This window comes from Clostridium sp. AF19-22AC (assembly GCF_003479085.1).
In the GTDB taxonomy this organism is placed as follows: Bacteria; Bacillota; Clostridia; order Lachnospirales; family Lachnospiraceae; genus Faecalicatena_A; species Faecalicatena_A orotica.
Genome location: NZ_QUGN01000015.1, coordinates 1 through 57,671, shown reverse-complemented (window position 1 = coordinate 57,671; position 57,671 = coordinate 1). Strand labels below are relative to the sequence as shown.

General features: G+C 49.0%; 55 protein-coding genes and 2 pseudogenes (1 of these 57 running past the window's edge). 12 read left to right on the top strand and 45 right to left on the bottom strand.

What is annotated here, in order from left to right; all coding sequences use genetic code 11:
* On the bottom strand, positions 1–1,073 hold the 5' portion of the coding sequence (locus DWX43_RS16930; RefSeq protein ID WP_118621145.1) for a GntR family transcriptional regulator. 349 nt of this gene lie to the left of the window's left edge; the window shows 1,073 of its 1,422 coding nt (coding positions 1–1,073); its start codon is at positions 1,071–1,073; its stop codon lies off the left edge, out of view.
* A gap of 283 nt (positions 1,074–1,356) precedes the next feature.
* Between DWX43_RS16930 and DWX43_RS16925 the strand changes: the two genes are divergently transcribed.
* The 5 genes from DWX43_RS16925 to DWX43_RS16905 all read left to right on the top strand — a co-directional run bounded on the left by DWX43_RS16925 (position 1,357) and on the right by DWX43_RS16905 (position 6,491).
* Positions 1,357–2,055: a cytochrome c biogenesis protein CcdA gene (locus DWX43_RS16925; protein ID WP_118621144.1), complete on the top strand. Its 699-nt coding sequence runs from the start codon at positions 1,357–1,359 to the stop codon at positions 2,053–2,055.
* 24 nt (positions 2,056–2,079) lie between these two features.
* Positions 2,080–2,670: a redoxin family protein gene (locus tag DWX43_RS16920; RefSeq protein ID WP_118621143.1), complete on the top strand. Its 591-nt coding sequence runs from the start codon at positions 2,080–2,082 to the stop codon at positions 2,668–2,670.
* A 33-nt stretch (positions 2,671–2,703) separates the two neighbouring features.
* Positions 2,704–3,840, top strand: coding sequence for a peptide-methionine (S)-S-oxide reductase MsrA (gene msrA / locus DWX43_RS16915; RefSeq protein ID WP_118621142.1), 1,137 nt, complete (start codon positions 2,704–2,706; stop codon positions 3,838–3,840).
* A 145-nt stretch (positions 3,841–3,985) separates the two neighbouring features.
* The gene (locus tag DWX43_RS16910) at positions 3,986–4,765 is read left to right on the top strand and encodes a response regulator (RefSeq protein ID WP_118621141.1); all 780 of its coding nucleotides are present in this window, start codon (positions 3,986–3,988) and stop codon (positions 4,763–4,765) included.
* A complete protein-coding gene (locus tag DWX43_RS16905) occupies positions 4,749–6,491 on the top strand; it encodes a sensor histidine kinase (RefSeq protein WP_118621140.1) in 1,743 nt (580 codons plus the stop codon). The genes DWX43_RS16910 and DWX43_RS16905 overlap by 17 nt, the downstream gene beginning before the upstream one ends.
* A 243-nt stretch (positions 6,492–6,734) precedes the next feature.
* Here the strand turns inward: DWX43_RS16905 and DWX43_RS16900 are convergent, their stop codons facing one another.
* Together DWX43_RS16900 and DWX43_RS16895 are read right to left on the bottom strand one after the other, a co-directional pair.
* A complete protein-coding gene (locus tag DWX43_RS16900) occupies positions 6,735–8,147 on the bottom strand; it encodes an InlB B-repeat-containing protein (RefSeq protein ID WP_118621139.1) in 1,413 nt (470 codons plus the stop codon).
* A gap of 171 nt (positions 8,148–8,318) precedes the next feature.
* The gene (locus DWX43_RS16895; protein ID WP_243099365.1) at positions 8,319–9,800 is read right to left on the bottom strand and encodes a GntR family transcriptional regulator; all 1,482 of its coding nucleotides are present in this window, start codon (positions 9,798–9,800) and stop codon (positions 8,319–8,321) included.
* Positions 9,801–10,607: 807 nt separating this feature from the next.
* Between DWX43_RS16895 and DWX43_RS27030 the strand changes: the two genes are divergently transcribed.
* The 4 genes from DWX43_RS27030 (at position 10,608) to DWX43_RS16875 (ending at position 19,407) form a co-directional block, all read left to right on the top strand.
* Positions 10,608–11,270 carry a hypothetical protein gene (locus DWX43_RS27030; protein ID WP_182440750.1) on the top strand — a complete coding sequence of 221 codons (663 nt, stop codon included), beginning with the start codon at positions 10,608–10,610 and terminating at the stop codon, positions 11,268–11,270.
* Between the two features lie 1,080 nt (positions 11,271–12,350).
* Positions 12,351–15,380, top strand: coding sequence for a response regulator (locus tag DWX43_RS16885; protein ID WP_330582282.1), 3,030 nt, complete (start codon positions 12,351–12,353; stop codon positions 15,378–15,380).
* A gap of 5 nt (positions 15,381–15,385) precedes the next feature.
* A complete protein-coding gene (locus tag DWX43_RS16880) occupies positions 15,386–17,629 on the top strand; it encodes a sensor domain-containing phosphodiesterase (RefSeq protein ID WP_243099364.1) in 2,244 nt (747 codons plus the stop codon).
* Positions 17,630–17,748: 119 nt separating this feature from the next.
* Positions 17,749–19,407: an EAL domain-containing response regulator gene (locus DWX43_RS16875; RefSeq protein ID WP_118621137.1), complete on the top strand. Its 1,659-nt coding sequence runs from the start codon at positions 17,749–17,751 to the stop codon at positions 19,405–19,407.
* A gap of 629 nt (positions 19,408–20,036) precedes the next feature.
* Here the strand turns inward: DWX43_RS16875 and DWX43_RS16870 are convergent.
* The 13 genes and pseudogenes from DWX43_RS16870 to DWX43_RS16810 form a co-directional block, all read right to left on the bottom strand.
* Complete coding sequence (locus DWX43_RS16870; RefSeq protein ID WP_118621136.1) at positions 20,037–21,815, bottom strand: lysozyme family protein; 1,779 nt, start codon at positions 21,813–21,815, stop codon at positions 20,037–20,039.
* 37 nt (positions 21,816–21,852) lie between these two features.
* Positions 21,853–22,977 carry a DUF6674 family protein gene (locus tag DWX43_RS16865; RefSeq protein ID WP_118621135.1) on the bottom strand — a complete coding sequence of 375 codons (1,125 nt, stop codon included), beginning with the start codon at positions 22,975–22,977 and terminating at the stop codon, positions 21,853–21,855.
* A gap of 63 nt (positions 22,978–23,040) precedes the next feature.
* Positions 23,041–25,377: a VirB4-like conjugal transfer ATPase, CD1110 family gene (locus DWX43_RS16860; protein WP_118621134.1), complete on the bottom strand. Its 2,337-nt coding sequence runs from the start codon at positions 25,375–25,377 to the stop codon at positions 23,041–23,043.
* The gene (locus DWX43_RS16855) at positions 25,364–25,804 is read right to left on the bottom strand and encodes a PrgI family protein (RefSeq protein WP_118621133.1); all 441 of its coding nucleotides are present in this window, start codon (positions 25,802–25,804) and stop codon (positions 25,364–25,366) included. The genes DWX43_RS16860 and DWX43_RS16855 overlap by 14 nt, the downstream gene beginning before the upstream one ends.
* Positions 25,805–26,239 (bottom strand): DUF4313 domain-containing protein, encoded by a 435-nt coding sequence (locus DWX43_RS16850; RefSeq protein ID WP_118621132.1) that lies wholly within the window; start codon positions 26,237–26,239, stop codon positions 25,805–25,807.
* Between the two features lie 52 nt (positions 26,240–26,291).
* Complete coding sequence (locus DWX43_RS16845; protein WP_118621131.1) at positions 26,292–27,131, bottom strand: hypothetical protein; 840 nt, start codon at positions 27,129–27,131, stop codon at positions 26,292–26,294.
* Between the two features lie 74 nt (positions 27,132–27,205).
* Positions 27,206–27,496 carry a glutamyl-tRNA amidotransferase gene (locus tag DWX43_RS16840; protein ID WP_330582285.1) on the bottom strand — a complete coding sequence of 97 codons (291 nt, stop codon included), beginning with the start codon at positions 27,494–27,496 and terminating at the stop codon, positions 27,206–27,208.
* 97 nt (positions 27,497–27,593) lie between these two features.
* Positions 27,594–28,463, bottom strand: a pseudogene (locus DWX43_RS16835) (TraG/TraD/VirD4 family protein); the annotation flags it as partial.
* Positions 28,464–28,558: 95 nt separating this feature from the next.
* Positions 28,559–28,924, bottom strand: coding sequence for a hypothetical protein (locus DWX43_RS16830; RefSeq protein WP_002596498.1), 366 nt, complete (start codon positions 28,922–28,924; stop codon positions 28,559–28,561).
* Between the two features lie 78 nt (positions 28,925–29,002).
* Complete coding sequence (locus tag DWX43_RS16825) at positions 29,003–29,194, bottom strand: transposon-encoded TnpW family protein (RefSeq protein ID WP_118621129.1); 192 nt, start codon at positions 29,192–29,194, stop codon at positions 29,003–29,005.
* Between the two features lie 44 nt (positions 29,195–29,238).
* A complete protein-coding gene (locus tag DWX43_RS16820) occupies positions 29,239–30,102 on the bottom strand; it encodes an ATP-binding protein (protein ID WP_118621128.1) in 864 nt (287 codons plus the stop codon).
* Positions 30,099–30,848 carry a phage replisome organizer N-terminal domain-containing protein gene (locus DWX43_RS16815; RefSeq protein ID WP_118569218.1) on the bottom strand — a complete coding sequence of 250 codons (750 nt, stop codon included), beginning with the start codon at positions 30,846–30,848 and terminating at the stop codon, positions 30,099–30,101. The genes DWX43_RS16820 and DWX43_RS16815 overlap by 4 nt, the downstream gene beginning before the upstream one ends.
* 113 nt (positions 30,849–30,961) lie before the next feature.
* Complete coding sequence (locus DWX43_RS16810) at positions 30,962–31,360, bottom strand: cysteine-rich VLP domain-containing protein (RefSeq protein WP_118621127.1); 399 nt, start codon at positions 31,358–31,360, stop codon at positions 30,962–30,964.
* Between the two features lie 126 nt (positions 31,361–31,486).
* On the opposite strand from DWX43_RS16810, the gene DWX43_RS16805 reads away from it, so the two are divergent.
* Together DWX43_RS16805 and DWX43_RS16800 are read left to right on the top strand one after the other, a co-directional pair.
* Complete coding sequence (locus tag DWX43_RS16805; RefSeq protein ID WP_005924829.1) at positions 31,487–31,765, top strand: type II toxin-antitoxin system RelB/DinJ family antitoxin; 279 nt, start codon at positions 31,487–31,489, stop codon at positions 31,763–31,765.
* On the top strand, positions 31,762–32,052 hold the full coding sequence (locus DWX43_RS16800) for a type II toxin-antitoxin system YafQ family toxin (protein WP_066085058.1): 291 nt from the start codon (positions 31,762–31,764) through the stop codon (positions 32,050–32,052). Before DWX43_RS16805 ends, DWX43_RS16800 begins: the two co-directional genes overlap by 4 nt.
* A 77-nt stretch (positions 32,053–32,129) precedes the next feature.
* Here DWX43_RS16800 and mobQ read toward each other — a convergent pair whose 3' ends face one another.
* From mobQ to DWX43_RS16745, 11 genes are all read right to left on the bottom strand, one after another.
* Positions 32,130–33,575, bottom strand: a complete 1,446-nt coding sequence (gene mobQ, locus DWX43_RS16795; protein ID WP_118621126.1) for a MobQ family relaxase — start codon at positions 33,573–33,575, stop codon at positions 32,130–32,132.
* A 186-nt stretch (positions 33,576–33,761) separates the two neighbouring features.
* The gene (locus DWX43_RS16790; protein WP_118621125.1) at positions 33,762–34,052 is read right to left on the bottom strand and encodes a DUF3847 domain-containing protein; all 291 of its coding nucleotides are present in this window, start codon (positions 34,050–34,052) and stop codon (positions 33,762–33,764) included.
* 28 nt (positions 34,053–34,080) lie between these two features.
* Entirely contained in the window at positions 34,081–34,542 is a 462-nt protein-coding gene (locus DWX43_RS16785; RefSeq protein WP_009589128.1) for a sigma factor-like helix-turn-helix DNA-binding protein, read from the bottom strand.
* A gap of 10 nt (positions 34,543–34,552) precedes the next feature.
* Positions 34,553–35,005 (bottom strand): RNA polymerase subunit sigma-24, encoded by a 453-nt coding sequence (locus tag DWX43_RS16780; protein WP_118621124.1) that lies wholly within the window; start codon positions 35,003–35,005, stop codon positions 34,553–34,555.
* A gap of 103 nt (positions 35,006–35,108) precedes the next feature.
* A complete protein-coding gene (locus DWX43_RS16775) occupies positions 35,109–35,522 on the bottom strand; it encodes a sigma factor-like helix-turn-helix DNA-binding protein (RefSeq protein WP_118621123.1) in 414 nt (137 codons plus the stop codon).
* A gap of 478 nt (positions 35,523–36,000) precedes the next feature.
* A complete protein-coding gene (locus tag DWX43_RS16770) occupies positions 36,001–36,372 on the bottom strand; it encodes a metal-dependent transcriptional regulator (protein ID WP_118621122.1) in 372 nt (123 codons plus the stop codon).
* An 11-nt stretch (positions 36,373–36,383) separates the two neighbouring features.
* Complete coding sequence (locus DWX43_RS16765; protein ID WP_118621121.1) at positions 36,384–38,120, bottom strand: ABC transporter ATP-binding protein; 1,737 nt, start codon at positions 38,118–38,120, stop codon at positions 36,384–36,386.
* Between the two features lie 14 nt (positions 38,121–38,134).
* A complete protein-coding gene (locus DWX43_RS16760) occupies positions 38,135–39,880 on the bottom strand; it encodes an ABC transporter ATP-binding protein (protein ID WP_118621120.1) in 1,746 nt (581 codons plus the stop codon).
* The gene (locus DWX43_RS16755; RefSeq protein ID WP_117502738.1) at positions 39,877–41,349 is read right to left on the bottom strand and encodes an energy-coupling factor ABC transporter ATP-binding protein; all 1,473 of its coding nucleotides are present in this window, start codon (positions 41,347–41,349) and stop codon (positions 39,877–39,879) included. The genes DWX43_RS16760 and DWX43_RS16755 overlap by 4 nt, the downstream gene beginning before the upstream one ends.
* 12 nt (positions 41,350–41,361) lie before the next feature.
* A complete protein-coding gene (locus tag DWX43_RS16750; RefSeq protein WP_117502739.1) occupies positions 41,362–42,102 on the bottom strand; it encodes an energy-coupling factor transporter transmembrane component T in 741 nt (246 codons plus the stop codon).
* Positions 42,102–42,686 carry an MptD family putative ECF transporter S component gene (locus DWX43_RS16745; RefSeq protein ID WP_118621119.1) on the bottom strand — a complete coding sequence of 195 codons (585 nt, stop codon included), beginning with the start codon at positions 42,684–42,686 and terminating at the stop codon, positions 42,102–42,104. Before DWX43_RS16745 ends, DWX43_RS16750 begins: the two co-directional genes overlap by 1 nt.
* Positions 42,687–42,888: 202 nt before the next feature.
* On the opposite strand from DWX43_RS16745, the gene DWX43_RS16740 reads away from it, so the two are divergent.
* Complete coding sequence (locus DWX43_RS16740) at positions 42,889–43,878, top strand: AraC family transcriptional regulator (RefSeq protein ID WP_025490807.1); 990 nt, start codon at positions 42,889–42,891, stop codon at positions 43,876–43,878.
* A 63-nt stretch (positions 43,879–43,941) separates the two neighbouring features.
* Here the strand turns inward: DWX43_RS16740 and DWX43_RS16735 are convergent.
* The 18 genes and pseudogenes from DWX43_RS16735 to DWX43_RS16650 form a co-directional block, all read right to left on the bottom strand.
* Positions 43,942–44,298: pseudogene (locus DWX43_RS16735) on the bottom strand (TnpV protein).
* 26 nt (positions 44,299–44,324) lie between these two features.
* Positions 44,325–46,205: a recombinase family protein gene (locus DWX43_RS16730; protein WP_118621118.1), complete on the bottom strand. Its 1,881-nt coding sequence runs from the start codon at positions 46,203–46,205 to the stop codon at positions 44,325–44,327.
* 72 nt (positions 46,206–46,277) lie between these two features.
* Positions 46,278–47,201 (bottom strand): type IV secretory system conjugative DNA transfer family protein, encoded by a 924-nt coding sequence (locus DWX43_RS16725; RefSeq protein ID WP_330582280.1) that lies wholly within the window; start codon positions 47,199–47,201, stop codon positions 46,278–46,280.
* A 26-nt stretch (positions 47,202–47,227) separates the two neighbouring features.
* Complete coding sequence (locus tag DWX43_RS16720; RefSeq protein ID WP_243099372.1) at positions 47,228–47,548, bottom strand: DUF4314 domain-containing protein; 321 nt, start codon at positions 47,546–47,548, stop codon at positions 47,228–47,230.
* Between the two features lie 53 nt (positions 47,549–47,601).
* On the bottom strand, positions 47,602–47,910 hold the full coding sequence (locus DWX43_RS16715) for a hypothetical protein (RefSeq protein ID WP_118621117.1): 309 nt from the start codon (positions 47,908–47,910) through the stop codon (positions 47,602–47,604).
* A 93-nt stretch (positions 47,911–48,003) separates the two neighbouring features.
* Complete coding sequence (locus DWX43_RS16710) at positions 48,004–48,954, bottom strand: hypothetical protein (protein WP_118621116.1); 951 nt, start codon at positions 48,952–48,954, stop codon at positions 48,004–48,006.
* A gap of 6 nt (positions 48,955–48,960) precedes the next feature.
* Positions 48,961–49,746, bottom strand: a complete 786-nt coding sequence (locus DWX43_RS16705) for a PcfB family protein (protein WP_118621115.1) — start codon at positions 49,744–49,746, stop codon at positions 48,961–48,963.
* An 11-nt stretch (positions 49,747–49,757) separates the two neighbouring features.
* Complete coding sequence (locus DWX43_RS16700) at positions 49,758–51,050, bottom strand: relaxase/mobilization nuclease domain-containing protein (RefSeq protein ID WP_118621114.1); 1,293 nt, start codon at positions 51,048–51,050, stop codon at positions 49,758–49,760.
* A gap of 6 nt (positions 51,051–51,056) precedes the next feature.
* Positions 51,057–51,365, bottom strand: coding sequence for a plasmid mobilization relaxosome protein MobC (gene mobC, locus DWX43_RS16695; RefSeq protein WP_118621210.1), 309 nt, complete (start codon positions 51,363–51,365; stop codon positions 51,057–51,059).
* 54 nt (positions 51,366–51,419) lie between these two features.
* A complete protein-coding gene (locus tag DWX43_RS16690; RefSeq protein WP_118621113.1) occupies positions 51,420–51,572 on the bottom strand; it encodes a DUF3789 domain-containing protein in 153 nt (50 codons plus the stop codon).
* Entirely contained in the window at positions 51,572–51,919 is a 348-nt protein-coding gene (locus DWX43_RS16685; RefSeq protein ID WP_118621112.1) for an LPD28 domain-containing protein, read from the bottom strand. The genes DWX43_RS16690 and DWX43_RS16685 overlap by 1 nt, the downstream gene beginning before the upstream one ends.
* Positions 51,920–52,043: 124 nt before the next feature.
* Positions 52,044–52,367 (bottom strand): hypothetical protein, encoded by a 324-nt coding sequence (locus DWX43_RS16680; RefSeq protein WP_118621111.1) that lies wholly within the window; start codon positions 52,365–52,367, stop codon positions 52,044–52,046.
* A gap of 83 nt (positions 52,368–52,450) precedes the next feature.
* Positions 52,451–53,368: a DUF5688 family protein gene (locus DWX43_RS16675; RefSeq protein ID WP_118621110.1), complete on the bottom strand. Its 918-nt coding sequence runs from the start codon at positions 53,366–53,368 to the stop codon at positions 52,451–52,453.
* Positions 53,358–54,146 carry a site-specific DNA-methyltransferase gene (locus tag DWX43_RS16670; protein ID WP_347559308.1) on the bottom strand — a complete coding sequence of 263 codons (789 nt, stop codon included), beginning with the start codon at positions 54,144–54,146 and terminating at the stop codon, positions 53,358–53,360. Before DWX43_RS16670 ends, DWX43_RS16675 begins: the two co-directional genes overlap by 11 nt.
* A 49-nt stretch (positions 54,147–54,195) precedes the next feature.
* Positions 54,196–55,302, bottom strand: a complete 1,107-nt coding sequence (locus DWX43_RS27025; RefSeq protein WP_182440745.1) for a hypothetical protein — start codon at positions 55,300–55,302, stop codon at positions 54,196–54,198.
* A complete protein-coding gene (locus DWX43_RS16660) occupies positions 55,299–56,096 on the bottom strand; it encodes a hypothetical protein (RefSeq protein ID WP_118621108.1) in 798 nt (265 codons plus the stop codon). The genes DWX43_RS27025 and DWX43_RS16660 overlap by 4 nt, the downstream gene beginning before the upstream one ends.
* Before the next feature lie 5 nt (positions 56,097–56,101).
* Entirely contained in the window at positions 56,102–57,073 is a 972-nt protein-coding gene (locus tag DWX43_RS16655) for a DUF3991 and TOPRIM domain-containing protein (RefSeq protein ID WP_118621107.1), read from the bottom strand.
* The coding region (locus DWX43_RS16650) for a methionine adenosyltransferase domain-containing protein (protein ID WP_182440744.1) at positions 57,073–57,671 on the bottom strand (599 nt) is incomplete at its 5' end. The genes DWX43_RS16655 and DWX43_RS16650, both read right to left, overlap by 1 nt.

Below are 57,671 nucleotides of genomic sequence, written 5' to 3'. Positions count from 1 at the left end.
AAGATAATCAATAACTGAAGTGCTTCAATATAAGAAAGAATAAGTCCTCTCATTTCCATATCTTTCAAAAACACATCCCTGCCCGTCTGGCTAAAACCTTCTACTTTAGTACCTACTCCATTTATCGTAGTGACTATCTTAAGTTTGCCCAGAACTTCGATCGCATTCCTGGATGTTATTTCGGATACACCATTTTCTTCCGCAAGCTGTACATATGACGGCAGGATATCTCCGTTTTTATAGTCCCCCCTTCCTATTTTAAATACCAGTGCCGATGCAAGCTGCACATATTCCGGCTTTCCCGTGATCGTCCATGTAAAGCGGGCCCTTTCGTCCATCTCCACTGCTTTGATCTTCGTACTAAACTTTGATAAATATCTGTCCACCCTCTTTTTCGTGGTCTGACAAAAAATGCTGACCTGTTGTCCCAGCTTATCATATTCTTGTGCAACTATATACTTTTGAAACTTTTTAAAAGTTGTCTTAAAAAGAGGCGCTATCGCTCTAAGTTTTATTTCCTCCCATTCACTGTTGATGACTGGTATCTGTATGTATGAGAAGATAGCAAAAAACAATTTTTCAAGCAGTTGGTTGTTAGGCAGCGCAATGATCAACCGATAAAGCTGCATAACGCCTGCCTGCATCTTTGCCTCAGTTTTTACAGACAGGTTTTCTGAAAAAAAAACAATAAGTTCAGCGATTTCTGTTCGGAGACTTCGAGGCAGCCCCTTCAAGATATAAACGAAAATTGCTGGCATTGCAAACTCCATAAAGTCATAAACTTGGAAAATGGCAGTCTTTCGTCCTAATGCTTCTGCAAGATAAGATTTTTGATATTGAAGATCATCGCAATCAAAAGATATCACTGCCTGTTTTCTTGGCTCCATTTTGATATACCCATGTTCTTGCAGTAACTGTAGCGCGGAACGGACAGTATTCCTCCCCACCCCATAGATATCACAGAACTCTTTCAGGCTGGGAAGAATATCCCCTTTTTTATATTTCCCTACATAGATCTGTGCAACAAGATCCTGGTACACTTTGTAATAGTAAGTATCTGGCCGTCTTTCCATTCCTTCCCTCCTAATCTATTATATTTATTATATCATTTTGCAGGATAAGGAATCAAGCCCACCGGAAGCCTTGATAGATTATTAAGGATCTGATAATTGATGTAAGATCAATCTTTTCTCAGTAACATTGTTACTATTACAGCCTCAGGAATCCGGCGAAGAAACTCTCCTGAAGATTTTTCACGTAATCACAAGAAATCAAAGAAACAGCGAAAGCCGTTCCATTACAATCTTTTTCGACTGGGCGTAGAATAAAGACAGAAAGAAGAAAGGGGTGACATATATGGACGTTCAATCATTGTATCTAGGAACAGTGCTTACGGCGGGGCTGCTGTCCTTCTTTTCCCCCTGCATCGTGCCGCTGCTCCCTGTGTACCTCTCCCTGTTTTCCTCCGGCGGCCCTGCCGGGGGAGAAAGTCCGGCCCGGCGCAGACTGCGGGTCATACGCAAAAGCGTCCTTTTCGTCGCAGGGATTTCCATATGCTTTATCCTGCTGGGCTTTGGCGCCGGAGCGCTGGGTTCGGTCATCGGCAGTAAACCATTCATGATCATGATGGGTGTCATCGTCATCATTCTGGGACTGCACCAGACGGGACTCATCCATATCAAATGGCTCTACAGCCAGAAAAAAGTGGAACTTAAGCGGTCCCTCCGGGGAGATTCCCTCGGTGCCTTCCTGCTGGGCCTTACCTTCAGCTTTGGCTGGACTCCCTGCATCGGACCGGTTCTGGGAGCGATTCTGGGGCTTTCAGCCACCGGCGGTCAGCCGCTGTACGGGGCATTCCTGATGGCAGTTTATTCTCTTGGTTTTTTGGTGCCTTTTATGGCACTGGCACTTTTCTCTGACGTGCTGCTAACCAAGGTTAAAAAGCTTAATAAATACCTGCGTAAGATCAAGACTGCCGGCGGTCTGGTGATCATCATGATGGGAATCCTCCTGATGACAGACAGCCTGGACAATATATTATCCCTCTTTGGGTAACATAGTAGAAAGGAGAAGATGACGATGAAACATAAATTATTTTTGGCAGCAGTTTTGAGTCTTTCGCTCTTGGTACTGACTGCGTGCGGCGCCGGAGGGCGTGGAAATGCCCGGCCAGCAATGGATGAACAAGAAAACAGCGCAAAGGAGAACACCAGCATGAGAAGGAATGAGAAGGAAAAAAAGAACGACGGAGCGTTGGCCCCCGATTTTGAAATGATGGATCTGGATGGCAATACTGTAAAGCTCTCCGACTTTGCAGGAGAAAAGGTCTATCTTAAATATTGGGCCTCCTGGTGTCCCGTCTGTCTGGGCGGGCTGAAAGATATCAACACCCTTTCCGCAGAGGAAACCGATTTTCAGGTTCTGACTATCGTAGCTCCGGGGCAAAAAGGTGAGAAGGATGTGGAGGACTTTCAGACCTGGTTTTCCGGTGTCGGGCATACAGAAAATATCACCGTTCTGTTCGATACTGACGGTGCATACGGTGCACAGACGGGTGTACGGGGATATCCCACATCTGAATACATTGGATCCGACGGGGTCATGGTAAAGCTTGAACCTGGCCATGCAGACAATGATACCATCAAAAATAGTTTTGAAAGGATCAACTGACGAGTGCTAAATATAGAAAGGAGAGGTAACATCATGAAAAAAAATTGGATAGCATCGCTAGGCACAGGAATGTTGGCCATTATCATGACAGTTCTGGCGGGATGTTCCACCACTTTGCAGAACACAAAAGGAGATGCCGAAGGAATGCCGGCAGGAAAGGAAGTAAATATGACAGTAAAAGAAGAAGATCTGCACACGATTTATCTGGCAGGCGGCTGTTTTTGGGGACTTGAGGCCTATATGAAAAAGCTGCCCGGTGTTTATGAAACTGATGTAGGCTATGCGAATGGAACAACGAAGGATCCGACCTATGAGGAGGTATGCTTCAACAATACCGGCCATGCGGAAACAGTCAAAGTGGTTTATGACACCTCCCGCATCTCGACGGAACAGCTTTTGGATGGATTCTTCAATGTAGTAGACCCCACAAGCGTCAATAAGCAGGGGAACGACCGGGGAAGCCAGTACCGCTCCGGTATTTACTACACGGATGAAGCCGACAAAAAGGTGGCTGACGCCGCAGTTGCGGAACAACAGGAGAAATATCAGACGAGGATTGCCACCGAGGTGATGCCATTAAATAACTTTTATCTGGCGGAGGACTATCATCAGGATTATCTGGACAAAAATCCAGGCGGCTACTGCCACATCAATCTCGGTGATGCCGACCAATTTATCGAAGATGAAGGTCTGGGTATGACGGATCTGTCCAGTCTCATCCAAGCGGAAAATTACCCAGTGCCCAGTGAGGATGAGCTGAAAGAGAAACTGACAGATATCCAGTACCGCGTTACCCAGCTGGGGGATACAGAACGTCCCTATACCAATGAGTACACAGACCAATTCGGCAAGGGTGTCTATGTGGATGTAGTGACTGGAGAGCCGCTGTTTAGTTCAGAGGACAAGTTCGAGTCTGGCTGCGGCTGGCCCAGCTTTTCAAAGCCGGTCATTCCAGAGGTGGTGACGGAAAAAACCGACACACAGTTCAACATGGTGCGCACAGAAGTACGCAGCCGCGCCGGGGACACCCACTTAGGTCATGTCTTTGACGACGGACCCGCTGAATTGGGCGGGCTGCGCTACTGCATTAACAGCGCTTCCATCCGCTTCATTGCCTATGAGGACTTAGAAGCTGAGGGATATGGGTTTCTGCTCCAGATTTTTAAGTAGTGGAAGCAATGCCGGGACTCACGGACTTGTACCGTGAGTTCCGGTGCTGTATAATAAAATGATACAGAGGCAGCACCGTATCCTTCGCAGCGAAAGCTGTGTATGGTGCGGCGTTATATGCATTCATGGGAAAGGGGGCATTAGAATGTATCAGCTGCTGGTGGTGGATGATGAAAGCATTATCCGACGGGGAATCCGGGCGTTTGTCGATTTTGAAGGGTTGGGCATCACTGGGTTCTATGAGGCCGAAAACGGTGAGGAAGCCCTCGTGCTATTAGAAAAAGAGCAGATCGACCTGATCCTTGCTGATATCAATATGCCCAAAATGAACGGACTGGACTTCTGCCGCCGGGCAAAGGAGTACGACCCATCCGTCAAGATTGCCATGATAACGGGGTACGACTATCTGGACTACGCCATCCGCGCCATCAAGGCAGGGGTGGACGATTATGTCTTAAAGCCCCTCTCCCGGGACGATATCCAGGCGATTCTTTTCCGCCTGGTGGAGAAAAAGAAAGAAGCGGACAGCCTGGCAGCTGTGCGGCAGGAGGTAAATAAGCTGGCAGCGGATGCTGGCGCCAGAGAGGAAGGAAGTGTCCGCACACAAATGGCCGAGTGTTTAGAGGGACATCTTGCCGACACCGGGTATTCCCTCAGCACGATGGCAGACGAGCTGGGATACAGCATCAGTTATCTGAGTACGCTGTTTAAAAAGCATTTTGGCGCCAATTTTAGGGACTACTTTCTGGACCTTCGGCTTGGGCAGGCAAAGATCCTGCTTTTGTCCACCCAGATGAAAAACTACGAAATCGCAGCGGCAGTAGGCATTGACGATCCAAACTATTTCAGTGTATGCTTCCGGCGCAAATATGGAAAAACGCCTACAGCGTTCAGGACGGAGGCGGGACATGGAAAAAAAGCATAGCATTCGCGGCTGGTTCCGGCGGTTCAGCGTTCAGCTCCCCCTGTTCGTTCTGGGCACGGGGCTGACCGTTATCCTGCTCCTTAGCGGAGCAGTCTATTTCTTCGCAGCCAATCTGCTGATGAAGGAGACCGTCTCCAAAACACACGAGCTGATGGACTTAAGCGGAACTAATCTCTCCACCTACATCGCCCGCATCAAAGGGGAGTCCAACGTCTTCGCAAGCGACCCCACCCTCCGCCTATATCTTTCCGGGGATGACGAGAGCCTGCAGGAGGGCCTTCTGTCCCGTATCGATACATTGCTTGAAAACGACAGTGCCATAAAATCCATCGTTGTGGTCTCCAAGGACGGACGCATCCTTTCCAATGAAGAGGGCCTCGATATGTCAGTTTCCAAGGACATGATGAAGGAGGACTGGTATATGGAGTCCATCCACAACACCATGCCCATCCTCACCGGCGCCCGGATGCAGAGTTTTTCCTCCGACAAGGATAACTGGGTGGTTTCTATCAGCACGGAAATCACTGGCAACACTGGCGAGAACCTGGGCGTTCTGTTGATGGATATGCCATACAGCGTTGTCGAGGACCATCTGAGCCGTCTGGATCTGGGAACGAAAGGCTATGTATTCCTCCTGAATGAAAAAGGCGAGCCGGTTTACCATAAGGACACCAGTTACTTTTCCGACCCTGATAAGCAGAAGCAGCTGCAGGCGATTCTGGCAGAAGGGGACGGCTACGACAAAAAGCAGAACCTGCTTACTTACCAGACGGAAATCGAGAATGCCGGCTGGACCATGATGGGTGTGGTGTCTTTAGATACCCTGCGCATGCTGGAGCGGCAGCTTTTTGAGGCAGTGCTACTGACCGGTGGTATGCTCTTCGGTGCGGTTCTGCTGTTTGGTTTTCTATTTACCCGCCGGCTGTCCACACCTATGGCCGACCTGGAACGGGGCATGGATGAGATTGAAAAACTGGCGGAGATCAGTGTACAAAGGCATGGCTTTACCGAGGTGGAACTGCTAGCCGGAAATTATAATAAGATGATCCGCCGTGTGCGCGAACTGATGAATGAAGTTTCGGAGAAGGAAAGGACGCTGCGCCAGGCGGAACTCAATGTTCTGGTGAGCCAGATCAATCCTCACTTCCTCTATAACACTCTGGACACCATCGTCTGGATGGCTGAATTTGGCGACAACAAAAAAGTGATTGCACTCACTAAATCCCTGGCCGCCTTTTTTCGCCTGTCCCTTGGCGGCGGCCGGGAGCTGGTCACCGTGGCCGATGAACTGGAACATGTGCAGCAGTACCTGTATATGCAAAAAGAGCGGTATGAAGAGAAACTCAGCTATGAGATTTCCGTCCCGGAGGAACTGCTGGATTACACAGTGCCCAAGATCATCCTCCAGCCCGTTGTGGAAAACAGCATTTATCACGGTATCAAGCCGATGGAAGGCCCCGGGCAGATCACTGTGACGGTGGCGGAGGACGGGGAACGGCTGCTTTTCACTGTGGCGGATAACGGTGTGGGTTTTGACCCCGCGGCGCTGTCTCGTGGCAGTGAAGCGTTCCAGAAAAACGGCGTGGGCCTGCAAAACGTGGACAGCCGCCTAAAGCTTATCTATGGTCCGGACTGTGGCATAACGGTCGAGTCCGCCCCTGGCGAAGGCTGCATTGTACGACTGACGGTAAACAAGAAAGTAAAAAACACTCCATATGTAAAGTAACAAATCTTATGGATTCTTCTGATGTGCGGGACAGATATGGACACGAGAGCTGTACTTATCTTTATTGTATTCCTGGCAGGCACACACGAGAAAAGGCGGCGGTCAAGTTTTACCCAACCGCCGCTTTTAAATCGACTGCTAAAATATTGGCTGCCCTATTCTATCCTATCAATTCTGTACAATTGATAGAAAAGTGTTCTGACAGCAATCTATTCAAAGCTATCTTATACTCTCTTTATCCATTTAACTCTGCCGTTTTCTGAAAGATATCATTAAGCCAATTCCGAACAGGGATGTCAGTGCTACCCAAAAGGGCCAGACAGGGGAGCTGTCTCCGGTTTGCACAGTGGAGGAAACGTCCGGTTTGCCCGGCTGAGATGGCTTGGTCGGCTGAGACGGAGTGGCCGGCTTTTTCTCCCATTTGGCTTTCAACACCACATCATGCTCTGGCATAGTAAAATCGCTGAGATTAACTTTGGCTGTATCATTATACCATCCGGAGAAGCTATAGCCCTTCTTTGCTGAATTGCTTACCGTTGCAGGCTTCGCACCAGCTTCCAGTGTCTGGGCACTCGGCACCGGTGTACCCCCGTCAGTATCGAAGGTTAGCGTATAGGTAACGACAGGAACGATAGTAAAGGGAACAGTTTTAATCAGTTCCTCCGGCAGATCGCTATCCAGAGACATCCAGCCATATTCGCCGGTGCTCTCTCCATTCTCAAGGATCTCACCAAATTGTTCCCAGCCGTACTGTATGTTCAAAATATGTTTTCCCAACGACAGCTTACTTAAATCGATGCCGCTGGTAAAGGGGGCCGCGTTCCACATTCCAGAAAGGACGTTGCCGTCGTCGATTTTCCAGCTCACCGGGCGGTACCGCTCGTCACCGATGGCAGGATTGTCATTGTCCATGCCGGGGCCGACGGCTGTAAAGGATGGCATTTCATTTTGAATAAAGGTCTCGTCAGCCGTGATACCGGAGATGGAGGCGTCTTTCATATTGGATTCGATTCGTTCCGTGAGAAAATGTACCATATAGGTTTTTTCATCCGTCCCGTCCTGTGCCTTCACGGTAATAGTAGCAGGGGACAGAAAATTTGATGCACCATTTACCAGCGTTGCATCGGTCGTTCCGATAATAGCTGCTCCCGTTTCCATGCATATACCTGTGAGTGTAAGCACCGCGTTCCGCGGTGTCTCGCGCGGCAGGAGTATGGAATAAGTATCAATGCCCGTTTTGAATTCTGGTACCGGAATCGGCTCGCTGCCGTTGACGCTGTAGCAGAGATTTTTTAACGTGGCGAGATTTGACTGATACATGCTGGATAAAACAGGGTGGGGGAATTCCGTGCGCGTAACAAAACCATCGCCCAACAGGTTGGAAACCGTACCGTCTTTGAATTCCTCCAGACTTTTGTTGGTCCCGTTAGAATCCTCTCGACCGCTGCGCTCAGCGTTATAATAGCAGTTAACCGCTGTTGCGTGATCGTCGCTGCTCGCATCCCACATGCCATTTATCAGCGGCTTCGCAAAATCCTCATTATCGCTTTCATTTTCGTGTACCCGACCAAACGCAAAGCAATTGGTGAAAGTGCCACCAGTGCGATCTTCGTCGTCGTTCGTGACCCATCCGACCAGGCCGCCGACCTCTCCCACCTGTCCTTCCACATCGCCCAAAGCGAAACAGTCGGTCGCCGTCGACTAGTCTAGTAGTTACAGCTCTGATACACACGACATTGCAAGAGGCCGGCGGTTGGTGACCGCCTCCTGCTTTCGATTTATTATATATTAATAGCTGCCCCTAAATGTAAACCAGACCGAGAATGCCTATACCAGCTGTTCCTTCTTAAAGCCGAGTTCCAGAAGCAAAGCTCTGGTTCCCACAACGTTCTTTTTCATCAGCTCTGACAGATTTTCGGCAAAGCCTCCGATATCCCGGCGGCAAAGCTTCTCTCGCAGACTCTCGGCATAGTCCTCGTAAAACCTGCCAGCATCCAGCTTTTGGGAAAACATATGAAGGGCGTGCCCCCATTGCAGGAGCAGGTAAAGCTGGCGGTATACCTCCCGGATAAAAGCTGAGGAGCTGTTCTCCCCAATGAATCGAAGGCAGGCTTTTGCGGCAAGGAACGGCGTTCCTTCCTCCGTAAGGCACCCAATTTCACGTTCAAGAGCCTGAAAGCCCTCGTCGTCCAGCGAAGAGAGCGTATGTACCGCAACATTTTTGCAGGTCAGAGCGCTCATCTGCATCGCCTGCAGCAGCATGAGCAGGCATTTGCGGATTTGTAAATGCGAGAGGTCGGGCGGACCGGAAAGCCTTCCAGATATCACCCGTGTCCCGACCCCATTCTGTGTTTCGGTGACATGGATGTCGTTTAACAGCTCCAGTGTCCGCCGCATGGTAATCAGGGAAACATCATATTTCTGTGCCAGCGCCTGACAGGGGGGCAAAAGTTCCTCCTGTTTGTAAATCCGCGCATCTATTTTGCTCATCAGCTCGGCAGCCAGCGTATAGCACATTTGCGGGTGCTCTCTGTAGATCTGCCACTCAAATGGGATCTGTTTAACTGGCTCCGGTGTATCCAGCATGACACCCAGACTTTCAAAAAACATCTGCGTGACATTTTTGCTGAACGCCTGAGTCATCTCCAGCGCTTTTTCAATATTTCCTGCTTCAATCAGACTTAGCATCTGTTCGATATGCTCCGCCGCAGTATCTGAATCTTCAAAATTGGCGGGACGCTGAAGATAGGGGGTTTGAAGATACCGTACCATTTCCCAGTGCAGATTAAGCGCCAGGGAATTGTTCAGCGGGCGCATGGCCTCGGCGTAAAACATGTTGATCTGTTTCGCCGGGTGCCCCTTCCGCTTCTTCAGCTGCGACCGGATCTGTTTGATAGAATCCTCAGTCTGCCTTTGCAGATAGTAATGAACGATGGGTCTGAAAAGAATATCGGAGTTTCGGCACATGTCATTCATCCCCTCCCTGCGTGAGAGGAAAGCGTTCCGGTAGCGCTGCTCCTGCTGCTCGTCCGGCCGAAAGGTCACGATACTGCGCTTGCGTTCAGTGGTTTCGATGTACCCCTCCTCTCGCATCCGGATCAACGCAGTACGCACGGTGAGAGCACTGACCTGAAACTGCCGGCAGATATAGCTGATAGAAGGAAGCTGATCCCCAAGCAGATAATAACCGAATACGATCCGGGAAGTAAAATAATCATAGATAATATCAGCCATGCTGTTGTTATGCATCGTTCCTCCTCCTTCTTCTTTAAGAAATTCTTTATTTTCCAGTTTTACAAACTCAATCATGAAGCGCTCCGGTTCCATTATTGCCAAACGCTGGAATGTGGGAAAAGCCCTTTCTGCACATTCTGGATAAATAAACCATCGTTATATGTGTCTCTCTGCTTTTGTTGTCCCCATCTATATGCTGTAATCACATCTTCTTACTACCCAGCCATTTTAATAATTAAGTATATCACAGATGAACGTGGAAATCCATCATGACAGGAATCCAACAGTGGTGGGAATAAATTTTATTTATTTCTCAACGCATCCTCCAAACTTTGCTTTTTTATATAGTATCCCCTTTTTTTAATAGACCCCACGGCTGGTTTCCTTATCACTCATCGTACTTTCTTTAATCACTTGAATACTACTTGTTTAAAAAACAATTTTCAATGATATGGAATGCACTGCTAATTCTTGTTCAAATATTTTATGGTATTAACACCCATAGCCGGTAAAAATGAAAGGTATTCCCGAGAAAACTTGAATCTTCACGTTTTTTTATGAGTGAGGAAATGGTCACACGTCGCTAAGCTACATAACTATTCTTCGATTTCATCGCAGACATAATTGATGGATCGGCTACAAGCTTCCTATCCTTACATTACTGCATTATGTAATGATAGTGTTAAAATACATCATCTGTCTCCTTATTCTCACGCTTTTACCGTTGTTTCAAACGGATGGCCGTGATATAATTTGCTAAATGAACGCAGTTTGTAAAGGAGAATTGAGTAAGCGATTGTCCCTGTTGTAATGGCTGTTATGCTAATCCTTACCGCCCGTAATATATAAGCAAGGGATTGATTATGAAGGAGGACATACGATATGAAAAGACTTTGCCTTTTATTTGGAGTGATATTGTCAGCATTTCTTATTTTTACAGGGTGCGCAAAGAATGGTGGAGACTCTGGACTAGACGGAGACCCCAGCGGGTATAATCCACTCCCGGCGGGGCAGGAAACCAATGTAGAAGATATTTCGGAGCAAGACCCAGCAGAACTTCAACGGAATAAAATTCCGATGGTAATGGTAGACGGTAAACTTTACTTTGACACAGATGAGGAAAGCACTCTTAACAGAAAGTGCGGCACAATGGACGGAGAAATAACTTCAACTGTTGATGCTTCAGAGACACCAACAAAAGACAGTCAATCTAATTTCGGGGTGGGCTTTGGATATCAGTATGGTGCGGGTGATACCATAGAAGTTTTTCTGGATGAAAAGTGGATTGTATTTGAGCACAGGAAAGGAGACGGAAACCAAGTCAAGTTTGGCAACCTATGGGTAGATGAATACGGCCTTTCCGAAGATACGTTGGAATGGCTTTCCTGGTATAACAGTTTGACGGAAGAAGAACAGTTAGCCATAAGCGCTATTCCACCCGAACTGATTGAAGAACGTGGGCTTGTAACAACAGAGGACGCAGAGGCCCCGGCAACAGAAGATCGATTGTGTGTTTATCCTCCTGCATCAGCAGTGACGGAGTGATAATAACAATGTCAAAAGGTATAGTGATTTCGTATACTTTTGATATAACATATAAGGTACAAAGGGGCTATCTCGATTATGGGATAGCCCCTTTGTGTGGTGCGTCCGGCGGTGTACCAAAAATTGTCGGGAAATCCCGGAAATACAGGCTATACCGGCATATAAGAACTTCTAAAGAGGTAATCAAAAATCGTTTGAGATTTTTAATCTTCGTTAATTCCTTTCCTCATTAAATAGTAGCGGCAACTGCAGATGCTACAAGCATAGAAGTAACAAGCAGACCTGTCATTACTGCAGACTTTAAAGACATAAACTTCATAGAACCGCTTGACATCATTACTATATTCGGAAATGGACTCAATAATGCCGTTGAGGGCGAAGTGTGAAAACGGGAAATTTACTCTGAAAATTTTAATTTCATACAGGATTCTTTGTTGAAATTCTCCTCCTTCACTCATATGGAAAACTGACCACACTCATTATTCAGGATTGCCATATACCCCAAATCTGCCTATGTAAATGTGATATAACTCTAGTTTCTGGGGTCATCCTTCTCCATGATTCATTCTTTTAAAGAATGGAAAAATGATTTGTGACCTTCATAAAATCTGCAATTTCATTCTCCTGTTTCTTTTGTTCCTGCTTTTCCTGTTTTCTCATTCATAAAGCCCCCAGTGCGAAAAATTAATTACTTATATTTTATCGTACTGGGGGTTTTCCTGCGTAAAATCTGGCTATTTTATCGCGAAAAGTTTTTATTCCTCAGCGCTAAGGATCCAAAGGATGTTGCATTTGTCAATTAAACAGGCTATAATAAACTGATAAAGAAGTGAGCAAGGTTGACAAGGCAATGGACCGAAATTCTAATGTAGTCGGTTGCACCTGTCAGAAGCATTTGTTTCATAGAGGAGGCGCAGAAAAATGCCAGATCAGAAGGAAGAAAACACGCGGCAGCGGGAGAAACAGGCAGCGGCCGATTATGAATACAGCACCCTGATGCGCCTGTTGAGCGTCAGCGTCAGCAAGCATCTATTGGATGAGCATTTCACACTCGTCTGGGCCAACGGATTTTTTTATGACTTGATTGGCTACCCACAGGCAGAATTTAAAGACCGGTTTCACAACCGCCCGGACGAATACTTCTACAATAACCCAGAGGGATTCCGGATCATGGCGGAATCCGTAAAGGAATCTCTGACTAAAGGGGAAAACGGCAACTCCGTTTACCTGCCCCTCATCCATCCCGACAGGGGAGCTTACTGGGTCAAACTGCAGGCAGCCTTTACAGACGAATTTATCGATGGCTGCCGGGTTGCCTACACTACCTTGACTGATGTGACTGAGATGATGCAGGCCAGGCAGGAGTTTGAAAAGCTGACTCATGAGCAGGATATGCTCATGAGCGCCTTAAACGTCAGTGTTAGCAAACACCTCATCGATGAACACTATACCTGTGTGCGGGCCAATGAGCATTATTACCGGCTCATCGGCTATTCTAAAGAAAAATATGAGACCCTGTTCCACAACCACCCCGACGAATACTATCGGAACAACCCGGAGGGATGGGAGATGCTGACACAGAAAGTAAACGAGGTTCTGGCGCAAGGCGGCAGTCAATATGAGCTGATCGTCCCGATGAAATACGAGGACGGCTCCAGCTACTGGGTCAAGCTGTTCACCTATTTCACGGAGGAATATATCGACGGATTCCAAACCGCCTATACCGTCATGACCGATGTAACGGAGCTGGTCCAGACAAGAAACGAGCAGGATATGCTGATGCAGGCCATGAAGGTCAGCGTCAGCCGCCATCTGGTGGATGAGCATTTCACGGTAGTCGAGGCTAACGACTTTTATTATGATCTAATCGGGTACTCTAAAGAGGAATACGAAACTGCCTTCCACAACCACTGCGACGAATATTTCAAGACCAATGAAGGTGGCTGGGAAAAAATCCACGGCAAGATTGAGGAAATGTATGCGGCAGGAAAAAGGAGCTATGAGCTCTTTGTGCCGCTGAAACTTCCCGACGGGTCCACCAACTGGGTGAAAATGACAGGGTTTTTCACGGACGAGTATCAGGACGGTAGACAGCTGGCCTACACCACTATGGTCGACGTCACCGAGCTGATGCAGATCCAGCAGGAGAAAGCCGTTGCATATAATAACATCCCAGGTTTTATCGTCAAACACCGTATCCTGAAGGACAAAATCGTCATGATCGATGCCAGCGACGGCATTACGGATATTTTCGATGTGGATACAGAGCAGCTGGAGTCCTTCGACGTCTATGCTGCCCTGGAAACGGAAAGCAGGGCCATGATCGAAGCGAACCACCTGCATTTCCGGCAGGGCGAGCCCTTTGAGGGGACACTGCGCATGAAGGACCGGGATGGACGGGAGCGGTGGTTCCAGATCCGCAGTACCTGTACCGATTCTATTGCTGACGACCCGGTCTATCTGACGGTCTTTATCGATGTCACCGATATCACAGAGCTGCGGGTAATGCAAAAGCAGCTGACTGAGCAGAAATCCGCCCTGCAGGAGGCGCTCACAGCGGCGGAGCATGCAAATCGGGCCAAGTCAGATTTTCTGTCCCGGATGAGCCACGATATCCGCACGCCGATGAACGCGGTTTTGGGCATGACCAAGATTGGTAAAAAGTATGTAAACGATCCGGAACGGGTGATGGACTGTTTTCAGAAAATCGACGTTTCCTCTAAGCTCCTGATCGACCTGATCAACGAAGTGCTGGATATGTCCAAAGTCGAAAGCGGCCGGATCCTGCTGGCAGAGGAGGAAGTGAACCTGGCGGAGCTGGTGCAGGGCATCGTCACTATGGTGCAGCCGCTGCTCCATGACAAAAGTCTCCGGTTTAAACCCTATATCAGCGGCATCACCCATGAAATGGTGATCAGCGACGTACAGCGCCTGCAACAGCTGATTATGAATCTGCTGTCAAACGCGGTAAAATACACGCCTGAAGGCGGGACTGTTACGCTGGAAATCAGGGAAACCCCAGCCGCTGGGGCAGATATGGCGCATTATGAGTTTATCGTTTCGGATACTGGTATCGGAATGAAGCCTGAATTCTTAGGCCGCGTGTTCGAACCCTTTGAACGGGCGGAGGATGTAAAAATCCAGGCGGTCCAAGGTACTGGTCTTGGACTCTCCATCTGTAAAAAAATCGCAGAGCAGATGGGCGGCACAATCGAGGTGGAAAGTACCTACGGGAAAGGCAGCCGGTTTACCGTATCAGTTTATCTCAAAGTGCTGGAGGAAAAAATCGATTACAGCGCGCTGGCCGGTTTGTCGGTTCTGGTAGTGGACGACGATCACATTGTCTGTGAAAATACCTGCAAACGTCTGGAAGAACTGGAAATTACAGCGGAAGGAGTCGGCGACGGTCAGACCGCCCTCGCTAAATTGGAAGAAGCCCACGCCGCTTCCCAGGACTATTTCGCGGTCATCCTCGACTACCGAATGCCGGGTCTGGATGGTGTGGAAACCACCCGGCTGATTCGTGAGAAATTAGGAAAAGACCTGCCTATCATCATGCTTTCGGCCTATGATATGTCGGAGCAGATGGACGCCGCCAGACAGGCGGGCGCCAATGGTTTTATTACAAAACCCCTGTTTCGCTCCCGGCTCGTGTATAAACTAAAGCAGTATGTAAGCGGTGCGGCGGCCGAAGAAAAGCCGGAGGCGGTACCACTGATCGGAGGCTCTTATGAGGGCAGACGGCTCCTTCTGGTAGAGGACAATACAATGAACCGGGAAATCGCCGTAGAGATTCTATCGGATACCGGTGTGATGATCGACACGGCCGAAAACGGCCAAATCGCCGTGGATATGGTGAAAGACGCACCTGCCGGAACCTACAGCCTGATTTTTATGGACATGCAGATGCCAGTCATGGACGGGTGCACAGCGGCCAAACAAATACGCTCTCTTCCACGAGAGGATACAAAAACGCTTCCAATCATCGCCATGACGGCCAACGCTTTTGCGGATGACAGGCAAAAGACAAAGGGTGCGGGCATGAACGGGCATCTGGCAAAGCCCATTGATATTGAGCAGCTGCGACGGGTACTGGAAAAGTGGCTGTAAGTATCGTGAAAACCAGAAAGCCTAAGAAGGGAATGGTGATTGCGATGAAAGATGCCTTTTTTGAGCGAACAATTATTGAGCAGCAAAATTTGATTGCCTATGCCAGCGATCCAAATACTTATGAAATACTGTATATGACTAACGCAGCTGCAGCCCTATGCGGAGCCCAAGATGCCGCAGAATGCTATGGCAAAAAGTGTTATGAACTGATACAGGGCCGGAACGCTCCCTGCCCATTCTGTACCAACAGCAAACTGTCCACTACCCAGCCTTACCGTTGGGAACATTTTAACGAAAAGCTGCAAAAATGGATGGATATCACTGACCTGCTGGTTCCGTTCGGAGGGAAAAACCGTCGGCTTGAAATCGCGCGCGATATCACCGAACAAAAAGAACAATTAGACCGCGTCTCCAACCGTTTGACCGTGGAAGAAACGCTGGTGGATTGTATCCAGACGCTATCCGGTGAACCGGACGTCTCAGTGGCAGTGAATCGGTTTTTGGAACTGATTGGCTGTTTTTACGCGGCTGACCGGGCGTATATCTTTGAATATGACAAAGCTTTTATCCGGAACACGTTTGAGTGGTGTGCTCCCGGTATCTCACGGGAAATCCAGAATCTGCAAGAGATCCCTTTGGAATACATTGCCGAATGGAATGTAAAATTTGAACATGACGGGGAGTTCTTTCTTACATCTCTAGGTGGAAATTATGCGGTCGATTCTCCGGAATACCGCATCTTAAACGATCAGGGGATTAAAAGCCTCTGCGCTGCGCCGCTAGTAAAAAAGAAAAAAATCATCGGACTTCTTGGCGTCGACAATCCCACAGAAAACGGGAACGATTTATCCCTGCTGCGCAGCGTGTGCGGTTTTGTACTAGACGAACTGGAGCGTCGTCGGCTCACCCAGGAACTGGAACGGGCCAGTTATACAGATCTGCTCACCGGCCTCAATAACCGCAACCGTTACATAAAAGCACTTAAACAGCTTTCTCTTCATGATCTGCAATCACTTGGTGTGGTTTATATCGACATCAATGGGATGAAAAAACTCAACGACAGTTTTGGCCATGAATATGGGGACAGAGTGATCCAAAGTGTAGCGGAGCTTTTAAAAAAGCATGCAGAAAACAACGCATACCGGGTGGGCGGTGATGAATTCGTGGTGCTTTGCATAGATGTTTCCCAGTGGGAGTTTCAAGTGTTCACTGAGGAACTCCGTCAGGATTTTGAAGAGAACGAGGACTACGACGTATCGATTGGCTGTACATGGAAGGAAGGCAATATCTCTATCGGTGATGAAATCCTGCGGGCGGATGATTTGATGTATGCACAGAAACAGGGGTATTATCACTCGGCCCTCCATCGGGATGGACGGATCCGTACCGGCATCGCAACGGAAATCCTTCGGGATATCGAGGAGCATTGCTTCGTTGTTTATTACCAGCCACAGATCAGCCTGAAAACGGGCCGGATTGTTGGTGCCGAAGCGCTGGTTCGAAAACGGGATGAAAACGGCCATCTGATTTCACCGCATTACTTTATCCCCTATTATGAACGGGAACGTGTTATCAGCCATTTAGATCTGCATGTGTTCCAAACAGTTTGTGCTGATTTTCAGAGGTGGAAACGGCAGGGTATCGAAACGACCCTCTCCTCGAACTTTTCCCGTGTCACACTGATGGCCCCGGATATTGTGGAACAGCTACATCGGATTGCCAGAAAATTTGATGTTCCTGCAAAAGAAATGACCATTGAGGTCACCGAGAGCATTAATAAAATGGAACCTTTGCAGCTTCTCGAACTGCTGGAACAGTTGACAAAGGAGGGCTTTTCTGTCGCACTGGATGATTTTGGCTCCGATTATTCCAATCTATTCATACTGACCAAGCTGGCCTTTAGTAAGATCAAATTTGACAAATCTCTGGTAGAGGAGTTGGGCAGCAACGCCCAAAGCCGTATCATCATGAAAAACGTGATGCAGATCTGCAGGGAATTGCCCAAAACACAGTCCCTGGCGGAAGGAATCGAAACCATCGAACAGCTGAATCTGCTGCGTCAGTACCAATGTGAATATGGGCAGGGGAATTACTTTGCAAAACCGATGCCGGCGGAAGAATTTTTTGAACTGCTAAAAAGAGAGCATGTATTACAGGCGCCTATTTACCAGGAGCCGGTTATTGCGCCAAGGAGAATGCAAAATAAAAAAGGAACAGTAAAAGTATCCGAAAGGTCATCTTCGTCATGACTGTCAACACGGCAGACCGTGAGAAAATGGCAGTGTTTATAGATGATGAGCAAGATGTGATAGAAGCCTGATTGAAGGAGCATAACTAAAAGAACTTTAAAAGGATTGAGGGATGGAAAATGACGGCAAAGAAAAAGATACTGATCGTGGAGGATAACATGCTTAATCGGGAGATGCTGAAATATATCCTCTCCCCGGATTATGAGATATTAGAGGCGGGAAATGGGCTGGAAGCCCTGAGCGTACTGCAAACACAAGAGGGCGAGATTTCCCTTATCCTGCTGGATATTGTCATGCCTGTTATGAACGGGTACGACTTTCTATCGCGTATCAAGGAGGACAATGCCAGTTCGCTAATCCCTGTTGTCGTCACAACCCAAAGCAGCCGTGAAGAGGACGAAGTGGAGGCCTTATCCCACGGGGCAACTGATTTCGTCTCTAAACCTTATCGTCCAGAAATCATCCGGCACCGGGTTGCGGGCCTTATTCGTCTGCGTGAGACCGCCGCCATGATCAACCAGCTGCGGTACGACCGGTTGACAGGCGCTTACAGCAAGGAATATTTTTACCAGCGAGTAAAAGATACTCTCGCCGAAAGCCCGGAAAAGGAATACGACCTTGTCTGCTCCAACGTTGAAAACTTCAAGCTAGTCAACGATGTCTTCGGCGTAGCGGCTGGGGACTGTCTGCTAAAGGGGATTGTGAAAATCTGCCGGGAATTCGTGGGAGAAAAAGGAATTTGCGGTCGGATTGGTGCCGACCAATTTGCCTGCATGGTAGAGCATGGTTTCACGTATACGGCTGATTTGTTTACAGATATTATTTACAGGATTAATAACCTTTCCTGTGCAACAAACGTGAGGTTGAAATGGGGCATTTACTCTGTAGAAAATAAGGCAGTTCCCGTCGAGCAGATGTGTGACAGAGCACTGTTGGCCGCCCACAGCATCAAGGGACAGTATGGCCAGCATTTTGCCATCTATGACGATACCTTGCGCGAAGAGCTGCTACGGGTACAGATGATCACCAACGAGATGGCTGCGGCCCTGTCCTCAGGACAATTCGAGGTGTACCTGCAGCCGAAGTATCGGCTCGAAGACGGTGTTCTGACTGGTGCAGAGGCGTTGGTGCGCTGGAACCATCCAAAGCAAGGACTACTATCTCCGGCTGCATTCATACCGCTGTTTGAAAAAAATGGCTTCGTCACAAAACTCGACGAGTTCGTCTGGGACAAAACCTGTGCGATACTGCGGCACTGGGACGACGAGGGTTACCCACCCTTGAGTGTTTCGGTCAATGTCTCTAGGGCCGATATCTACAATGAGGATCTGACTCATATTCTATTACAGACAGTTCAAAAACATGGATTGGATGTATCCCGCCTCCCGTTGGAAATCACCGAGAGTGCCTATACGGAAAATCCCAGTCAGATCATTGAGACGGTAGAGTCCTTGAAAAAACTAGGGTTCTTGATTGAGATGGATGATTTCGGCAGTGGCTACTCGTCGCTAAATATGCTCAATCAGCTGCCGCTGGATATCTTAAAGCTGGATATGCAGTTTATCCGCAGCGAAACAGCCAAACCAAAGAGCAAGGGTATCCTGCGTCATATTATGGACATCGCCTGGACGATGGGACTACGCGTTGTAGCGGAAGGCGTGGAGACAAAAGAGCAGCTGAAACGGCTTCGTGATATTGGCTGCGACTATGGACAGGGATATTACTTTGCAAGGCCTATGCCCTGCGAGGAGTTTAAAACACTAATGAAGGGATCTTGAACATAGCCCGTCGAAATAAAAGGGAAAATCAGACTTCTTTTACCTTCGCACAGATCTTCTTTCTCCACAAAAAATAGGCCAACTTGCCAGTGAAACAGCCTTGCACCTTTCTATCCTTTTGACGGTGGACGTGGTCTTCTTCTTTCTCGATATAAAGGCACTCACACGGTTTCTTTTCCGCTAGTATTTCTTCCATCTACGGAATCTTTTATTTAATGGAATGGATAGGCAACGACAGTTGTTTTTGTAATTGTCTATCCATTTGTATTTTATTCTTTGACGCATGCTCGGAGAAGTAAGCAATATATGCGTGAGGGTAATATCTCCCACATTCAAAATTAATGCCCTTTGAAGGTTTCTGCATACTATATAGCTTTCCTTGCGAATTCGGTTAATCTACATTTATCAGTGCTAGGCGGTTAAAACCTGCCGCCATCTTATGACTTTAACATCTGGATACTCCTCAAGTGTAGGAGGCGTATCCAGATGTTCCCCAAATCCCCCTCCTCACATAATAAAACTCCGCCATATATTAATTAATACTATAATGTCCAGGAAGATTGATACTCTTTCGGTCTAACATTTTTATGGCGATATCATGATGCCTCATTGAATCAGCTACCTTTTTGCTAATTCAGTTCCCCATACCCCAAGATTGACTGGCTGTCTATGGCATATTGGTTTTCTTTGCAGGCATTGCTAGAATTTCCTTCAATGGTATACACTATTCCATTTTCACATTTCTCTACGATTCCCACATGGTCACTAATTCCGTCCCGTGTACCTGTTTTTTTATCTAACCAGTCAAAAAAAATGATTGTTCCAGCAACTGGGGTGTAAGTCCCCCTGTCTTTCCAACGTCCTTGGCTTTTGAACCATTTAATCCCATCAGGACAGTAAGAAAATTTTGGTACACTGCCTGATGTAATCAAACCGCATTGGTCTGCACACCAGCTTACAAAACAGGCACACCATTCCTCACGCTTTGAATATCCATACCAGGACCAGAACTTTTGTCCTCCTTTATTTCCGATCTGTGTCTTTGCTATGGTTACGATCTGTTCATTCCCAAATAAACCGGCAAAGATATTTCCACCGGAATAATACCGCCTTACATGGGGCACATACTCCGGATCGCCATATCCTGACCAGCCATGAGATGCTGCCTGCTCCTGACTGAACCGCAGGGCACTCTCCTGCGTATATCCCCCATAATTGCGTAACGCCCAGGATATGTACCCATTTCCGTAATTATATCCCTGCCAAGATAACTCCAGACGCCCCATATCAGAAGGTGTGATACACCCAGCCTCCTGCACACAGGCTGCATAATACTGTACACCTACCTGGATCGAGTATTCCGGCTCTGTAATGGCATTGGGAGTATTGGGAAATCTGGTGTTAAAAGGACATTCACTGGACTGCATGGGGTCATTCCCCCTGCCTCCGGATTCCTGCATCATGATTGCCTGGAGGGAGGCTACATACTCCGGGATACCATACTCAGATGCATATCTCTGTAATACTGGCGTGTAATTCAGTACCTCCTGGCTCAATGGTTCTGCACTTTGGGAACTCCCTGAAAACAAGGCTCCGCCAATGACTCCCAGTATTATAATCAAAAATACAACTCCACCACCAGCCGATGCTAGAATTGTCCCCAAGGCTTTGATTGAAGTTACCACCCCGTGTACTGCTGTTTTGATTCCCCGGACTGTTGTTTTAGCTGTCTTTGCTGTCTTTAACGTTTCCGCAGGATTCAGAGCCTTGACAGCTGCCTGCCTCGCCGCCCTCATTACTTGCAGATTTTGATATTGTGATACAGGCGGTTTGCTTGTCTTGATTCTCTCATAAGGTACAGGGGAAGATTTCACAACTCTAGGAGCTACATTCACTTCCCTCCTCACAGAGGTACGGATTGTTTTCTCTGCTTCCGGCTTTATCCTCACCTTTATCTGGGAACTTGTCTGTGTCTGAGAACTCCCCTGTCTAGCAGGCGTCTTTCCCTGCTCCCTTGCAGCTTTAACGGTTCTTGTTTGAAGTCCAGACTTTATCTCTTCTTCCGCTTCTTGGGCTGTTTCTGATGCTTCAGCAGCTGTTTCCGCTGTCCTCTCCTCTTTTCTGCGCTCCCACAGCTTCTCAAAAGACTTCTTCGCAGCCTTCCGCCCTGCGGCAGAGACGGCGCTGCCTGACTTATATGCAGCCCATCCCTCTGCAGATGTTAGTTTTTCACTGCCATACTGAACAGGTGATTCCTGTCCAGCAGACGCCTCCACTGCCTGGGATACCCGGGGCTGCTTCTCTTTCATTTCCAAGGCTGCTGATCGGACAAATTCTTTCGGCATTCTGGCAGCCGGATTCTTGAGCTTGGGGCTTCGGTTATGTTCCTTCATCTTGATATCCCGCATCCTTCACCTCCTCTCTGTCAGCAATTCGTATAAAAAATCAACGTTCCGGAGTTTTTTTCTGCTTTTCATTCTTCGTCAGTTCCGGCAGATACTGTTTTAGTTCCTCAACAGATTCTTTTATCAATGGGTGATTCTGGTATTCGGGTATCAGTTTTAACTCTTCTGCTGCAATCTCCCGCCTGTTAAACAGCGGCCACTGGATACCTGAGTAATCAGGGATTGTCTGGTCCTGAAGGACAAATCCGATACCTGGACCTTTAGCGGTACCTTTCCTCCTGATACGCTGGTATTCCCTGACTGCTTCTGGCAGGGTCAGATTCTCCTGCATTTCCCCGAAATTATGAAATTCCATGCACTCCGCTGCAAAAAAAGAAATACTGGCATGTTTATCATGTTCTGTTTCCTTCCTATTTTTTTCATGTTCTGTTCCTTCCGACTGGATTGATTTCAGGCTTTCCCGGATGGATGGCTTCTTCAAATGTTCGGCATGTTCCGTCAGCCGTTCCATTTTTGACAGCATCTTCTCCGTCCGGTCTTTCATTCCGGTCATGGTTCCCATGAGATGATATAAGCCCTTTTGCATCTGGTATACGCTCCCTCGTTCCACATCACGTCCTGGTGCTTTTACAGACCCTTTGCCAGCCAGTTCTCTCCCGATATTTCCGATATGGGTCTTCGCCGCATGCAGTTCATCTGCCATACTCCCAAGCCTGTCAATCCCTCTGTCCATTGATAAGACAGACTGGCTTAACTGGCTGTGCACCTTCTGGATGCCCTTCTGCAGACCTAAAAAATCAATTGTTTTTGCCAGTGTCAGGATTCCTTTTTCACGGAAATTTTTCACGGTCCTCTGGACACCATCCATAAATTTTTCTTTCAGCACATGGATCGTCTCCCTTGCTTCCTGTACTTTACCTTCCACTTTAGCAACGACACGCACCGCGGCCGCCTTGATCCCCTGATCCTGGATCACGCCAAGCTGCTCCTTCACATCCCCTAGTTCCTTCAGTACAGCTCCCAGCTGTGTATCCATCGCATCCAGATATTGGGCAAGGCCGCTGACCTGCTCCTTTTCCTCCTTCATCCCTTTTTCATCCAGAATCCGAAGCAGTTCCTCCAATTGTTCCTGTTCCATAAGTGGTACTTTTAGTGTTGATTCCATGCAATATCACTCCCTTCTCTAAACATGAAATGCCGCGCCCCATATAGGACACGGCACATTCTTTTAAGCCTCCCCAGGCTTGGTTGTCATCAGTTTATATAACCCTGTATTTTTCGGGAACGAGTTCTCAAAAGGAACGATATTCCCGGAACACCGGATCAGCCCCCGCCCTGCACCTACATTCGTAATGTACGACAGCTGGTTATCCGAAATATTGAGCAGGGCAGCCAGTTCCTCCCGGTCCGTACTTGACTGGTTCAGCAGGATCAGGAACTCACTGTTGGCAAGCATTAACCTTGCGGTATCGGATTTCAGAAGTTCCTCTACATTTTGTGTCATGCCTGTCACAAATCCAAAATACTTCCTGATCCTTTTATAGAGGCGGTAGAAGAAATCAGCACTGTATGGATACCGGAATAAGATATAGAACTCATCCGCAAAGATCCAGGTTGTTTTCCCTTCCTTCCAATTCTGGATCACCCGGTTAAAAATGCTGTCCAGAGTTACCAGCATACCCAAGGGCATCAGTTGTTCGCCCAGTTTCCGGATATCGTAGTCGATGATCCTGCTTTTGGTATTGACATTGGTGGTCTGGGCAAAGGTGTTCAAACTTCCATTGATAAACAGCTCCGATGACAGCGCCAGCCCTCTGGCCTCTTCTTCCGGCTGGAGCATCAGCTGGCGGTATAAGTCTTTTAAGGTCGGCATTTCTCCTTTATAACCATTCCTGATATAATCCCGGTAAACGTCTGCGGTACAGCGGTCCAGAATGGATTTTTCCTTGGCAGAAAGATTCCCGGTTCCCACCAGCTGTTCGAACAAGGAGAGGATAAATTCTGACTTCTCAATCAGCGGGTTCTTGTCATCCCCATATGCTGCATCCATATCCAGCGCATTTAGATGGGTATCTGAGGTTGCTGAGATCTGGATGACCTCCCCGTTTAGAGCCTCCACCAGAGAAACAAATTCCGACTCTGGATCCAGGATCAGGATATCGTCATCCGTGGATAATGCCAGGTCCACAATCTCTTCTTTTGCTGAAAAACTTTTTCCGGAACCGCTTACCCCCAGACGGAAAGAGTTGCCGTTTAACAGCTTCCTCCGGTCTGCCACCAGCATGTTTTTACTGACTGCGTTCTGCCCATAGTAGATCCCGCCCGGCTGCATGATCTCCTGCGTGTGGAAGGGGATTAAGACAGCCGTGGATTCTGTGGTCAGGGTCCGCAGGGCATTGATTTTCCGCAGGCCGTATGGCAGGACCGTATTGAGCCCGTCCACTTGCTGCCATTTTAAGACCGAAAGCTGGCACAGGTGCTTTCTGGCGATGGACAGCAGCGTATCGGTATCGGAGTCCAGCTGCTCTTTCGTATCTGCCATATGCACCATCGTTAAAAGCCCGAACATCATCCGCTGATCCCGGGTCGTCAGGTCATCCAGCATCTCCTTGGTCTCTTTGCGCTGAAGCTCCATGTCGTAAGGTACTACTGCGGAAAAGTTATTGTTTGCGTTCTGGCGCCTCTGCCAGTTGGTCACATTCGTTTCCACACCCAGCAAACGGTTCTGGATCTCCCGGACCGCCTCATCGGTTGGCACCGGCAGGATGTCAATGGACAGCATCAGGTCCCGGCTGAGATCGCACAGTTCCGAAACCATGTCATCCTTCACATAACTGGCATAATCCTGCATATATAAGACCCGCCCATAGCGGCCGTCAAGCTGGAAGCAGTCTTTGGAAACTTCCATACTTGCCGGGCAGATCCAGTCCTTGAAGCTGTGTCCTTTTCTGGCAAACTCTTTTAAATCAAAGGGAACCCCCACTGGTTCTCCTGCCTGAAAGAAATCTCGGAAAACCTGCAGACGCTCCCCTGCATCCAGCTCTTCCCCTACAGAGGACAGCTTTGCAAGGTGGGTGATGATATCGGTCCCCACACGGGCAAAATAGGTCCTTGCCTCGTCAATGTTCTTTTTATGGACGCTGATAGTCAGATACCGTTCCTGATAAATGCTGTTGTTGGTGCCGCTGACCTTGGAGAGCAGCATGTCGTTATACTCCCTGCGGTATTCGTCCAGCCCGTCCTGTTTCATGGGAATCAATAGGGACTGTTCAAATTCCTCTTTATTGATTCTCCGGTTATTGAGGGTAATCTTGGCAGATGTGCCGGAATCCAAGGCGTTTAAGAGTTCTGAATAATCCAGAAACATCTCCGTCTTATCGCTCTTGCTCGCAATGGAGTAATTGATATCCGAAAACCGGAATGTCTTTGAAAACTTGCTTTCCACCTGAAAAATCCCATCCGGCCAAATCTTACGGATGGGGACTGCCTGCTGGACAGATTTGGGGACTTTAAACTTCTCCCTGTCCATTTTTGTTGCCTGATTAAGAGTTTTAATCAACCGCATTCCCCCTTCCCTTTTTCTTCATACGATGCGTTTTTTTCATACTCTGCTTTCTTTTCTGTATGACCTGCGCTCCATCACTTCCTGTACGCTCCCCGGCCCGAATGCAGTCTTCCATGCATTGGTAATAGAGATTTTCGGACTGGAAGGTCAGACGTTTGGGATACAGTAGCTCTGATTTGATAACTGCCCAGAGAAATTGTTCCGCGGTCATGCCGTGGTACTTAAAAAAGCCACAGGCTGCAAAGGGGGCTGCGCCCATCACACACAGCCAGCCGGTAATCTCCTCCCCGGCCAGTTCCCTCAGACTGAAATATATCCCAAGCGCGGCCCCAACTGCCAGCAGGGAAAATGCACATTGACGGAAATTCAGCCCGAAAAACATGGACTCCTGATAATCTCTGATTTCTTTATTCATTTTTACTTCCATTTACCGTTCCTGTCCTTTCTTTGATTTCTTTGTGCGGCTCCTTTTTTCTGGTTCCTGTTTCGTCATCCCATGAAGAGCCCGGTATTTCTCCACACCCTTGGGATCCAGCTCTGCCAGACGGTCCAGATTAAATGCCACCTTGCTGTATCTGGCATATCCGGAATAGCCCTCTTCCGGAAGCACCTTCCCCAATTTATGTTTTTTTATAAAGTTCAGCTTGCTGTTCCGGGCGAAGTCATCAATATATGCCTCATTGATCTCTGCCGGGGAATAGGGCAGATTGATGGTTAAGTCTGCGAAGGATTCCATCTCTCCATCCTCTTTGTGCAAAAGTCCGATATAGAGCCGGTCACCGTATGCATAGGCACCCACTTCAATTACTAATTCTTCATGCCCAAATTCCCAATCATATCCTAATGTTTTTTCTTCTTCCATCTATCTCTAATCTCCTTTTTCTTGATATTTCATTTACTTTCTTTCTCATCTATTACAACCCCATAATCTCTTTCACAATCCGGTCGGATGCCTTGATTGCCCCCACCAATACCAGCAGGTTAAAGATCAGCTCTCCCACGTAATTCCATACAATGGTCACGGCTGACAGGCTGCTATCACTGATGGCCGGCGGGCTGGCTGCAAATACGGAAAAGATGATGCAGGCCAGTGCAATGACTGCCCCTTCCAGACATACACCGGCATATGACCGTACAAAGTTTTTCCCCACGGATTGTGTGGGTTCCCCTGCGAATGTAGAGATGGGGATTGGCGCCAGTGCCGTATACATATACAGCTTGAACATCCTGCCGTAAACGCTCATGATCATGATAAAAGACATCACAGTGATCAGCAGACTCCCAAGCAGCGTGACGATCCACAAAGGGATCGACTCCAGCATGCCCACAGATTCAATCTTTTCCACAATCTCTGCCGGAAGCTCCGTGACCGTTCCGCCGGCCATGCCGGATTGGGACATGATGGTGGAAACAACTCCCTGTATGATAGAGAAGATCGCTGTCATCAATTCCATGCCGTACATAACAGCCCCCTGTGCCAGTGCGAAACGGACAAACGCTTTCACCGCATGCTCCGGCTTTTTTATGTCTGTATAGCTGCCGCAGGTCTTCACGATCCCTGCCGCAAAAAATAATACTAAAAGTCCATATCCAATGGCTTTCAGTGCATCGTTGATGGTCACCATGACGCTCCAGATTTCCCCGCCCTTGAAGGTTTCCGGGTTCTGTGTCAGCAGGGTCCATATCTCTGCCAGCTTACTGCTCCAGGTCTCCAATGCAGAATTTAAATTCTGCACAATCCAGTTATCACTCAGTAATTTTCACCCCCTTTGCATTCAAAAATGAAAGAGAGGCCGTTTTAAGGCCTCCCGGTACATACATTGCAGTCCTATCCCATGATCAGGTCCAGGATTTCTTTTGCAAAGGTAATGATGATTCCTCCGGCCAGAGTCAGGAAACCATTGGCTCTCTGGCTGGGGTCATGGCTTTTCAGACTGAGCCCGACCTGCACAATTCCAAACCCCAACAAGATCAGGCCGATTGCGCGGATCAGGGAAAATATAAACGTGGATAAATTATTGACTACCGACAGGGGATCCCCTGCAGCATAGACAGATATGCTTCCACAGCATAAGAAACACACAGCGCCCACATAGCAGAGGGCAATCCCCTTCTGCAGCCTTTGGGCAGGTGTTGGTTTGATTCGTTTTTTCTTTCTTTCCTTTTTATTCAGTTTTTGACAAAATCTATTCGTCAAGAGGCATTCCTCCATTCTTCTACTGCCGGAACGCATCTGTATATGTTCCGGAGGTCTCAAAAGGCTCCCCAAGGATGTCTTCCCAAGAGAGCAGTTCATAGTCATCATATCGGTTTTTATCAAACGGAAAGCTGTCATGTGCCAGCGGAGCCTCCGCATAGTTGTAGGCTTTGGCTCCTCCATCCTCCGTATATTTAATGTTCGGGTGCTTCATCAAATCGTATTTCTGATCCAGGATCGGACGTTCGCCCCGGATAAATAGCAGGGCATTCGAATTATCCAGCATCCTCACCTCGTCCGGCATCAGCAGTTCCCTTCCACTCTGCTGAAAATTCGTAGAGTAACTGCCGGATTTCCCCTTGGTCTGTCCATAGGTGTTCGTATCGATGGTTTCCTTCCCCAAAAGCTCTGAGACATATTTATGGGTCTCTTTTTCGTTGCCGCCGAGGTACAGAAACTCATCGCAGTTCCCCACCAGACTTTCCCAGCTGTCCTTGAACAAAGCCTTTAACTGCGCCATGTTTTGGATGATGATACTGCAGGAAATCCCTCTGGATCTCATGGTTGCCAGGATTTTTTCAAACTCGTCCGGCAGGGCCACATTGGGAAATTCGTCCATGATACAGTGGACGGAAACAGGCAGTTTTCCGCCATGTTTCCGGTCTGCCACATAATAAAGGGTTTGGAACAGCTGGCTGTAAATCATCCCTACCAGATAATTCAGGGAGGTATCTGCATCGGGGATACAGCAGAACAATGCCACCTTCTTTTCCCCGATGCTGGCTAGATCCAGTTCATCCGTACAGGTCAGGTTTGCGATCTGCTGTAAGTTAAAGGCTGCAAGTCGCACGCCTACACTGATCAGGATAGATTTCGCGGTCTTTCCCGAAACGAGTTGTCAAGGACTTTTTAATCAAATTCACAAAAAAGCCACAAAAAAGTGCCAGAAGCACTTCCATGCTCCTGACACTCAGGTGGGTGAAATTACTTGCGTCTGCTTAACAGTTCATCGCAAAGATACGCATATTCCGGCAACTGGTCGATATAGGGTTTCCAGCGCCGCTTAATCTCGGCCAGTTCCAGCGGGTCGGCTTCTTCTATCGCGTGGTCGTTGCCTGTCATATACAGAACATCCATCGCAACATCATCCAGGCACTCGTGACAGAGATCGGCGGCAGACTCTATCCTCCTTCCGGTATCAACATAAAGCGGGTTTAGGCCAATCGCCAGCCAGACAAAGCCCACTTTATCAGACCATAGCAGTTCAAAATTAGTGCTTTGTTGAAGATGCTCGGCAAACACCTTTCGTACCCGTTCAATCTCAGTTTTCTCTTTTTCTGTGTACAGCATTTTCATGTCCTCCTTGGCTAAAAGTTTTGGTGTGTACCATCATCAGTTTAACACAAGGCGGCTGGCTTTATCAGCCGGTCACATCTGCTGTATCTCGTTTTTGAGCATACGCTTGATTTTGTCGCTCATGGTTTCGGTGCTGGTATCGCTGAAATGGACGCGCACCTTGTAGGTGGTCTTGCCGATTTTCTTTACCATCGCGGGAGCGTCCTCCGGCACTCTGGCCGGAGCGGTATCTGCGGTCTGCATGGTACGGGTTTCTTCGCTCATGGCGCTCCTTTCTCCGGGCGGGGCTGCGCCGTCCGGCAAAACAATTATTCGCTCTTACGGTTCACAATGTCTTTCGCCGCCTGTTTGGTGGCCCCAGCGTTTTCCTCCCGGAAGTTCTTCCCGGCAAAGAGGATCGGGGCGCACCGTTCCAGGATACGGTCATAGATGCGGGCGTGGGCCAGGTCGGGCGGGTTCTTGAGTTCAGCCAGCTTCAGGTTGGTGGTGATTATCATGGGCCTGCGGCTGCGGTAGCGGCTGTCAATGACGAAAAACATCTGCTCCATAGCATACTCGGTACTGCGCTCCACACCCAAATCGTCAATGATGAGCAGGTCGTACTCGTCAAAGCTGGCGATAAAGTCGGCCCTGTCCTCGGAGAACATCCCTGTCAGGCGGTTCAGAATGGTGGGAAAGTTCGTCATCAGCACCGGCACATCCCGGTCAATCAGGGCGTTAGCGATACAACCGGCGAAAAAGGATTTGCCGGTTCCCACATCCCCAAACAGCAGCAGGCCGGTGTTGTTCTTATAAGCATCCTTCCAGTTCTCCACATAGGCGCGGGCCTTGTCCATCAGGGGATTTTGGCCGTTGTCGTTGGCGAAGGTGTAGTCGTACAGATAGCGGTCTTGCAGGCCCTGAGCCTTTCGGCGCTTGATACGCTCCATGCGGCGCTGCCGTTCCTCGTCGGCCTTGCGCTGTTCCTCGGCCTCCCGCTGGCACTGGCAGATACAGCGGGGCATGAAGTAGCCTGGTTTTCCAAAGCATGGCACAACGGTCTGCCTCTGGCCGCCGCACTTCTTACAGTGAATGAGGCCGTCTGCCGGGTCTATGTACTCGTCCTCAGCCAATTCCACACCGGCAGCTGCCTTGTCGATGAACGCCCGGATTTCTGCGGTAATCTCAATCATACAGTTTCATCCTCCTTTACGCTGTAATCCCGGTTGCGGGTGGGCGGGGCCGCCTTTTTCGCGTCCTCACCGGCCCAGCGCCGGATGGTGGCTGCATGGCTCTGATAACGCTTGCCGGTAGAAGCCATGTACTCGGACAGCTTTTCGATGTACTGGCCCCATACAGTGGGAAAGCTGGCCTGCAAGTCTGCCAGTTCTTCATCCGTCAGGAAAACATTCTGGTAACGGCCATAGGTGTGGGAAGGGTGCCCCGTTTCAGGGCGTACCTTCTCTATCTCTCTCTTTATCTCTATCTCTTTCTCTAACTCTATCTCTATCTCTGGTGGACGAATGTCGGACAAATGTCCGCCGTTTGTCCGGGGCGCAGAAAGAGCCTTATTTTGAAGCCTTGCAGCCCGCTTTCGCTCGGCCTCGGTAGAGGACTGGCCTATTAAAAGTTCGATGTTGCTCATGTAGAATGTGCCGCTCTCCAGCACTTCCACAAGACCCAGCTTCAAAAAGATCTGCAAGGCTCTCTCCACAGTGCCGATCTGCTGGCGGGTAATGGTGGCGATCATCTGCGCCGTGTAAGGAATGTCCTCGTCAAGTTGAAGCCGTCCACCATGTTTCAGCGATTTCAGATACAGCTTGAGCAGAATGTTGGAATACAGCACACCATCCTGCATACTTTCCAGCAGCACGATGGAATCATCGTCAAAATAGTTTTCTTTGAGTTTCAGGTAATAATATTTTCGGTTGTCTGACATAGGGTTCCTCCTTGGGGTTTCTCTTGGGATTCTGTACGCATTTTAAGGCCGTTTTAGGGGTCGGAGGATAAATCTATCAGCCTGCCTTTGACACCCTCGAAAAAATCCTTGATTTACAAGGGTTTTTCAGCCCCTAAAGCGTGACATTTCTCCCGTTGTTTCCGCTTGCGCTTTGCGGCGTTGATCCGCTTCATGCGAGTGGAACATTCCGGGCAGTATTTGGCCCGGTTGGAACCGGGGGTAAACAGCGCCCCGCATACGGCGCATTTCTTCACATTCATCCGGTGGAACAGCGCCGTTTCCAGTTCCTTATCCTGCGGCAATACCGCCGTCCGAAACCACCTGCACAATAGGGAATAGGAAATGGACTGGACACAGACACATTTCTCCCCATCGTCCAGGGCGATACAGTTTCCATCGATGTAGTTACAGCACTCATGCACCAGCCTCCGCACTCTGCGGTACTGGCGGTAATCCATGACTGGGATAGGTTCAGACTTATTGTTCTTCATAAATGATTTCTTTCATAAAGCCGGTAACCTCCTTGAATGAATTTATTGTTAAATATTCGTGCAAAGTATTGTTTTCTTCGTGCAAATGGCATATACTATAATTGCCAGCAGAAAGGGGTTGATCGTATGGCTGGAAATACCACAAACATCAGTATCCGCATGGACGCAGATTTGAAAGCGCAAGCGGACGCACTGTTTACTGAACTTGGCATGAACCTGACTACGGCGTTTAACATCTTTGTGCGCCAGTCGCTTCGTGAAGGCGGCATTCCCTTTGAAGTAAGGCTGGAACAGCCGAACAAAGAAACGGTTGCTGCCATGCTGGAAGCGGAAAGGATTGCAAAAGACCCGTCTGTAAAGGGCTACAATGACCTTGACGAGTTATTTGCTGACCTGAAAAGATGAAAGAAACCAAATATACCGTCAAGTACACGACCAGTTTCAAAAAAGACTACAAACGAGCCATCAAGCGTGGCTTGAAGATCGAGGTGCTGGAGCAGGTCGTAGCGTTGCTGGCGATGGGCGAACCGCTGCCAGATAAGAACCGTGACCATGACCTGTCCGGCGATTGGGCAGGCCATCGGGAATGTCACATTCTCCCGGACTGGCTGCTTGTCTACCGCATAGAAGATGATGTTCTGGTGCTGACGCTGGCCCGCACCGGCACACACAGCGACTTGTTCGGCAAATAAACAGTCTGCCGCCGTATGGGGAAACCTGTACGGCGGTTTTTCTGTGTGCAAAAGTATGTCGTGAAACGCGGTAGCCCTTACCGCTCCGGCTCCCGGTCGTGAGACTTGTCCCGTTCCTGTCTGGACAGCTGCTCGGCGGTTTTGCGGAGCCGTTCCACTGCTTTCAAATCCTCCCGCATGGATTTCATGGCAAGCGTGTCCGTCTGCTTTCCAGCGGCCAGCTGGTCGATTTCCAGCTGCCATGCCTTTGGGGTGATTGCCTCGCCGCTGTCTTTCAGTTCTTTCAGATACCGGGCCGCTGCGTCATACAGAATCAGTTCCCGGCTGTGGCGCTGTTCAAACTGTTCCCGTTTTTCCGGCTTTACTTTGGCAAGCTGCTTGTGGATGGACTTGTACTGGTTGTACTGTTCCCACATCTCCCCGCGCTCGGTAAGGGTAGTGATCCGGCGCTCGGCCTTGACGATCTTTCCGCGCAGGTCATAGTAACGGCTGTTCATATCAGCGATTTTTTCATGAAGCTGCTGCATAGACTGGATGCCGTTTGCCTGCAAAAAGCTGAATAGTGCAGCGCTTTCCTGCAAAGCCCGGATTTTGCCGGTGCGGGTGTGGGGAGCGTTCAACTGCTGCTGAGCCTCCCACAAAGCTGTCAAGCTGCTTTGTTGTGTTTGTGGTTTTTCCGTTTCGGCTTTCGACCAGCGATAAAGACGGGTAATGCGGGCTTTGATTTCTTTCAGCAGCTTGTTGTCGGCGGCGATCTGCCGGTTGACTTCTCCCTTGTCGGTGCGGATACCGCGCTTCTCCATCTGGCTGGCCGCTGGCCCCAGGTGGACAGAGGGGATTTTATCAATGCCCCGGCGCTTGTAGCTGCGGTGGTCTACCAGGGCGGGCTGACCGGCGGCCTCCAATGCACGGTTGGTATAAGCCGCCCATGCCGCCCGCCAAATCTCCACATTTTCTTTATCGTTCCAGTCGGTCGTATCCTCTCTGTGATTTTTCCAACCGCCTTTCCCATCCGGGATACGCTGTCCATTCTCGTCCAGATCGTATGCCTTGTGGCACTTTGCGCCCCACTGTCCATTTTCTTTCAAAGGCCGGAGCGTCAGCATGATATGGACATGAGGGTTGCCGGTTCCCTTGTCATGGATAGCAAAGTCGGCGCACATTCCTTTGTCTACAAAGTTGTCCTTCACATAGGCACGCACAAGGGCAAGCTGCTGTTCGCCGGACAGTTCACGGGGCAGGGCTGCTTCAATCTCGCGGGCAAGCTGGCTGTCTCTTGCTTTCTCGATTTGCTCCACGCTGTTCCAGAGGATAGAACGGTCTGCAAATGACCGCGGGGCGTGGTCAGGCAGCATGATCTCCGCATGGACAATGCCGCCTTTCCGGGTGTAGTCGTGGGTCATTCCATCCCATTCATTTGTCAGCTTGGTTCCGCTGCGGTAAGCAGCTGCGGCAACAGCAGAACGGCCTGCGCTGCGCTTGATGATACTGACGGGGATATGACAGAAATCTATGGGGAACACCTCCTTTCAGTGAGTGGATAACAGGCTCTGTGGAGCCGGACAAACGCAAAGCGGGTGTCTGGCTGCGCAGAGCGCACAAGGGGTTTGGGGAGCGTAGCGCCCCATCGCGGACGAAGTACGCAACGCCCCCGGCAGGGCGCACAGCACCGGCAACGGTGTATAAGTGCGCCCTTGTAAACAAGGGACTTATGGCGTGTCCCCGGATTTTGGCAGGTTTGCAGTCAATTCCGCCGCCCCCGGAAGATGGGACAGGGCAATCAGGAACGCCTTGACCTCTATGCCGGAAAGGTCGGGAGCCAACGGGAAAATCCCCTCCAAAACGGCTCCACGCTCAATCAGGCGGCGGGTGCGAACCTTGCGTTCTTCGTTCCGCTGCTTGTTCTCCAAAATCTTCTTTCGGTTTTCAAGCTGCCGAATCTCCTTCAGGACTTTCTCCCGTTCTTCTTTTTGGGGGTGGGCTGTAATTTTTTCGTTCATGTCAGGCACCTCTTTTCTTTGGAAATACTCATAGATTGACCGTCCATTTCTGTCGAGCAAAGTACCGGCGCAGCCTCCGCAGTGCGGCATGGATGGATTTTCCCGCCTGTGATGGCGTGATACCCTCCATTGCGGCAATATCTTTCACTTTCATACCCAGCATATAGCGGGCGTGGACACGGCGGGCCTGCATAGGCGGCAGGGAAGAAATGGCTTCGTACAATCGTCGTATCAGTTCTTCGTATTCGGCTAATTCCTCTTTTTCTATCAGGTAGTCCTCCGGCGATGGCTGCGCCCAGCCGATGGCGGCATTTTCGATTCCATCGTTACAATCGAGGGAATAAAATGCCTTATACCGGAACATCTTGCGCTCTCTGGCGGCCTCGGCTCTCTTATCCAGAAGAAACGCTTCGACGATCTCATCGGACACCTCCACAAAAATGTCCTCTTTGCAAAATGGATAATATTGTTTGAGATTGATGGTCTGCATAGGCATGCCCTCACTCTGTTTGGAAAAGGCCATCATAGCAGCGGCGCATATTCCGCAGACCCCGGCGGATGGCAACGCTGACCTTGCTGCTGTGGACGCCCTCTCTCCGGGAGATTTCCGGCTGCTTGATACCGGCAATGTAGTAGGCGTGAATACGGCGGGCCTGTGTCGGAGTGGCATGAGCCAGAGCCACCGGAAGAGCTGCAATCAGGTATAGGCGGGTGGTCATTTCTTCTCGTTCCAGCAAAATATCTTCCGGCGATCTGCTGTGTTCCAGTGCGTAATTTTCCAACCAGCTGTATGCGTCCAGAGAGTAGTAGGCGCGGTGGTAGACTTTCCGACGCTCATAGTTCTCCATCTCCCGCTTGGCCTGATACATCGCTGCCCACACCTCGTCCGTAACATCCACAAACTCGTCATGCCGGTAGTGGGGATACATCCACCGCAGATTGATTGTTTTCATAGGCTTACCTCCTGAAAATCGGAGAGGCGGACAGCTCGTCCGCTGTCCGCCCCTCGCTGAGATAAGGGAAATGATCCCTTTCACTTGGTAGCCAGAAAACAGGTCATTCGTTAAGCCTGTTCTCAAAGAAATTTATAAATTTTTTTCTGACCGCCTCCACACTTTGATAAACAGCCACTTTGGAGCAGCCGCACAGCACACCGATCTCTGCAAGGCTCAGCCCGTCAAGCGCATAGAGCAGGAACCGGCGGCGCTGGACCTCGGTACAGGTGTCCAGAACCGCCATCAGCTCATGCAGCGTTTCCATGCGGCAAAGGTATTCCTCCGGCGTTTCGCCGTAGACCCCTACACCCTCGGTGGTAATGATGTACTCGTCAAACTCCCGGCCATCCCAATGCCGCCGCTGTTCATGGAACAGGTTCTCCGTTTTGTGATCGGCCCGGTCAAGAAATTCATAGACTTCCAGCGTGACCTCCACAGCCACAGCTTGTCCGTTATAATTGATGGTAACTTCCATCTGCCTTTCCTCCATTCAGATTTTTTTGGTAAATCTGAATGGGGCGGCGGAGAACGGCACTGGGGCCAGGGTTCGGGCCATGCTGGCCCGATGTTACGGCCCCACAGGTATGAAAAAACGCCCGGACAGCAGAAAGCTATTCGAGCGCAAAAACTCCAATATTCACTTACAGAATGACAATTTTCGCACCGGCTGCCAGACGGAGCCTGTTCGTTGACTGGGCTTTTTTTGACGGTAGTGAAATATCGTCTGAATTTGTCGGCGGTCAATGTGCTTCATGGCGGGTCCCTCCTAAAGCCGCCGTGTCAGCGTGTAGTCGTCACTCCTTTGTCGAGGGCATAAGGAACGGCGGCCTTGATGTTACTCAAAACCGCCGCAGTACCCGGAAAATCCATTTTGGGCGCACAAAGCTGCCTGCCCTGCAACGGTTTTTTTCTTTCCCCGTCTGGCGGGGCAGGATCGCTTGTCTTATTCGGTTTTAGTTTTGCTCTTGTTCGGCTGCCTCTTTCAGCCGGTCAAAACTCTCATCGCTGATGATGTGTTCAATACGACAGGCATCGGCCTCCGCAGTTTTGGGGTCAACGCCTGCGGTGATAAGCTGCTCGGTAAAGAAGCAGTGACGCTCGTAGATTTTTTCGGCTACCTCGCGGCCCACATCGGTCAGATGGAGAAAGTGATCTTCGTCCATCATAAGAAAGCCGCCGTCCCGCAAGGTAGCCACTGCATGGCACACGCTGGGCTTTGACACCTCCATGTGCCGGGCCACATCTATGGAGCGCACCATACCGCGTTTCTTTTGGAGAACAAGGATGGTTTCCAGGTAGTCCTCCCCGGACGCATGAAGTTTCATCTGAACCTCCTTTACTGAGCCAGCTTCCAGCCGATGGCCTCCTGTCTGGCCGATACAAAATCGGCATACAGGCCCTTTTGCTGGATCAGCTCCGCATGAGTGCCGCGCTGGACGATATGAGCGTTGTCCAGTACAAGGATCTGATCGGCGTTGCGGACGGTTTTCAGACGGTGGGCAATCATGATGATGGTCTTGTCATGGGTCAATGCCTCGATAGCCCGCTGCAATTCATCCTCATTCTCCGGGTCAACGCTGCTTGTTGCCTCGTCCAAAATGATGATAGGTGCGTCCTTCAGCATGGCGCGGGCGATGGAAATCCGCTGTTTCTCACCGCCGGACAAAGTGCCGCCTCCCTCGCCAATCACAGTATCATAACCCTCCGGCAGAGCGGAAATAAAGTCATGGCAGCAAGCCTTCTTCGCCGCCTCAACTACCTGCTCATGGGTGGCGTCCGGGCAGCCAAACTTGATATTGTTCTCAATCGTATCTGCAAAGAGGTATACGCTCTGGAACACCATCGAGATATTCTTCATCAGGCTGTCCAGCTTAAAATCCCGTACATCCGTACCGCCTATGGTAATCTTCCCGGCATTCACATCCCAAAAACGGGCAATCAGGTTGCACATCGTTGTCTTTCCTGCCCCGGAAGGGCCGACAATGGCCGTAGTCGTTTTTTCGGGAATGGTAAAACTGACCTGATCTAATATCTTGCGGTCTGCGTAGGAAAAATCCACCTTGTCAAACACGATCTCGCTGGACTTCGGCGTAATGTCAGCGCCTTTCTCGTCCATCACCGGCGTGTCATCAATGGAGTTTGCCGTATCCATCGAAGCCGCCAGCATTTGTAGCAGAGAGGCCATATTCCCGGCGTTCTCCAAATCGTTGAACACCATGAAAGAAGCAATCACCAAAATCAAGCCGTAGGCCAGTGACAGGGAGCCGTCCAGCCAGAACCAAACCGAGGCCAAAAGCAACAGGACGCTAAACACCCGGACAACGGCCTGTTTGATAGCGTCATAGGGAACGCTGGCCTTTGTCAATTTCAGGTTATCTCGGCAGCTCGCCTTAATTGCACTGCCGATAGACTGCGTGCTGTCCCGTTCCAGTCCAAATGCTTTGACAATCCCCATCCCCTGAATGTACTCCAACACGGACTCTACAAGGGACTCCTGTGTGTGCTGGCGTACCCCGCTGAGCGCGGCAGATTTGCGAAGCGCCAGTTCCGCTGCTGCCAGATAAAGAAGGACACCGACAGCAGCCACAAGCCCGATCCGCCAGTCGAATATCAGCAGGACAATGACAAGAGCTACCGAGTTGAAAAATCCACCCAGTACAGACACCAGGACACGAGCCGCCGAGTTCTCTACATCACCCAAAGTTGTTGTGACAATGGCGGTAATGTTCCCGATACTATTCTTGTTGAAGTAGCCCATCGGGATATAGCGCAGCCGATCTCCAATGTGGATACGCTTTTCCGCTACCATGCAATAGCCGGTTTCCGTCTGCTCCATCGTGGAAAAATAGGTCGTGATGATACGCCCGATGAGGGAAACGGCCATAATTCCCAGCGAAATGCAGATAAACTTTCCGTCCCGGTTGTCAGATACTAACGCGCCGATCACTACAAAGAGGGCGGCAAACTGCATGGCTGAAAACAGCCCGGACAGGAATGAGAATAACAGGGATTTTTTTAGAAGCTCCTTTTTGCTGCCTGCAAAAGCAAAGATTTTTTTCAATGTTCCATACATCTGACAACACCCCCTTACATCTGGTCTTTCGCGCCGATGTGCGCCTGCCACATATCCCGGTAGAGAGGACAGGTTTCCAGCAGCTTCTCATGCGTACCCTGTGCGTGGATGGTTCCATCCTTCACCACAACGATGTTATCTGCGCCAACAATGGTAGACAGCCGGTGTGCGATCACAATCAGGGTCTTGCCGACAGTTAAAGTGGAAATGGCTTTCTGCACCAGCGCCTCATTCTCTGGGTCGATATAGGCAGTTGCCTCGTCCAAAATGACAACCGGCGCATTTTTCAGCATGGCGCGGGCGATGGCAATCCGCTGGCGTTCACCGCCGGAAAGATGGGAACCGGCGCTGCCGACAACCGTATCATAGCCATTATCCAGCTTGCGGATAAAGGCGTCGCAGCCGCTTTGTTTGGCTGCCTGCTCCACCTCTGTGTCCGTGGCACTGGGTCTTCCCATGCGGATATTCTCTCGGATACTACGGTTAAACAGGTAGTTGTCCTGAGATACATAGGAAATCTGGTCTGCAATTTCAGACAGCGGCATATCCTTCAGCTCATGGCCGCCGAGGGCAATGCTGCCGGATGTAACATCCCAATACCCGGCAATCAGCTTCGCCACCGTAGACTTGCCGGAGCCGGACGGCCCTACAAGAGCGGTCATGGTGCCGGGGTGGATGGCGAGATTCACATCATGCAAAACCTCTGTTGTCCCGTCATAGGAAAACGACACAGACCTAAGAGAGATGCCGGTATTTTCCAGCTTGATCGGCGTTTCTTTATGGTTCAGTTCTTCGACGTTTAGAAGCTGGCTGATTTCTTCCACATTTGTCCCCAATACGGCCAAATCGTCCGTAAAGGTAAAGGCCGCGATAATCGGCCCAACAAGGCCCAGCGAGAAAATTACGATAGACAGGAAAGTGGAAAGTTCCAGGCTACCGGAGAGCCAGAACGCGAAGCCGCAGGGTAGCACACAGATCAACACCGAGGGCAAAATGGCGTTGTAGGCGCTCATGGTTTTCTGGTTTTCTCTCATCCAGTCCACATAGTAGTTGGCATTGTAGTTTACTGCGTCAGAATATTTTTTGTAGGAACCGGCGGATTGACTAAATGCTTTGACTACCTCAATCCCACCAATGTACTCTACAATGGCGTTTGCCATCTGCTTTCCCGCTTTAACCGCGCCCTCCCACTTAACGGGATAGTTCTTCATGCCAGCAGACATAACAGCAAGGCCCACCACCAGCGTGACAAGGGACAGGAGAGCCATGCGCCAGTCCATGACGAATAGATACACGACAATTACCAAAGGCACCAGCACATTTGCAGTCATTTCCGGGATCAGGTGCGCGAAGGTTGGCTCCATCCCTTCTACCCGGTCAACAATCGTCGTTTTATACTGACCGGACGGAGTATCTAAAATCGTCCCCATCGGGACGCGGGCCAGTTTCTCGGTAATATTCTCCCGGAGATCTCGCAGCGTGTAATAGGTCGCTGTGTGAGAAATTGTTGTGGAAAGATTTGAGAATATGACTTTTCCCAAATAACCGCAAAGCGCAATAACACAAGCTGCTGTATAGTGCGAAAAATTCTGATCCCCGGACAACATCAGCGTAACAATATGAGCTACACAGAAATAAGGCACCATCTGGCAGGCTACGCCTAATACCGCAAGGGCAATGCTGCCGATGAATTTCCCGTGATAGGGTTTGCCCCATCCCCATAAGATGCCTATGGGTGACTCCTTCTTTTCCTCCTTCATTTTACAGATACCCCCTTTATGAAATAGTTTCTGATTTTTTCAAGACCCGCCTCATCCATTTGGAATTGGTCAATGATGGAACCGTTCTCAAAATGGACAATATCCGTACAACAGTCTAATATCAACTCAAGATCATGAGTAATGACATACACGGTAATACCCGTGTCCCTGACTTGTCGCAGGACATTTGCAACCTCTTTCATGTGTTTATAATCAAGGCCGCTGGTCGGTTCATCAAAAAATAAAATAGAGCGTTTAGAAGCGATTGCTGAGGCAATCGCTACCCGCTGTTTTTGGCCGCCGGAAAGGGACATGGGGTGTCTGTCCTTGAAGCCTGTCAAATCTAACTTGGCAAGGATTTCTTCTGCTTGTTCTTGATTTTCCTCCTCCATACTGATTAAAACTTCATCCAATACCGTTTCCGTAAAAAGCTGATGATTGACTTCCTGCATTACCATATAACAAGTATTTAACCTATCTTTAGGTCGATAAGTTCTGCCGTTCCAGATAACTTCACCACAACGCTTTTCCAAACCGCAGAAACATCGGGAAAAAGTGGATTTCCCGGCTCCATTATTCCCGATAATACCTACGATACGATTTGCAGGGATTTCACATTCACGAATGTGAAGTGTTTCTGATTCATTTTTGTATGCAAAGCAAAAGTTATGAAGTTCCATTTGTTCTCTGGCCGGCGGCAATGCTTTAGGCGGCAGCAAATCTTCAAGAATAAAGGTGCGTAGCCCTAAATTGACTCTCTGCTGCTCCGTCAGGCGCTCAAACTCTGCTGCGGAGTAATCCTTTTCCACTTTCCCGGCGGTAATATAAATAAAACGATCTGCAAGGCCGCGCAGATAGTAGAGTCGGTGTTCCGATACGATAACCGTTTTCCCTTGCGACTTCCAAAAGGCAAGCGTGGCTCTCAAATCAAGAATAGAAGAAGCGTCAAGATTGGATGATGGTTCATCCATGACAAGTACATCCGGTTCCATAATTGATGCACCGGCACAGGCGATTTTCTGTTTTTCTCCGCCGGAAAGATGGAAAATATTGCGCCCCATCAGTTTCTCTAAACGAAAATCCCGGACGGTTTTTTCTAATCGTTCCCGAATACTTTGCTCCGGCTGGCCGAGATTTTCACATCCGAATGTAATTTCACTGGTCGTATCTACATTAAAAAACTGAGAGCGTGGATTTTGAAATACGCTGCCAACCGTTTTCGCAGTATCATAAATGGGCTGCTCCGAAACTTTTGCCCCGTTCACCCACACTTCTCCGTTCATTTTTCCTTCATAGTAGTGCGGAATTAGGCCGTTAATTAGTCGGGTAATTGTCGTTTTCCCGCAGCCGCTTTCGCCACAAAGCACGATAAATTGGCCATCTTCTATGTTCAGGTTTATATCCTGAACCCCACTGGCACTCTCATTTTCTTCTCCATAAGAGAAGGTCACATGGTCGATCCGTATCACAGGCTCACCTCCTCAAAAAACAATTTGCTGCTGCAATAAAAATAAAACAAAACAGATGATACAGAACAAGATTGCAACCACATCTTGAAAATGAAAACCGATCTGACATACATTTGTGCGTCTAACAGGGGCACCCAGCCCCCGGGTCAACGCAGCAGCAGATAGTTCATCGCCAATCTTCACAACGGATACCATCAATGGAACAAGCCTGTATTCTATCATCAGAAAAGGATTTTTTCCGCCAAAATGGATGTTCCGCATTTTCATTGCGTCCCGGATTGCCTGATATTCTTCGCTGATTGTAGGGAAAAAGCGGAAAATCACAGACATAGGAATGACGATTTTTTCTGTAATGTGCATACGCTCCATTGCACCGATAAATTCACTGACCGAAGTCGATGAAATCAAATAGGCTCCCGTCATGATGCCAGGTGCAAACCGTGTCATGATAGATGTAATCGCAAGCACAATAAAAGAAAGCAGGCCGCTCAATGTTGTAAGGGCTATCCGTTCTAACACAAAACAAGCCACATATAATAGCAAATACTTTCCTGCCGTTTTGAAACGACGCTCCGATAAAATCAACATAAAAGGCACAAGGCTTAAGCAGGGCTTGACAATATTCATAATCCCTTCGTTGCTGGTGCTGAACATCAGTGTCGTAATCGTCAACAATAGGACGAGCTTTGTGCGAGGGTCAAGCAATATTCCTTTTTTATTTTCGGTTGTTGCAGAGAATGATACCCCGTTCATTACACAATTCCCGCTTTAGCAAAATGCTTTTTCAGAAGCGCCTTACCCAACAGACCGCCCAAAATTGCAAAGACAAAAATTCCGGCGATTACCAGAACAATGCTCCACATGGGCATGACAGCCATTACTCGATCAGCGTATTCCTCACCAAAGCTGGCCGCAAAACTGGCCCAGGAATCCTCTACCATGAAATACATGGGAATGTATGTACCAACCATCCAAAGACTGAATACCGCATAACCAAGAATACTTTTCTTTGCACTTTTATAATCGCCGGATTTCAAAATCAGATCTCCAAGCAAGCCGAAAATCAGCCCCATAGGCACACCCCAGAAACCCATGCCGGTAAGCCCCATCAGCAGGCCACTCAAAACGCCCATGATTGTAACCATGCCGAATTTCTTAACCCTGGTGAGGAACAGCATGAAAGGGATGCCGGTAATCAGCGACCACAGACTTCCGAGGACAGGAAGAAAGATCGGAACAAACCCAATGGGAATAGCAACACAGCACCCGATGACAAAGTAAAGAACCGTGAACAGACCGAGGTTAATCAGGTCTTTTGTTTGTAACTTGTTATTCATAACGAATACCTCCATTCATTTGCTGGTTAGCACTTTCTAACCTCTTTATAAGATAGCACAGTTAGTTATGGCTCTCTACAACCAATCATCTTTTTGGCTCCAAACAGCAACGAGTTTTTTTATTGACTGACTTCGTTTGCAATTCTATAATATAATTAAAATCCAAAGCAAAAAACAGGTAGTCGAATGACAGGAGCAGGAAATGAAGATTGATGATATTATAAGAAAATGTATTGAAATACCTGGGATTTCAATACAGCGTAGTGATTTTAGCACAGAGCTGCTCTTAAAGGAAAAAGAAGGAAAAGGCTCAATGACCTTTTTCCCTCTCTTTCCTGGAGTTACTATTGCTTATATCTTTGTAAATTCTCCGACTTGGACAGCACCGAATTTTCGTGAGGATAGCTCCATAGAAAAAGGCCCTTTGCTCTTAAACTACTGTGTAACTGGCCGTTGCGAAATTATCTTGAACAATGAAAACTTTGTATATGTGAAGGATGGAGAAATCTCTTTAACTGAGCGTTTTGCTCAAAAGCAATATGTATATCCGCGCCGCATTTATGAAGGGATGGAATTTTTTATTGATATTGATACACTGACGGCACAAAGCGTATGGGTACAAGGGGAATTTGATATTAACTTTCACAAAGTTGTTGATCGATTTTGCCCTGATGGTGCTACCTACATTTCACCTGCCACCTCCGAAGTCGAAGAAATATTAACAAAACTTTGGAGCCTATTTGATGTTTCAATTCCATTTTCGATTTCACAAATGAAAATATACACATTGGCACTGTTTTCTCTATTGCAAAGTCAAAATGACATTCCTCCATCGCAAGCCTGTACTTTCTTTACAGAAACACAAGTAGATATTGCAAAGAGGGTAGAAAAAATTATTACTTCCGATTTGCGTCAACATCATCCAGCCTGGGAATTGGCAGCACAGTTTTCTGTCAGTGAAACCAGCTTAAAAAATTACTTTCGCGGTGTTTTCGGGCAAAATATATCCATTTATCTGCGAGAAGTCAGAATGAAGAAAGCAGCAGAATTACTTGCTACCACAAGACTCTCCGTAGCTGAAGTAGCAGAGCAAGTCGGTTATATGAACCAAAGCAAATTTGCATCGGTTTTCAAAAAACAGTTTGGACTATCGCCGCTGGAATATAGGCGTTCAAAGAATTTGGAAAACTGATAAGACTAAGGCCGGGATTTGCCGTTTGTCAGCAAAATCCCGGCCTTACCTATACTTAAAATTTCATGCGTAAATCAATTCTTGAAAAATAACTTCCTCCGCCAGTGCTTCTTCCCTGGTCATGCCAGACACATCCAGCGCATGGGGTCACGGGCTTTCAGTTCCTCGGTGACGCCCGCCGCCTCCATCATGCGGGGCAGCATGGCGTCCATCCGCTCCCGCGCCGCCCAGTCAATCTCCAACAGGTGCGGGTACAGCTTTTCGCTCAAAATCAAGCTGCTGTAAAGGCCGGGCCGGTGTTCCTTCAGGTAGCGTTGCCGCATACGGCCATACTTGCCGATGGGGGGCCTCCGGCTGCTCGGAAAGTTTCAGATCAGGGATGTAGTAATCTCCGCAGCGGGTGTAAGTCAATTCGCTCATGTTCATTCTCCTTTGCACTGTGATGGTTAAACTGTGGCACTGGCCGATACGGTGGCCTTGCGCGGCTCCTGCCTGGGTAACTGGCTGACGGTGGTAAAAATGCCCTTCTCCATGTCCTCGGCCCGGATTGTGGCCTTTGCTGCCTCCACCTGGGCCTTGCGTTTGGCGTTGTAGTGTTCTTCCCATTCCTTCTGCTTGCCGTTGGCCTTGCGGCGTAAGTAGTTCTGGTGAAGCCTGTCCTTGCGTTCCTCCTTCTTCCGCAGTTCTTCCTGTTCCTCCGGGGTTAAAGGAACCGGCTGTAAGGATGGTGGGATATAACGTCCTAAAAAATTGAAGTAGATTTCAATTTCCTGCGTGGTGTCCTGACTGCCTTTTCGGGCGCGTTCGTGGACAAGGATTTTCTCTACAAACTCGTTGAGCATGGTGTTTGTCAGCGTGTCAAAATTCTCATACTTATCAATCAGGGCTATAAATTTCTCCGCTGATTTCTGGCTTTGCTCGTAGCCGGTAACAGCCTTTTCCAGCTCCGCAATTTCAATCTCAAGTGCGTCCTGCTCTTTGGCATACTGTGCATCAAGCGCCCTATATCGTGCATCCGGCAGCTTGCCGAGGGCGTTGTCCTCATAGATTTTGCAAATCAGTTTTTCCAGTTCTCCGGCTCTCTTTTGGGCAGCAGCCAGACGCCTGCGCTTTTTCGATATATCGGCACTCTGTTGAGCAACCTGCGTCTCCTGAACAGTGTGAATAAATTCCGTCCGGTCATTTTTGGAATATTCAGCGATAGCCCGGAGCGTGTCGGAAACCAATGTCAGAACGGCACTCTCATTGATACGGTGTTGAGTGGAGCATCGTGTCCCACACGGAACTTTGGTATAATTGGAACAGGTATATTGAGAAACCCGCTTGCCATTGTTGGTGCGGTGGACATACATCTTGCCGCCACAATCGGCACAATAGAGCAAGCCTGTGAGGGGAGCCGCTTCGCCCCAGCCGTTTGGATAACGCCGTACATTGCTGCGGATTTTCTGCGCCAAATCAAAGGTCTGCTGGTCGATAATGGCTTCATGGGTATTCTCAAAGATCGTCCATTTGTCCTCAGAAACATAGTGGCTTTTCTTGTCCTTAAAGTGCTTGCGGGTCTTGAAATTGATGGTGTGCCCTAAATACTCTCGTTTTTTCAAGATATTCACGATGGTAGATGATCCCCATCCATAGGGGTCTTTGACCGGCTTTGAACGGTTCACCCCTTCGTTGAATCGGGCAAGGTGTACGACAGGAATTTCAATCCGGTCTGCGGACAACTTGCAAGCGATCTGATAAGGCCCATATCCCTCCAGCGTGAGGGAAAAGATACGGCGTACCACTTCGGCGGCTTCCTCATCTACCAGCCAATGTTCCCGATTTTCATCCCACAAGTAGCCGTAAATCACGGTGCCTGTCAGGTGCTTACCGCTCATGCCTTTTGACTTAAACACAGAGCGGATTTTCCGGCTGGTGTCGCGGGCGTAAAACTCATTCATGATATTACGGAAGGGCGTAAAATCATCGTCGCCTTTCAGACTGTCCACGCCATCGTTGATGGCAATTAACCGGACGCCGCGCTGCCGCAAAATCTCCATGACCTGGCCGACTTTCAGATAGTCACGCCCTAACCGGCTCATGTCCTTGATGACGATTGCCTCTACACGCCCTGCCTCCACTTCCTCCATCATCGCCAAAAATCCGGGGCGGTCAAAACGAGTGCCTGAGATACCATCATCGGTAAAGTGCGTAGGGTTGGGCAGCCCATTCCGGCGGGCAAAATCCTCTAACATCTGCTTTTGGTTGGATATGGAATTGCTCTCGCCCTGTAACTCATCGTCCCGGCTCAGCCGCTCGTACAGTGGGGTGATTTTTTCGTTTCTCATAGCTGTACCTCCTGAAACAAAAATGCTCTAAGTGATTGCTTCACTAACCATGACAAAATCATGATTAAGAAGTCACTTAGAGCATATATCACCTGCCGCCTGTTTGTAAATATGGTACTGTTTTACTGCAATACTGTCCGGCTCCCGCATCTCCAGACGTTCAAACAGGATATCCAGCGGGGACTCATAGTTCTCATCGTCCTCTTTGACCTGTGCGGAGCCCAGCATCTCCATGATCATGGAAAAGTTCTGCTCCTCCGGCGGCGCTTCGTGCAGGAGATACAGCATCAGTGCCTGCAGGAGAGCTGTCTCACTTTTCTCCCAGAATGGATCCTGGGACTGCGACCCTTTTGGTGTGGTGTTTTTTATCAGATTTGATATCAGACGCAGCACATCCTTGTCATCATGGACGTACTGGAATGGGTTATAACAAAAGGAAGTGTCTGGGTTGATCAGGTCAAAAACACGGACTTCGTAGCCTTTCTTTTTTAGCAGCCCTCCTGTTTTCCGGAGCAGCTCCGCTTTGGGGTCTGTGATGACCATTGAACAGTTGCACTGCATGATATTAGGAATGGCATAGGTCCTCGATTTTCCCGCTCCGGATCCCCCCGTTACCAAGACGTTCAAACAACGCCGGTGTTTATAGACATTCAGCCCCATACGGAAGTTCTGTGTCAGTAACAGGTTATGGGAATAAGGGTGGTCCCGGTACCTTTTACATATCTGATGCACATCCCCCCATTTGGCGGAACCATGTTCCTCACCTCTGCGGTAGTTCCGCTGATTTGCATAGAAGATGCCAATCCCCATTGCATATAAAAAGGTACAAACCAAAACTGTTTTTGCAGTATATTCTGTCATATGCAGGGTAAAGGGATGGTCCAGCCGCTCTGTCAGCACTTCCAAAATCTCCAGAAGGTTCTGGCCAGGATGTATGGAGTCCGCGATAAGGACAGCCGCCCACCAGACTACCGGTAAGGCCAGAAGCCAGACCACCCACTCTGACTTCCTGTGATTCTTTGCTACCGGGAAGGCTCACCCTTCTCTCTCTTCTTTTCGGGTATCTCCGCCTTGTGGAACTGGTCCACTCCCACATTCAGTGCCAGCGTACTGCCATTTTCCCACTGGACATGGATCTGCCCGATATCATCCACACAGAATATCTCCCCTTTTAAACCAGCCGGCATCTGTGGTTCTCCTTCCATTTCATCCAAGTAGATTTGGGTTCCTGCAGGATACCTCCGCCTGATGGATTCTATTTTTTGTTTCTCATAATTCAGACATATTCCCCCTTTCCAAGGCCAGACATTCTTTGTCTGTACAAAAAAACGGGAATAAGCCACACTTTCCAGCCCATTCCCGGTGATATCATCATTCGATTTACTTGATTTCCATATTACCTTACGGCACACCGTTTGTATTTTGCCTGCAGAAGCTTATAAAATACCCGGTCGATACAGTCTGTATAATCCCCTTCTGCGATACGGGCATCCCGGTGTTTATTGAGTGCCAGGACTGCTTTTTGGTACTCGTTATCAGTGAGAAACAGCTTCTTCTCCCTGCATCTGTCGAGCTTTACGATCAGGTTCCCGGTCACATCAAGGGGCATCCCCTTCTTTTTCTCTTCCTGAAACAGATCATACAGGGCAAATACAAGCATGTTCTTTGTGAGTTCATCCATTTTGATATATCTTTGTTTCTCCATAGGTCCGCCTCCATTTCCACTGTTTTCCTACTCACAACATATCACACTTTTTCAGGAATAGCTACGTTATGTCTGCCGGAAATACTACTGAACTTAGCGTTCGGTCTGGCTCTTATTTTTGGCAGTTTTACCTTTTTTCCCTTCCTCAACGTTGAATTCATCTGCCGTAAACGCCTGCTCTGCTTCCCCCAGATTCCGGTCCATGCGGGTTCCTATGGTGTAGGAAGCATTTTTGATATCATTGATGAAATCCCGCAGTTCCTTCGGATCCCGGTTGCCTTTCCCCTGCATTTCGCATACTTTGTCAAACCGGAATCCACTGTTTTCCACGCCATACTTCTGCGCCACCACATAGGCCGCACAGAATGCCTGGGCAGAAACCTTTGCCCGGCTGTATGTGCCATTATGCAGATCCAGAGACGCACAGGCCAGTTCCCGGTTAATCGCATGAAAGGTGGTAACCTCCGACATCCCATTCCTCACATAGATGGAACGCTGGTTGGGGATATACTGGGCCTGCACCCCCTCCGGCAGGTTCTCTGCAATCTGGATCCGTACATCCGCATTTTTTAAAAGTGCCCCCATGAGTTCCTCCATTGATTTCTGTGGGCGCGGTTCCGGCTGTTTCATGCGGATCTGGCTGATGTCATAAGCCCTGCAGATAGAATACCCCTGCATGGCAACGCCATCCTTTTCATATTCCTGCCCTGCCATAAAGAGATACCCTTTGCCCCTGGCCTCCGGCCGGATGGAATGCTTTTCCTCCCGGATTTTTTCGTAGGTCTTTACCTGCCGGATCTCCGGATTCTGGCTGTACAGCAGAAGCAGGTTCGGTGTCCTCTGGGGAGCGCACTGTGCCACAAAATTTAAGAACCCTTTCAGGGAATCACTGTCCTTGAACACATCCTGTGCCTTCGCATCTATTTCCGCCCATACCTCTTCCCGCTCCTGCTTTTTCAGGGCAGCATACTCTTCCTTGGACAGCTGATGGGTTTCCCCGCCCTGGGAACCGTCCTCACTGTTTAAATATTTTTCTAAATCCATACCACATTACCTCCCTTTCCCTCTTGTCTTTTTCTTAGTTTTCCTGCCGGCAGAACGCCTCTTCCCTTTGGAAGGACTCCTTTCCTTCCTCTTCTGTGCCTCTGCCGCCTGTTCCTGTTTGATCTGGTCCAGCTCCTGCTTAACGGATGGCTTGTTATTCGTGTCTTCCGAAGCTGTCAAAGTATCGCTGCTGCGCAAGGAAGATTCGGACGGATTCTCTCCGTTCTCCTCCTGCGCCTGAGAAAAATTTTCATTCTCAGGCTCCTGAATATCGAAACTGAACTCACTGTCAGGCTCGCTGATTTCAAACTGTACTTCTCCTTCCGGCATCTCAACCGTTTCTGTCTTGGCAGGCTCCTGCGCTGCAACCTCTTTCTCCACTTCAGAAGCCATCTCATGGACAGCCGCCCCGCTCTCCGCCTTCACATAATCCAGCCCCATATTGTTCATAATGCGGTTCATTTTCGCAGCATCATCTGCATACACCATTGCCTCGCAGTGTACGGGGTTTTTCCTATCCCGGATGATCACATACAGAAGTCCATGCCTCTTGGCTTCCTGGCAAAACTCCCGCAGCCTGTCAGGCGGCACGTTAAAGAATTTCATCGGCTGGTTTGTCTTCAGCATACGGATCATGCGCGTCCTGCCGTGTGTCTTCTTCTGATCTTTAAGCACTGCCGCAAAGAAAACAGCAAGTTCCTTTGCCAGGCTCCCGGAAAGCCGCAGACCATGTTCCATGCCATCCAGCGAATACCGGACGATCTGGTCCGCAGCGTCTCCTCCATAATTCATGCTCCCACCTCCTATCGCTCTTTCTTTTTAGGTTCCTCTGTTCTTCCTGTCTTATGTTCCTGCCCTGCCTGTTCCTCCATCTTCTGGATTTCCTGCAGTCTTCCCTCTATTTCCAAGGAATGCTGTTCAATCTTCCTGCACATCTTCACCTCACGCCTAAGAGGCTTCAGTTCCTCCGTTATCTCTTGGATCCTCTCTGCATCCGGGTCTGCCCTGTACAGGCGGTGCCGCTCTTTTGTAAGCTGCAGCATCCGCTCTTCCAAGGGCTGACAATAAGTGCGCAGCTGCTCCAGAGTCGTAATATCATGCTTTTGGAGAAACTCCATCTGTTCGATCCGCTGATCCAGCTTTCGGATATCCGCCTGAACCTGAAAGGATGTCCTTCTTGGCCGCTTCTGAAAGATTCCCATCCGGTAGAGATAGGAATAATAGAGTGCCTGAAGGCCGGAATATTTCTTTCGCTGAAAAATGGTTTTCCCAGTAGGTTCCCGATGTTTTTTCTTTGGTTGCAGGATCCGCTCCTGAATGCTGGTTTCCGTATAATTTTCCCCCAGACTTTTAAGCCGGACAAACCGTTCCATCCCCGGTGCTTTCACAGCCACATATTTCCGGTCCAGCTTCCATTCATAGCCTTTCTCTTCCATCCGGTACACGAACTGTTTCCAGGTAAAGCTGTCCTGGACTGCCTCCCGGATATCCATGCGGATCCCCGTCCTCCACGTAGGTTTCCCCTCCTGCTCTGCTTTCCATTGGGCATAGCTCATCCCTTTCCCATCAGCAGTCTGGATAACGGACAGTCCGTATTTCCTGCACAGACCGTCAGAAATCCTCCGGATCTCCTCGTAGTAACTCCTGCTGTTGCTGTGGTATTTGTGCCCATCCACCATGCTGACGGAATTAAATACCAGATGGTTATGGTAATGGCTGGTGTTCAGATGGGTCGTAATCACCACCTCAAACTGACCTTTCAGCAGCTGTTCTGCTAATTCCTGCCCAATCAGATGGGCCAGTTCCGGGGATACTTCCCCTGCGGAAAAACTCTGGATCAGGTGGTACCCCTGCACGCCGCCTGTCTTATGGAACCGGCTTTTCGTGGCTGCCATATCGGCATAGGCATTCTCACAGGTACAGCCAATGGCATCCTCGAACAAGGTCAGCTCTGTTTTCTCCCGATTCAAAGCATACGCAACAGCGCCCTCCAGGGAACCTGCAGTATCCAGCTTTCGGGTAGTTTTTTCCTTATCTTTGATATACTCAATGGAATTGTCCAGGCGGTGGACGGGTATGATACTGGTATATGCCATAGGCCTTTACCAGTCTTCTTTGACGATCTGCCATGCCTCCTTAGATATCCTCTGCATTTCGTGGATACTTTCAGGGCTTGCCGTCCCGGAAGCATTCGCCACATGGGCCAGCTGGTTGGCATTGTTGCACAGCCCGGCAATCTTCCTAAGCAGGTCTGCATGATGTTCACAGGGCTTTGCGCGCACTTCAGCGCCGCAGATCAAAGACCGGAGATACTCTTCCCGGGTAAAACCGCTTTTCGACACCTGCTCGTCCAGATGGCGTAACTCTTTTGCGTCCAGGCGGACAGGGATGACATGGTTGCGTTTCCGCATTGGATCACCTACTTTCTTTTCTACGATTAAATTTTCATCCCCTCTGTCTTTCATTTACTGCTCATATGGTATCTTCTCTTTTTCTGATGGATCCTGTTTCGCCCACTGCTCCATCTCCCGGTCTGTGCGTTTTCCACAGACTATGATGCACATCGTAGTAACACCTATAATACTCCCCACTATGATTCCTACCAAAAATCCAACCATTACGAAAACCTCCTCTGCTTTTTCTTTTTTTCATATGCTTCTAATGTAACAGTACCCTCATCTAAAATCCGCAGGTCATGGTTCCCGCAAATGTCCCGATATCCCCATTCCCCTTCTGGCAATACGATTGTTTTTCTTGTCATAACCGTACCGAAAAAGCTGGTCAGTACCATCTTTCCTAGTTGTATCGGTTTCCCGGAATCCTTGGGATGATGGCGGACTTCATATAAATGCCATCCCTTTGGTACACTGTACGGATCAATCCGATTTCTGGATAATAATGCTTCCCTGCCAAAAATCCGTATCTTTTGATATAAAACTTTTCTTGCGTCTTCTCCCAGAGACATCCCTCCTTTTTCGATTTCCGGGGGTTTGGGGTTCTCCCCAAAGTGCGTTTGGATATCCAAACGCTATGCTTGCAAAACCAGTCGCACCAGATAGTCAGCCATGTCTAGCATTCCGTATGACTGACTATTGATTTTCCTTGATCTTAATAAGCCCATCCAAGGTGGTACAGATGATATGCAACCGGTCCGCCATGCTGATTTCCGTGTTCATGGTTCCGGTCACTTCCCTGCCGCAAACCACCACCATCCGGCAGCGCCTTAAAATCAAGTGCGACATCCGATTGAACGCCTGCTGATCCTCCGCTTCCCCATCATCCAAAAATTCGGAGAAGCCAAACTGCGGACAGATTGGCACATATCCCATTTCATAAATCTTCCTGCAGTATTTCTGCATTTTTGCCCGGCTCTCATCTGCCGGACAGCAGACATAAGCCAATGCCTGTTCCATTACACATCCCTCCTTCCCGGCATCCACGTGGATGCTCTTATTCTCCCGAACATGATTTCAGGGCATCCATATGGATACCCTGATTACCTCGCCCTGTCTTCTTTTCCACATTTCTTCACCCGGTCCATATCTGCCCGGTACTCGAATACCTCGTTCCCTAAGATTTCCTCCGGCTCTACGATGCTCTGGTTAATCTCCCTGACCATGCTCCGCAGTTCCTTCTCTGTTATGTCACAGTCTTTCTTTCTCAAAATGAGAAGTTCGTGCACACTTGAGGGGAGTATATAATAATCACTTCCGATCTGTCTGCTGACCTGCTTAAGGACATCCGGATACAATACCACCGTTGCTCCGTATTGGGTATCTTTGTTAGTCAATACATACATCGGCGAATCGAAATCCTCCTCCGCATTTCCCGTCATTATTTCACTCATTACTTCATTCATGGACTGAAACTTTACTTCATCGCTGTTCTGTGTATTATCTAATGCTATTTTAAATAATTCTGCTTTCGGTATCTTCCACGATTCCGCCATATCATTAGTCACCTGTGTGTACATACTCCCTGACTCATTTCTCTCCACTTCCATATATAAGACTTCTGCCCCCATTGGGTGGATTCTGTATGGTCCCTTTTTGTAGTATGCCTGATTATTTTCTTTATTGACTAGACGTACCCGAAGCTTCTCTTTCACCCTTCCATAATCCACAAAGTCATTACGGTCAAACTCAGGGATTTTCTGGTTCCGATAAAATTCCACCAATTCCTTGCTAATCTGTTGCAAAGGTTTTCCATGAAGATAAGACTGGTAGGAATCATGCAAATAAATGACAGGGGCTGACGTTTTTCCATCCTGCCGGATGGACAGGCCTGACAATACCACGTTATTTTTCTGTGTCTTCATCAGCTCACAACGGTATGTCCCTTGTTTGTTCAGTTCCAGACTGACTGCCTCCAGCAGGCTTTCCTGAAACTCCTGATAAGATAATCTATTCTCCATCTCTTCCCTCCTCCTTTTCCTGTTTTGCCGCGTCCAGTGCAAACCTTACACGGTCTGTTCCTAGCTTATAATAAGCATCCGTCACTTCAATCCCTACAGCCTGATACCCTTCCTCCGCTGCGGCCAGAATAGTCGTACCTGCTCCGGCAAAGGGATCTAAAAGAATTCCGCCCGGTTCACAGATCTGGATGACATCCTTCATCAGCTGCAAAGGCTTTTCTGTTACATGGATGCGGTTCTGAGGATTCCCATATCGGAACACCCCCGGAAGACAGGACACTGGACGGTTCACCGGCATGGGGCCGTTGCTTCCCCACACAATGTATTCTGCCTGTTGGCGGAAACGCCCCTTCTGCGGCCGAGAGTTTCCCTTATCCCACACAGCAGTTCCACGCCAGATCCAGCCCGCCCACTGAAGGGCATCGGTGATGGACGGATATTGGCGCCAGTCAATGAACAGGCAGATGGGAGCACCTGATTTACAGGCTTTCCGCACATCATACAGCCACTCTGCCATCCAGTGGGTCCAGGAACGCTGGTCCTTATTATCTCCGTCAAAATCCGGCAGGGCATTTTCGCTCCTCATGCTGCTGTACTTCTGGTTTGTGGTACGGTTCCTCTCATTCTGTTTCGTACCCCCAGAAGCATAAGGCGGATCTGTAATGACCGCATCAAATACTCCCGGTTTAAATGCTTTTACCAGCTTTAAGGTATCCCCGTGGAGAATCTCCCAATTTTCACCTCCTGTATGCTCCTTTGGGATGCATCCCTCTTTCATCAAGGTTTCCAGTTTCAAGCTATGTTCCAATAGGCATCATCCTTTCTTTTCAGCGCTCTGGCTGTTTCTTTTTTCTGATTCCGGCCGCAGGCTTATCCAAACCTTCACAGTCTTTGTAGTCCTGCGGGGGCTCCAGGTCTTTCTCTTTTGTAATTACATCGATCCTTCCCTTCTCTAAAATAAACAGATCCTCTGTTGGGTTTATCAACTCTGTGTTAGGAAGCACATTGTCTTTGATTATAAATTCTCCCCGGACCTCCCCATATACTTTGCAGTTCCCGGCAACCAAAGGCGACCTCCCTTTTATGGCACCCTCGGCAAGTACCGCATCTCCGGCGATTCTGGCGTAGTCTTTGACTTCCCCGCTGCGGATGCGGCACCTCCCCTCTGCAACAGCTCTATCAAATAATTGGGCATCCCCGGAAAGCAGGGCGTTTTCTCTGGCACATGCCCCATCGTATATCTGGGCATCCTCTGTCAGCCTTGCCTGTTCACAACAAATGGCATTGTCATGCACCCAGCATGTTCCTTCCTGGGAGAGATTTTCCTCCCCTGCCACGAATCCCCCTACCGTTCCGGGCCGGACATAGCTACCTATAGGAATGCGTGCCTTTATCCTGTGAAGCCAGGGGTATCTTGGATGCGACTGGTCCGTGATTTTATATTTCTTCTCCCCGACCAGCATACCGATATCTGACATGTCAAAATGGAGCCTTATGGTTCCACCAGAAACTGGGATCTCTTTTTGTGAAAATCGGGATCCAAATTCCTCTTGAAATTCCCGCCATATATAATGGTTCAGAACATCCTTCTCTTCATTGGAAAGTTCTCCTTTTAGAGAAAGACTGATCTCCCCATACAGACAGCAGTCTGCTGTATGGACAGACACATCTGCATAACGGAGTCTGTGTTTTAGTTTTCCTTCCTGATATTTCTGGAAAAGCCCGGTATTATCTTCCATCTGTCCGGTATTCCTTAGATTATGGAGGGCATTCTGTATGTCTTGTTCGTATTCTGCCAGCTCGGCACTGGATAAGAGCACCGGGCCCGGGAAATACGGTTCCTGGGCCCGCTCCATAAATTCTTCATCAAATTGTGCCCTAGGTTCATCCATATAGAACTCACCGCTCACAGGGACTGTCATGGTGTAAATCATCGGCTTTCCCCCTTCTCTTTTCTGTTTTTCTCTTTCTCCCTTGAAACCTTTGGGCCTTTCTCTTCCCCTGCCGGAACACTGAGCTCCGTTTCTACGTATTGGCTGATGATCCCCAGGGCCTGATAATAATCTCCAGATTTCTGCACCTTCCGAAACATTTCTTCTGCCTGATCTGCCTGGCCCTGATTGATTAACCGTCTTCTGGCATCTGCTAAGATTGAATAAATATTCCCATCATGTCCAAGCAACTTCAATTTGGGCTTTTTCGGATAAGGCGCTTTTTCCGTTGTTTTTAGTGCTGCCGTCCTCTGCTGGAACTTTTGCTCCTGCCCCTGCCAGAAATGGACATACAGGCAGCCTCCCTCTACCGGAATTTCCCGCTGCTCAAAACCTTCTCCCCAGCCATCCGAATACTGTCCGGTGATATATTCACACAGTTCATGGAGTTCCTGCGTATCCAGATATTCCTTAAGTTGCAAGGTCGTGCAGCCATATAAAACACCGTCTACATTTTTAACAGACACTTCTGCCTGCCGAACCTTCTCCCTGACAGAACTGCTTCCATGAAAGTAATCCATCAGATTGCAGGTTTTTCCCTCCACGGAGCCATATGAATTTTCTTTGTCTACCATCTTTTGTATGATTTCTTCATACTGTGCTAAATCCTCTCCCTCCAGATATTCCGTACCGTCTGCTTCCTCTTCATAGTCAAATCCGGAGTCATCTGGATAAAATTCTGCGGTCAGCGGGGTCAATAATTCCACCGGCAATATTTCCCTATCATCTTCTTTCATCCCACTCACCTCCCTCTGTCTATTGAGGCTTTCGCCTTTATACGTCTTTCCGCCGCCTGTTTTGCCAGATCCCCATAATCTGCACCCTCTTTTTCAGGCAGGTTCTTGATCACCCGATACTGTCCTTCATATGCCTTTTTCAAGTGCTCACAGGTCCATCGCCCCGCAAAATCATTATCCGTACAGATTTCCAGTTCCACCACTTCCGGATGACGTTTGAGAAAGGCTTCCAGTGCAGACGGTCTCTTAAATTCCCGCCTCTGTTCCCCTTCCCTTGGCGCATTGACTCCTCCCAAGGAGAGCCGGTATTTATCCGCCCGATTCTGCTCCAGCGTCATATGTGCCATGCCGTCAATCGCGGCTTCATAGAGTGCCACACGGACACCTTTCCCTGTTGGGGGGATGCAGAAAGAACAAGTCTTGTCACTGCCCTTCTGCTCAATCCGGAAAGGTTTCCCCTGCCGGTCATAAATCCCCCGCAGGAACGCATATTTGGGCTTCCGGTTTTCATCCATCCCAACAAAAACAGCATTGTGGTACGGGGCACTCTCATAGAGTATCCCTTCCTGTATGCAGTAATTGATAACCTCATTGCTGATCCCCCTGCCAAGCAGATACTGCCGGACACGTCTGCAGTCTGCATGACGCTCCGGCAGCACAAAGGGCACTTTCTCTTTTTCCGCACGCTCCGGCGGGATATAGGACGGATTCTGGCCGCTCAAAAACCGGACAGCCTCTACAAAATCCATCCCATTCACTTCTGTCAGAAAACGGAGTGCATTATATCCCCCAATATCACGGGATTTCCAGTGCCATGCACTTGTGATCTCATTGATCTTAAAGCTGTCATGATCCTTGAGCTGCCATTCGTTCCTGGCACCGGCCTTCTCCAGTCTGGAACTTTCAAACCGCTTCAGATATTCGATGCAGGACATGGCTCTGGCAGCTTCAATCTCTTCTTGTTCTACCCACGGCATCAGATCACCGCATTTTTCAATGCTTCCACCTTATCCACACGTTCCCAGGGGAATTCTTTCCTGCCGAAATGACCGTATGCCGCTGTCTGCTTAAAGATAGGGCGGTCCAGGCGCAGACCTTCTATGATCTGCTTTGGTGTCAGCCCAAACACCAAGGGGATCGCTGCCGCAAGACAGTCATCCGAACAGATTTTCCCGGTTCCGAAAGTATCCACCTGGACCATGACCGGCTGCGCTACTCCGATAGCATAGGCGAGAGACACCTGACAACGGCTGGCAAGTCCCGCAGCCACCATGTTTTTGGCAATATAGCGCGCCAGATACGCTGCGGAGCGGTCTACTTTCGAACAGTCTTTGCCTGAAAACGCCCCTCCCCCATGAGGGACCATGCTTCCATAGGTATCCACCATCAGTTTCCGTCCGGTCATCCCCGTATCTGCATCCAATCCCCCACAGACAAAACGTCCGGAGGGATTGATCATAATCTTGGTATCCTCATCTGCCGGAAGCGGACGAAGAGCCGGGCGCAGCACCTTTTCCCGGATCTCATGCGCCAGCTTTTTCATACTTATATCCATTCCTTTCGCTTCGCTCAGGC

Excerpts from the sequence above, each read along its gene's own strand:
- DWX43_RS16855 (WP_118621133.1), bottom strand. The coding sequence starts at position 25,804 with ATGGAAGTAAAAATGAATAAAGAAATCAGAGATTATCAGGAGTCCATG.
- DWX43_RS16675 (WP_118621110.1), bottom strand. The coding sequence starts at position 53,368 with ATGGAGAATAGATTATCTTATCAGGAGTTTCAGGAAAGCCTGCTGGAG.
- DWX43_RS16715 (WP_118621117.1), bottom strand. The coding sequence starts at position 47,910 with ATGGAGAAACAAAGATATATCAAAATGGATGAACTCACAAAGAACATG.
- DWX43_RS16705 (WP_118621115.1), bottom strand. The coding sequence starts at position 49,746 with ATGAATTATGGAGGAGACGCTGCGGACCAGATCGTCCGGTATTCGCTG.
- DWX43_RS16740 (WP_025490807.1), top strand. The coding sequence starts at position 42,889 with ATGAAGATTGATGATATTATAAGAAAATGTATTGAAATACCTGGGATT.
- DWX43_RS16685 (WP_118621112.1), bottom strand. The coding sequence starts at position 51,919 with ATGTCTCTGGGAGAAGACGCAAGAAAAGTTTTATATCAAAAGATACGG.
- DWX43_RS16875 (WP_118621137.1), top strand. The coding sequence starts at position 17,749 with ATGACGGCAAAGAAAAAGATACTGATCGTGGAGGATAACATGCTTAAT.
- DWX43_RS16655 (WP_118621107.1), bottom strand. The coding sequence starts at position 57,073 with ATGCCGTGGGTAGAACAAGAAGAGATTGAAGCTGCCAGAGCCATGTCC.
- DWX43_RS16820 (WP_118621128.1), bottom strand. The coding sequence starts at position 30,102 with ATGATTGAGATTACCGCAGAAATCCGGGCGTTCATCGACAAGGCAGCT.
- DWX43_RS16810 (WP_118621127.1), bottom strand. The coding sequence starts at position 31,360 with ATGAAGAACAATAAGTCTGAACCTATCCCAGTCATGGATTACCGCCAG.
- DWX43_RS16775 (WP_118621123.1), bottom strand. The coding sequence starts at position 35,522 with ATGGAAGTTACCATCAATTATAACGGACAAGCTGTGGCTGTGGAGGTC.
- DWX43_RS16750 (WP_117502739.1), bottom strand. The coding sequence starts at position 42,102 with ATGAACGGGGTATCATTCTCTGCAACAACCGAAAATAAAAAAGGAATA.
- DWX43_RS16780 (WP_118621124.1), bottom strand. The coding sequence starts at position 35,005 with ATGAAAACAATCAATCTGCGGTGGATGTATCCCCACTACCGGCATGAC.
- msrA (WP_118621142.1), top strand. The coding sequence starts at position 2,704 with ATGAAAAAAAATTGGATAGCATCGCTAGGCACAGGAATGTTGGCCATT.
- DWX43_RS16870 (WP_118621136.1), bottom strand. The coding sequence starts at position 21,815 with ATGCGGGATATCAAGATGAAGGAACATAACCGAAGCCCCAAGCTCAAG.
- DWX43_RS16760 (WP_118621120.1), bottom strand. The coding sequence starts at position 39,880 with ATGAAGGAGGAAAAGAAGGAGTCACCCATAGGCATCTTATGGGGATGG.
- DWX43_RS16660 (WP_118621108.1), bottom strand. The coding sequence starts at position 56,096 with ATGAAAGAAGATGATAGGGAAATATTGCCGGTGGAATTATTGACCCCG.
- DWX43_RS16765 (WP_118621121.1), bottom strand. The coding sequence starts at position 38,120 with ATGTATGGAACATTGAAAAAAATCTTTGCTTTTGCAGGCAGCAAAAAG.
- DWX43_RS16710 (WP_118621116.1), bottom strand. The coding sequence starts at position 48,954 with ATGGATTTAGAAAAATATTTAAACAGTGAGGACGGTTCCCAGGGCGGG.
- DWX43_RS16865 (WP_118621135.1), bottom strand. The coding sequence starts at position 22,977 with ATGGAATCAACACTAAAAGTACCACTTATGGAACAGGAACAATTGGAG.
- DWX43_RS16805 (WP_005924829.1), top strand. The coding sequence starts at position 31,487 with ATGGCTGGAAATACCACAAACATCAGTATCCGCATGGACGCAGATTTG.
- DWX43_RS16815 (WP_118569218.1), bottom strand. The coding sequence starts at position 30,848 with ATGTCAGACAACCGAAAATATTATTACCTGAAACTCAAAGAAAACTAT.
- DWX43_RS16790 (WP_118621125.1), bottom strand. The coding sequence starts at position 34,052 with ATGAACGAAAAAATTACAGCCCACCCCCAAAAAGAAGAACGGGAGAAA.
- DWX43_RS16680 (WP_118621111.1), bottom strand. The coding sequence starts at position 52,367 with ATGGAACAGGCATTGGCTTATGTCTGCTGTCCGGCAGATGAGAGCCGG.
- DWX43_RS16905 (WP_118621140.1), top strand. The coding sequence starts at position 4,749 with ATGGAAAAAAAGCATAGCATTCGCGGCTGGTTCCGGCGGTTCAGCGTT.
- DWX43_RS16800 (WP_066085058.1), top strand. The coding sequence starts at position 31,762 with ATGAAAGAAACCAAATATACCGTCAAGTACACGACCAGTTTCAAAAAA.
- DWX43_RS16670 (WP_347559308.1), bottom strand. The coding sequence starts at position 54,146 with ATGAAAGAGGGATGCATCCCAAAGGAGCATACAGGAGGTGAAAATTGG.
- DWX43_RS16745 (WP_118621119.1), bottom strand. The coding sequence starts at position 42,686 with ATGAATAACAAGTTACAAACAAAAGACCTGATTAACCTCGGTCTGTTC.
- DWX43_RS16925 (WP_118621144.1), top strand. The coding sequence starts at position 1,357 with ATGGACGTTCAATCATTGTATCTAGGAACAGTGCTTACGGCGGGGCTG.
- DWX43_RS16830 (WP_002596498.1), bottom strand. The coding sequence starts at position 28,924 with ATGCTGTACACAGAAAAAGAGAAAACTGAGATTGAACGGGTACGAAAG.
- DWX43_RS16895 (WP_243099365.1), bottom strand. The coding sequence starts at position 9,800 with ATGATTGAGTTTGTAAAACTGGAAAATAAAGAATTTCTTAAAGAAGAA.
- DWX43_RS16825 (WP_118621129.1), bottom strand. The coding sequence starts at position 29,194 with ATGAGCGAAGAAACCCGTACCATGCAGACCGCAGATACCGCTCCGGCC.
- DWX43_RS16910 (WP_118621141.1), top strand. The coding sequence starts at position 3,986 with ATGTATCAGCTGCTGGTGGTGGATGATGAAAGCATTATCCGACGGGGA.
- DWX43_RS16920 (WP_118621143.1), top strand. The coding sequence starts at position 2,080 with ATGAAACATAAATTATTTTTGGCAGCAGTTTTGAGTCTTTCGCTCTTG.
- DWX43_RS16785 (WP_009589128.1), bottom strand. The coding sequence starts at position 34,542 with ATGCAGACCATCAATCTCAAACAATATTATCCATTTTGCAAAGAGGAC.
- DWX43_RS16690 (WP_118621113.1), bottom strand. The coding sequence starts at position 51,572 with ATGGTTGGATTTTTGGTAGGAATCATAGTGGGGAGTATTATAGGTGTT.
- DWX43_RS16860 (WP_118621134.1), bottom strand. The coding sequence starts at position 25,377 with ATGCGGTTGATTAAAACTCTTAATCAGGCAACAAAAATGGACAGGGAG.
- DWX43_RS16730 (WP_118621118.1), bottom strand. The coding sequence starts at position 46,205 with ATGAGAAACGAAAAAATCACCCCACTGTACGAGCGGCTGAGCCGGGAC.
- DWX43_RS16700 (WP_118621114.1), bottom strand. The coding sequence starts at position 51,050 with ATGGCATATACCAGTATCATACCCGTCCACCGCCTGGACAATTCCATT.
- DWX43_RS16770 (WP_118621122.1), bottom strand. The coding sequence starts at position 36,372 with ATGAAACTTCATGCGTCCGGGGAGGACTACCTGGAAACCATCCTTGTT.
- DWX43_RS27025 (WP_182440745.1), bottom strand. The coding sequence starts at position 55,302 with ATGATTTACACCATGACAGTCCCTGTGAGCGGTGAGTTCTATATGGAT.
- DWX43_RS16850 (WP_118621132.1), bottom strand. The coding sequence starts at position 26,239 with ATGGAAGAAGAAAAAACATTAGGATATGATTGGGAATTTGGGCATGAA.
- mobC (WP_118621210.1), bottom strand. The coding sequence starts at position 51,365 with ATGCGGAAACGCAACCATGTCATCCCTGTCCGCCTGGACGCAAAAGAG.
- DWX43_RS27030 (WP_182440750.1), top strand. The coding sequence starts at position 10,608 with ATGAAAAGACTTTGCCTTTTATTTGGAGTGATATTGTCAGCATTTCTT.